The organism is Desulfovulcanus ferrireducens (assembly GCF_018704065.1).
Lineage (GTDB): Bacteria > Desulfobacterota > Desulfovibrionia > Desulfovibrionales > Desulfonatronovibrionaceae > Desulfovulcanus > Desulfovulcanus ferrireducens.
Map to the genome: position 1 here is coordinate 1 of NZ_JAGUQP010000021.1, position 52,036 is coordinate 52,036.

The window sequence follows — 52,036 nt, forward strand, 5'->3', positions numbered from 1 at the left end:
AAAATTGTTCTTGAAAACAAAATAAACTAACCAATAAATTTTAACCATTAACTATTGACAAAAAACACAGTTGCTGAGTTAATTTGCGAGCGCATTTTCTTCAATGCTAACAAAAACTTGGACACATCTAAGGCTTGCTTGCGGGCTGTGCATAATGGGGTTAGTCAATAGAATATTACTTAATGCCTTTTCTGTTGTTATGATGGGTTTCGAAAGTTCGATGGAATAACCTCCCTATGCACAGCACTTCCGCAATCTTCGCCAAGATGTGTTACCCAACCCGTTTGTAATGCATTTCAGAAAATCCACTCTTCAATTGTGTAGTAATTTTAGGGTGTTAATCGTGTCAGAAAGTTGAGTTAATTTCCATGGTTTATTCTAGTCTTGGTTACGAGCTTAATTAAGTGAGAGGAATAAGATTATGCCGATTTTTATTTACAAAGCCAAGAACAGGTCAGGAAGGAGAGTCAAAGGTGACTTGGATGCGCCAAGCTTGGAAATGGCAGAGATAGCTTTGAAGCGCCGGGGATATACAGATATCAAAGTAAAACCCAAGCCCAAGGATATTCTGGAAGGTACTTTTCTTGAAGGAAAGGTTACTTCCAGGGATATGGTTGTCTTTAGCCGCCAGTTTGCGACCATGATTGATTCTGGTGTTCCTATTCTCCAGGCCTTGCAGATCATGTGCGAACAGACTGATAATGATAAGCTCAGACGAAAGCTCTATGAAGTGCGCAATGATATTGAAGCTGGTTCTTCTTTGTATGAAGCCTTGAAAAAACATAGAGATGTTTTTGATGATTTGTATGTCAATATGGTTAATGCGGGCGAAGCTGGCGGTGTTTTGGATATAGTTCTTTTGCGTCTTGCCGACTATATTGAAAAAGTTGCCAAATTAAAATCTAAGGTTAAAGGGGCTATGATTTATCCGGCCGTGGTACTGTCTGTGGCTGTGGCCGTTATAGCGGTCATCCTCATTTTTGTTATTCCAACTTTTGAGAAGATGTTTGCTGACTTTGGCGGTGCCTTGCCCCTTCCGACGCAGATTGTGATAAATATGAGCCGGTTAGTAAAAAGCAACTTTTTTTACCTATTGGGAGGAATAATTGTTTTAATTGTCGCGTTCAGGTTTTTTTACCGCTGGGAGCGGGGTAGAATTATAGTGGATACCTGGATTTTATTTGTTCCTATTATCGGGCCACTTTTACGCAAAGTTGCTGTGGCCAAGTTTAGCCGGACTTTGAGCACCATGGTTTCTAGTGGGGTCCCGATTTTGAATGCCCTGGACATAGTTTCCAAGACTTCGGGAAATAAGTGTGTAGAACTGGGAGTTAAGCAGGCCAAAAAAAGCATTGCTGAAGGACAAACCCTGGCTGAACCTCTGGATGAAACAGGAGTTTTCCCTCCTATGGTTATCCACATGATATCTATTGGAGAATCCACGGGTGCCTTAGATACCATGTTGGAAAAGGTTGCGGATTTTTATGATGACGAGGTAGATGTGGCGGTGGAGACTTTGACCTCTTTAATTGAGCCGTTTATGATTGTTTTTCTAGGACTTGTTGTTGGGGGCCTGGTGATCAGTATGTATCTACCGATTTTCAAAATCGCGGAGACAGTGATGTGACAGGAAGCTGGGAAGTCAGCAAGATGGGAAGAATGTGGGAGTAAATACATGGATTTACCCTGTTATATGGGGAGAAGAGAACTTGTAATTCATATTAAACTAAATTAAACTGTTATAACCAATTCAACCGGTTAGATATTTTAAGGAGAGGAAACGTTGCGTATTAGTGAATTGATTGCTCAAAACAACCAGTTTTTTTCTCTGGAATTTTTTCCGCCTAAAGACCGGGCTGCCTGGCCCGGTTTTTTTGATCAGGTCAACAAGCTTAAAGTCTTGAATCCGCTATTTGTCTCGGTTACGTACGGAGCTGGCGGGAGTACACAAGCATATACCTTGGAGATTGTGAGCAGGCTGAAAAGAGACTATGGACTCGAGCCTATGGCACATTTGACTTGTATTGGCGCATCTGCCCAGTCCATTTCTTCCTTTTTAGACAGTCTAAATAGAGAGGGCATAAACAATGTGCTGGCCTTGAGGGGTGATCCTCCACAAGGTCAAGAGAAGTTTGTTCCCGACAGTACAGAGTTCAAGTATGCTTCTGATCTGGTTCAGTTTATCAAAAATAAATATCCACATTTTTGTTTAGGAGTTGCTGGGTATCCGGAAGGACATATAGAGGCCGGGAGTCCGGAAGAAGATTTACAATTTTTAAAACTTAAACTTGATTTAGGTGGAGATTTTGTCATAACCCAACTTTTTTTTGATAATGATCTTTATTTTGATTTTGTACGTAGAGTCAATAAGCTAGGTGTTGATAAGCCTATTATCCCGGGTATCTTACCTATTATGAACTTGAAAGTAATCAAACGTATTGTCTCATTATGTGGAGCAACAATTCCCAAAGATTATCTGCAAGCCTTGGAAGAGGCTCAGGAAAAGCATGGTGATGCAGGAGTCAAATCTCTTGGTATTGAATATGCGCGTGAACAAGTTAAAGATCTCTTGCAACGTGGTGCACCAGGGGTACACCTGTACACCTTGAACAAAGCAGAAGCTTGTTTGCAGATAGTTTCATCGGTCTAATCTTTAATGAGTCTGTGGCCAAACCTTACTTAAGAGGACAATTTTTCATAATTTTTTTTCATCCTGGCAGTCAAAATGGGTGTTGGTCACAGACTCTAATATGTAGCAGAGCACAGAATTTTGTGCCCTTACTTTGAGTTGTGAGTTGGTTATATCACTCGAACATTCCCTCAATTAAAATTTTAAATTCGGAGGATAAAGATGGCCAAGAATCCTGTAGTCGCTGTTGTTGGTGCAACTGGTGCAGTGGGAAGGGAAATGCTCAAAACTTTAGAGCAAAGAGATTTTCCGGCTAGTGAAGTCCGGGCCTTTGCCTCGGCCAGATCAGCAGGAAAAAGAGTGCCTTTTAAAGGGCAGGACCTGATAGTAGAAGAACTGACGGAGGATTCTTTTAAGGGTATTGATTTGGCCCTTTTTTCAGCAGGAGGAGGAACCTCCAAAAAGTTTGCTCCTCATGCAGTCAAGGCCGGTTGTGTTGTAGTAGATAATTCTAGTGCTTGGCGCATGGATGATGAAGTTCCCCTTGTGGTTCCGGAGGTTAATCCCGAAGATTTAAACTGGCATAAAGGGATTATTGCCAACCCAAATTGTTCGACCATTCAAATGGTTGTGGTTTTAAAGCCTCTCCATGATGTGGGCAAAATTAAAAGAGTGGTAGTGTCCACATATCAAGCAGTTTCTGGTACCGGCCAAAAAGCCATAGAAGAATTGGAGAAGCAAGTACGCCAGATTTTTAATATGCAGGAAGTGGAGAAAAAAGTTTATCCTTATCAGATTGCTTTTAATTGTTTGCCTCATATTGATGTGTTTTTAGACAATGACTATACAAAAGAAGAGATGAAGATGGTCAATGAGACCCAAAAAATCATGGGCGATCCCAATATTAAAGTGACGGCCACTGCTGTGCGTGTCCCTGTTTTTTATGGACATAGTGAGTCCGTAAATATTGAAACAGAAAAAAAGATCACAGCCAAAGAGGCACGGGCCATTTTAAGTCAGGCTCCGGGAATCAAAGTTTTAGATAACCCCAAGGAAAATATCTATCCTCTGGCTATTTTTGCTGCAGGAGAAGATGATACCTTTGTTGGCCGAATCCGCGAGGATGAGACCATTGAATGTGGTTTGAACATGTGGATTGTGGCTGATAATATCCGCAAAGGAGCTGCCTTAAATGCAGTTCAGATAGCTGAACTTTTACTGATTAAAGATTTGGTGCGTGTTCAATCGTAAATTTACTTGCAAAAAATATAAAAGAGTCACGTGATAAGCACGTTACCCAAAGTGAAGAGATAGAAATCTTACTCTTCGCTCCGCCAAAATGCGGGGCGAAGGGTTTATATAATCAACGACTAAAACTAGACACTGAAAACTATAATTTTTTTAGAGGTAAAAGTGGTTAAGATTGTTGACGCCAAAGAGTATGTGGAGAAAATTTTAAGTCAGCACCGGCCCGGTGAGGAAAATTACCTGGCTTTTTATGAACATAGATTGGGGGTGATTTGTAAGGAGCCAAAACTGCTTCTGATCCCTTTAGATGATCATCTGGTGCATAGAGGGGATGGTGTTTTTGAGACTCTAAAATTTGTGCACCGGAAAATTTATCTTTTAGATGCTCATCTGGAAAGAATGGCCAAGTCATGCAAGGCTATATTCATCAATCCCCCTTGTTCTTTTGACCAAATAAAAGATTTGATTATTGAGGTGGCCAGGGCGTCTGGAGTTGATAACGGTATTTTGAGCCTCTTTATTGGCCGTGGGCCGGGCGGTTTTACTACTGATTTTCGCGAATGTCCTCAGTCCAGTTTATATATTGTAGCTAGAAGGCTTCCGGAAAAACCCGAGTCTTTTTGGGAGAAGGGAGTGACGGCTTTTAAGTCAAAGACTCCAGCCAAACAATGTTATATGGCCAGGATTAAGACAGTAGATTATCTGCCTAATGTGTTAATGAAAATGGAAGCCATCGAAAAAGGGTATGATTTTCCCTTATGTTTTGATGAACAAGGATTTTTGGCTGAAGGGGCTACAGAAAATGTTGTCATTGTGAACGAGAAAGGGACTCTTGTTATTCCTGAAATGAACAATGCTCTGCCCGGGACAACGTTAATGCGGGCCTTAGATCTGATCAAAAATGAAGTTGATTTTGTGTTCCGCCCCATTAAAGAGGAGGAAATTTATGAGGCCCGGGAAGTCATCTTGCTTGGGACAACGATCGATGCTTTGAGCATAGTTAGATACAATGACAAACCTATTCACGATGTAAGGCCTGGTCCGGTAAGTAAAAGACTAAGGGAGTTGTTACAAAAGGATCTTTGGGAAAATGGAGTAGAGTTTTAAGAAATCGATGAATGTGTTACATCTGGACCTGGGGCTTGAATTTCGGGGAGGCCAGCGTCAGGTATTATATTTAGCTTGTTTTCAGAAGCAGAGGACGCAGGTTCGTCCTTATCTAGCCTGTCCGGCAAAATCTCCACTTAAAATCAAAGCTTCAGAGCTAGGAATAGAAATATTACCTCTTCCTTCCAGACAGGAGTTTGATCCACTGAATTGGATCAAACTCCTGTCTTTTTTAAAAAGAAAGAATATCAATATAATCCACACTCATGACGCCAGGTCAGCAGGGCTTGGAGCCATTGTGCACCGTTTTTTTGCCCATCATGTGAATTTGATTCATACTAGACGGGTATCTTATCCTCTGCACAATTTTTGGAGTGTAAAAAAATATGTTTGGGCCGAGATTGTAGTTGGTGTAAGCAGGGAAATTGCTAACGTTATGGAAGGATATGGTATTTCTCCTGATAAACTGGAAGTCATCCACAGTGCTATTGATACTTCTTTGTATTCGGTCAGAAAAAATAGGACGAAAGATAAAATTAATATTGGTCTTATTGGCGCTTTAACTGAGCAAAAAGGACATGATGTCTTCTTTCATGCTCTTAAAGAATTGAATTCCTGGCCTTTCAATTTTGTCGCTCAGATTGCTGGAGTTGGTCCCTTAAAAGATAGGTTAGAATTTATGGTTAAGGAGTTGGATTTAACTGAGAAAGTAAATTTTCTGGGTTATAAGGAAAGCAGAGAACTACTCCCTGAGCTGGATATACTCGTTGTGCCTTCAATTTCCGGAGAAGGCAGTAGTGCAGTGATTAAAGAAGGCTGGGCCACACGCGTACCAGTAGTTGTTTCTGATCTTGTTTCCAACCTAGAGCTTGTCAGGGATGGTATTAACGGATTGGTTTTTTCCAGAGATAATCCGCTAGATCTTGCCTTGTGTATGCAAAAGCTAATCAAAGATGAAGATTTGGTTCAGACTATTACAAAAAATGGTTTTCAAGAAGTAAAAAAATATAGTGTTCAGGCTATGGGTGAGAAGTATCTGGCATTGTATATGGCACAAGGTGCAGGGGGCAACTCCTAAGGCATTTGGATACTTGTACCTTGGTGCTCTCGTTCTTATGACTTGCGCTCAAAGGAGTCTGGGGTCAAACCTTGATTGAAGGGCAACTTTTCATATTTTTTTAAATCTGGTAGTCAAAATGTGGTTTGTCCAAAGATTATAAATAGGGGAAGAGATGGTTGAGTTTTCTTTTATTCATGCTGCGGATTTGCATTTGGACGCACCGTTTAAGGGAATATACGGTCAAGATGAAAATATAGCCCAATTGCTTACTCAGGCGACCTTTAAGGCTTATGATGCTTTGATTGATTTGTGTCTTGAGGAAGAAGTTGATTTTCTTTTAATCGCCGGTGACGTGTATAATTCACAGGTGCGTAGTCTAAAAGGGCAGTTGAAGTTTCTGGAGGGAGTAAAGAGGTTATCTGAGCAGAATGTACAGGTTTTTGTTGTCCATGGAAATCACGATCCGCTAGGAACAAAATCTCTGGCCATTACCTGGCCGGAGAATATTTATTTTTTTCCCGCTGATAGAGTGGTTTGGGAGAAGGCAAGAAATAGGCAGGGAAGGCCCGTAGCCCTGGTGGGCGGAGTCAGTCATGATTCGCCCAAAGAACAGCGCAACCTGGCCAGGCAATTTGACCCCCCGCGTTCAGACTTTTTTAAAATAGGGCTGTTACATACTAACGTAGGTGACTTGGCCCCTAAAGCCCCTTATGCCCCCTGTCAATTAAAGGACCTTCTATCTAAAGATGTAGGTTATTGGGCCCTGGGTCATATTCACGATCGAAGAATTATGCACCAAGACCCTTATGTAGTGTATTCGGGAAATATTCAGGGACTGCATATCAATGAGTCAGGTCAACGAGGATGTTACCTGGTTCGGGTTTTTGAAACCGGTGGCCTGGAGCTGGAGTTTAAGTCTTTGGAAAATGTCCTCTGGCAAACTATCGAGGTTGATGTTCAAGGCGTTTCTTCATTGAGTCATCTTCAAGAGACAATTCTTAACGAATGCTTAAAGCCTGCTGTTAATAAATCTGTTGTTTGCCGGATCAAACTGTCCGGAAGAACTCCTTTGAGCAAAGAGTTAAACAGAGACGATCTTCTGGAAGATATGTTAAACTTTGTTCGGGAGAATTTAAGTGGAGTAGAACCATTTATCTGGGTCAAGGATATTTTTGTTGATTGTAGGTTGGACGTTGACTTTAATAGCGTTAAACAGGGTGAAGGGTTACTTGCGGAAATAATTAGAATTAGTGAGGAATTTAAACAGGAACCAGAGAGAGTGAACTCTGTTTTAAAAGAACTTTTAACTCATCATAAAATTAGAAAAATAGTACCAGAGTTATCTTCTTCAGAAGGCCAACAGCTGATCCGTCAAGCCAGGCTTCTGTGCTGGGATGGTTTGGAAGATAATAGAAAATAAGCATGACCCCTAATTAAAGATAAAAGCAGGGAAGTATTGACCATATTCGTTATTTGTGTCGAACAAATAGAGCCAATAAAAGAGCCTCTTTTTTCAGTATCATTAACCTCTCATCTCTAATACCTTTCATTTTCTAAACCCTTTAATTTAGCTCTATTCATTTGGAATCTTTAAATATAGTAATTTTTGGGAGTAGTTATGCCTGCTCGTACCTCCTCATTGCCTGCTATTATCGGACTTCTGGTGGCCATGCTTCTTTGGGGGAGCTCTTTTATTGCTCTTAAGGTCGCCTTTAGTGCCTATACTCCCATGTCTGCCATTTTTGCCCGATTGTTTGTTGGCAGCCTGTTTTTTTTATCGCTTCTGCCCAAATGGAAAGATGTAAGCTATCAAAAGGGAGACTGGAAGCTCCTTTTGCTTATGGCCTTATTTGAGCCGTGTTTTTATTTCATCTTTGAAGCTCATGCCCTAAAATGTACTACAGCCTCTCAGGCCGGAATGGTTACTGCTATACTTCCTTTACTGGTCGCTATAATTGCCCGAATCGTATTAAAAGAAAAGGTAAGAAAGAAGACTATTGTTGGTTTTAGCCTGGCTATTGCTGGAGTATGTTGGCTTAGTTTGACAAGTGAAATTTCTGCCTGGGCTCCGTGTCCTATGAGGGGAAACTTTCTGGAGTTTTTGGCTATGGTTTGTGCCGCTGGCTACACTATCTGTGTGAAATATTTATCTAGAAGATACAACGCCATGTTTTTGGGTGCTATTCAGTCGTTTTTAGGGACAATTTTTTTTGCTCCTTTTTTACTTTTTTCTGCTCAAGGTATCCCAGACCATTTTCCTTTGTGGCCAACAGTATCCATTATTTATCTTGGTTGTATGGTTACATTTGTGGCTTATACCTTATACAACTACGGTGTCAGTAAAATTCCGGCCAGCCAGGCCTCAGCTTTTGTCTATTTGATCCCTGTGTTCGCCATTATGTTTGGATGGTTGATTTTGGATGAAAAATTTACCTGGCTACAGAGTCTGGGGGTGGGCTTCATCTTTTTAGGCGTGTTTTTGAGTCAGGACCGGAGGAAAAATGATGTAATTGTTAGTTAGCATAAAATCCTGGTATTCTGGCATTCAAATTTTTTTCTTTTTATCCTTATAAAAAATCTTGAGAGATAAAATGGTTAAGGTTACTAATAGTTAAGGAAAGCAGCAGAGGATAAATAGCTAATCTCAAGAATTTTTAAAGTCTAATCTTTTGATAGTTTATGGTTCAGTAATTGTCTTTTAAATTTAACCATCTTTATCTCTAAACTAAAGACAAGGGAATTCATGGATTATTTTTATATTCTTTTGGCCTTGATTGCCGGGATATTAATGCCTGTTCAGCCAGGCATCAATGCTCAACTTAGTTCATTGGTCAAAGATCCTTTTTTAGCTTCAACCATTTCTTTTGCCTTCGGTACCATTGTCCTTACTCTTTTTTGCCTTTTGGTTCGAGTTCCATGGCCATCCTGGTCAACGATCGCTTCTGCACCTTGGTGGTTATGGACCGGCGGCGCATTAGGAGCTTTTTTTGTCACTGCTACTATAATATTGGCCCCTAAAATTGGGGCCGTAACCATGTTGGCTTTACTGGTTTTGGGGCAAATGGTCGCTTCTCTGGTTTTGGACCACTTTGGGTGGTTGGGCTACCCAGTGCATCCCATAAGCTTTTGGCGGTTGGTGGGGGTTATTTTCCTCATTGTCGGTGTATTGCTTGTGCAAAAGTTTTAGTCCGCTTTTATTAGTTTAATTGGTTGAGCTCGAATTACAAGGAGAGCAATGTGACTGTCAGTCAACGCAGAATGTACCTGTTTTTACTCGTACTCACAATTACCACTGCTGCTGGATTTCAGGGTTGGAGAACCCTGTTCAATAATTTTAGTGTGGAGGTGGTCGGGATAAATGGTCAGCAGATGGGCATTTTACAAAGCATCCGGGAAATTCCAGGCTTTTTGGCTCTCCTGGTCATTTACTTGCTTTTTCTTATTAGTGAGCACAGGCTTGCTGCCCTTTCTGTCATTTTTTTGGGAGTGGGTGTTGGTTTGACCGGGCTTTTGCCTTCTTTTGCAGGACTTATTTTTACCACTTTGCTTATGTCTTTTGGGTTCCACTACTATGAAACCTTAAATCAATCCCTGACTCTGCAGTATTTCGACTACTCCACAGCTCCAATCGTATTGGGCAGGTTGCGTGCCGTATATTCCGCCACCAATATTGCTATTGGCGTGGTCATTTTTATTTTGGCCAAGTTTTTAAATTATACGCAGATGTTTATCTGTATGGGTGGACTGGTGGTTGTTGGAGGACTCTGGGCCATAATACAGGATCCGAGTGATAAGAACCTTCCAGTGCAACATAAGAAAATGATTCTCAGGTCCAGGTATTGGCTTTTTTATGCATTGACCTTTATGGCCGGTGCAAGAAGACAAATTTTTATGGCTTTTGCCGTATTTTTACTTGTTAAACGCTTTAACTTTACTGTACAGGAAGTTACGGTTTTGTTTATTATTAACAATGTACTCAATTACTTTGCCAGTCCTTTGATCGGTAAGGCCATCAATCGCTTTGGTGAGCGCAAGGTCCTGTCTCTGGAATACTTGGCTTTGATTTTTATTTTTTTGACCTACGCCTTTACAGAGAGTAAGTGGGTTGCCGGGATTATGTATATCCTGGATTTCATTTTTTTTAATTTTTCCATAGCTATTAAATCTTATTTTCAAAAAATTGCCCATCCAAAAGATATTGGCCCAAGCATGGCTGTTGGGTTCACCATTAATCATATTGTTGCGGTTATTGTTCCGGTAGTGGGTGGAATTTTGTGGATGACTGACTACCGGATTCCTTTTTTTATGGGGGCAGGCATGAGTATAGTTTCTTTGATTCTGGTGCAGTTTATAAAAAACGGCGCGATGGTTCCTTGATGAGCTTGTTTGGTTGCGTAATTGAGCGTTAGAGTAGGTAAACTAACTGAGTTCAGTAAAGTTTATTATGTTTTTTTATGTTTGAAAGATTGAACTGGTTCTTGGAGGGATACAAGATTTTGTCTCTCTATGAAAGAATAAGGGGAGGGTTGAAATGAGTTTAAAAGAGAAGATCCTTGAATTGGCAAAACAGGCAAAACAGGCCAGCAGAAAACTGGCCACTGCTTCAGGCGCGCATAAAAATGCAGCTTTGTACGCATTGTCTGAATTATTAAAGGAGAAAGAACAGGAAATTATCCAGGCCAATGAATTAGATTTGTCCGCAGCTAAAGAAAGGGGCTTGGATCAGGCCCGGATAGATAGGTTGAAGCTTACTCCCAAGATTATTGCCGGCATGGCGCAAGCCTGTGTTGAGGTGGCTGCCATGTCTGATCCCGTAGGTGAGATTGAGGAAATGAAAAAAAGACCCAATGGCTTAATGGTCGGACGGATGCGTATTCCGCTGGGAGTGGTGGCTATTATCTATGAATCCAGGCCTAATGTGACCATTGATGCTGCTATCTTATGTCTTAAAGCTGGTAATGCAGTGATTTTAAGGGGTGGTTCCGAGGCCTTTCATTCTAATCAGGTCCTTTCCCGCCTAATATCCCAGGCTTTAAAGCAGGCAGGACTGCCCGAAGAAGGTGTGGTTTTATTGCCCACGACAGATCGGGAAGCAGTTAAAATCATGCTCAAACTGGATGAGTTTATAGATGTGGTTATTCCGCGTGGAGGAGAAGGGCTTATCCGGGCGGTTGTCGAGCAGGCGACCATGCCTGTGCTCAAGCATTACAAAGGTGTTTGTCATATCTATGTGCACAAAGATGCAGATGTAAACGCTGCTCTGGATATTGTCTTTAATGCCAAGGTGCAGCGGCCGGGAGTGTGTAACGCCCTGGAATGTTTGCTGGTACATAAAGAAATCGCGGAAGAGTTTTTGCCTTTGGTTGCTCAGAAACTAGGTTCGGCAGGCGTCAAATTTCATGCTTGTCCGGTAGCCATGAGTCATTTTTCAGAAAATGTAGTCCCGGCTACGGAAGATGATTGGGGCCAGGAGTACTTGTCTCTGGATCTGGCAGTGAAAGTGGTTAACTCGCAGGATGAAGCCCAGGAACATATTGCTCGCTATGGCTCAAATCATTCTGAAGCCATTTTGACCAGAGATTATCAGCGGGCCTTGAAATTTATCCAGGAAGTGGATGCGTCTGCGGTTTTGGTTAATGCATCTACCAGGTTTAATGATGGAGGACAGTTCGGCCTGGGAGCTGAAATTGGCATCTCCACGTCCAAGCTACATGCTTATGGTCCTATGGGCATTAAAGAATTAACCAGCACTAAATTTGTGGTTTTTGGACAGGGACAAGTGCGAGAATAATGACAAGGTCCTAGTTTATTATGCATAGTACCAACGTATTGTCCAATCGTTTTCTGCGCTGGAAAGTTAAGTACGGATTTTTTCTTCCCCTGATTTTGGGGACAATATCCTTATTCTCTGTCTTTTTATTGGGAATCATCATTTATTACTATGTTGAGGGATGGACTCTTCTGGAAAGCTTTTATCAGGTAGTGATCACCTTATCAACTGTTGGTTTTCTGGAGGTCCATCCTTTAAGTCCCAGGGGGCGTTTGCTTACTTCTATTCTCATTTTAATGGGTGTGGGTAACTTTGCTTACTTGGTCGGTACATTTACCCAGATACTTGTGGAGGGGCGGCTCCAGGCTTTATGGGGGAAGCGAAAGGTGCAAAAAATTATCGATAATCTGGAAGGTCATTTTATAGTTTGTGGTTATGGTCGTATTGGCAGTGTTGTGGCCAAGGAAATCTTAAAAGAGGGTTTGCCATTAGTGGTAATTGAAGAAGACGAACAGATTGCTCATGAGCTGGAGATGGAAGGGATTTTACATGTTCATGGGGATGCTACCTCAGATCAAGTGTTGCTTTCAGCAAATCTGAAAAAGGCCAAGGTTTTGATCACAACTTTAAGCAAAGAAGCTCAAAATGTTTATGTGACGCTGACGGCCAGGCAATTAAGGCCGGATTTGCAGATTATCGCTCGGGCCGAACACGAGGACTCAATCAAAAAACTTCAATTTGCCGGGGCTGACCGCGTTCTTACTCCCTATATTATTGGGGGAATGCGCATGGCTCAGGTAGCTTTACGTCCAACAGTGATTGATTTTTTAGAGCTGGCACTGCTGGAGCAAGATCTTGATTTGCAGTTGGAAGAACTTGAGATAAGCGAGTCTTCTGAATTGGTGGGAAAAGACCTTATACAATCCGAGATCAGGCCTAGATTTAACCTGATTGTTATCGCCATTAAAAAGGCCTCGGGAGATATGATTTATAATCCTGTGCCCAAAACCGTTCTTGAGGCCGGGGATACTTTGGTGGCTGTGGGTAAAAAGGATAGTTTCAAAAAATTGCAGGAGATCCTCTAACGATGACTGTACCCTTGGAAATTGTGGAAAAGGTCAAAAAGTTACGTCAGGAGATCAACTATCACGATTACCGCTACTATGTTTTAGATGATCCTGTCATTTCTGACCCGGAGTATGATAAGTTATTTGCCGAGCTAAAAGAGTTAGAAGCGGCATATCCGGAACTTGATGACCCCAACTCACCGACCAAAAAGGTTGGGGGAACTCCTCTGACAAGTTTTGCCACCAGGCAGCATTCAGTGCGTATGTACAGCCTGGATAATGCTTTTTCCCTTGAAGAATGGCGGGAGTTTGTACAGAAGATAAAAAGACTTGCGCCCGGTGTTGAGCCTAGTTTCTGGGCTGAGCCCAAAATGGATGGTCTGGCTGTAGAGGTAATTTACGAGAAAGGGCAATTCGTGGCAGCTGCCACGCGTGGTGACGGGTTGGTAGGCGAGGACATTACAGCTAATATGCGGACGATAAAGAATCTACCTTTAACCCTCTTGAGCGAAGATTGTCCCACATACCTGGAAGTGAGAGGTGAGGTAATTATCTCAAAAAAAGATTTTGAGAAGCTAAATGCAGAGCAGTTAAAAAAAGGAGAGAAGGCTTTTGCCAACCCTAGAAACGCGGCCTCTGGTTCTCTGCGACAGCTTGATCCAAAAATTACAGCCAAGAGACCATTAAAGTTTTTTGCCTACGGCCTTGGCTTAATACGTTGGAAAAGTGAACCTAAATGGACAACGCAGGAGGAAGTTGTTGCTGGCCTCAAGTCTCTTGGTCTTGCCACTGTCCCGGAAGGAAAATTCTGTCCCGGGCCTGAGGATGTGGCCCGATATTATAGGAGTATGCTGGAGAAAAGGTATAGACTACCTTTTGAAATAGACGGGATTGTAGTCAAGGTAAATGATCTGCATTTGCAGGAAAAGCTAGGTGCTACTTCCAGGGCTCCTCGGTGGGCTCTGGCCTTAAAGTTTCCAGCGCACCAGGGGCAGACTAAACTTCTGGATATCACGGTACAGGTGGGCCGGACCGGTGTGTTGACTCCCGTGGCAATTTTGGAGCCAGTCACGTTAAGTGGTGCTGTTGTCTCCAGGGCTACTTTGCACAATGAAAACGAAATTCGGGCTAAGGGTTTGAAAATAGGCGATACGGTTGTCGTGCAGAGGGCCGGAGATGTGATTCCGGAGGTGGTCAGGCCTGTTAAAGAGAAAAGAACGGGCCACGAAAAAGAATTTCACTTTCCACGTAACTGCCCGGCCTGTAATAGTCCTGTGGCCAAAATCGGTGATGAGGTGGCTTGGCGATGTTTGAATATTTCCTGCCCGGCCAAATTGGAGCAAGGTCTTATCCATTTTGTGTCCAAAAGTGGCTTGGACATTGAGGGGTTGGGCAAAAAATGGGTCCAGACTTTGGTACGCAAGGGCCTTGTTAAATCTCCCGTTGATTTATTCAGGTTAAAAAAAGAAGACCTCTTGCCTCTGGAACGTATGGGAGATAAACTGGCGGAGAATATGCTCCGATCCATTGAGCTTGCCAAAAAAAAGGCCAGTTTGAAGAAACTCATTTCTGCTCTGGGTATCCGTTTGGTTGGTGAACAAACGGCCCGTGTCCTGGCTGAAAACTATAAGGATCTCGATGAGCTGGCTCAGGCGAGTCCGGAAGAATTGCAAACTTTACCTGACATTGGTCCTGAAGTAGCTTCGTCCATTTACAAATTTTTTCAAAATTCAGCCAACAAGAAACTTATTTCGGAGTTTAAACAAATAGGCTTGTGGCCTGAATCTGCCAAGAAGGTGACAAAACCTGGTAAACTTGAGGGTAAAAAGTTTATTTTTACAGGCGCACTAAGCTCTATGTCCAGACCTCAGGCAAAAAAAAGGGTAGAGGAACTGGGAGGCAAAGTGGTTAGTGCCATATCCAGGAATGTAGACTATGTTGTTGTTGGAGATAACCCCGGCAGCAAGTTGGGTAAGGCCAGAAACCTTGGTTTAACCATTATAAATGAGAATGAGTTTTTAGATTTGATTGATTAGTTAGCTTCTAGTACTTGTGCTACAGCTCGATTAGATCGAGTATTAATAAACCGATAAAATTATAAAGGGGTAATGAATATGGGTACTCAAGTAATTGTTATGGGTGCAAAAGGGAGGATGGGAGCAACTATTGCTTCTCTGGCCCAAGAAGATAACGATTTTTGTTTAATGGGGGTTGTAGAAAAATCCGGGTATGAGGATGAACTGGAATATCTGGATTGTCCGGTGGTCACCGATCTTGGGGAACTTTTACCCAAATTTCCCCAGGCTGTAGTTATTGATTTTACCATACCGGAAGTAAGTCTGAATACAGCCAAGAAATGTCGAGAATTTAATACGGCTGCGGTTATTGGAACTACCGGTTTCACTCCTCAACAACTACGAGAGTTACACAGAATTGCCCAGAGCACTAGATTGCTCTGGGCCCCGAATATGAGCGTGGGAATAAATGTCTTACTTAAAATTTTGCCAGAGCTTGTGCGTCTATTAGGTGAAAAATATGATTTAGAGATCTCTGAAATTCATCACAAGTATAAAAAGGACGCTCCTTCTGGAACGGCATTGAAATTAGCTCAGGTTTTAGCTCAGGCCAGAGATTTGAAATTAGATGATGTGGGCAAGTTTTGCCGAGAAGGTATTATTGGAGAGCGGACTAAAGATGAGATAGGAGTGCAAACTTTGCGTGGGGGCGATGTCGTTGGTGATCATACGGTTTACTTTTTAGGCCCTGGCGAGCGGATTGAAGTTACCCATCGGGCTCATTCCAGAGAAACTTTTGCTCAGGGAGCACTGCGCGCCGCAGAGTGGCTTGCCAAACAGAGTTCCGGAAAGCTTTATTCTATGGCCGATGTGCTAATTTAAGTTTGTTGAGATGCGCATGAAAAAGTCACTTAACCCAATTTTTGAGATACAGGACATATGTGGTATTTAATTTTTTTTTCATGCGCATCATTTGGATTTTTTTGCTCTACACCCAATACCTTGAATTTTTTAATGCACCACAAGGCTAAAAAACTTTTTTATTTTTTATTTTTTATTTGTTTCTTAGGCTTTGCTCCATTTGTAATGGCACAGAGTCTGGAAGTTTATAATTTGGTTTTAGATAACTCCAATGCAACTCTAAAAGTTAAATTTGACTTAAAAATTGAAGGCTTTGGGGCTATAAAAAGAGCCTTGGATGAAGGAGAAAGGTTGGGCCTTGTTTATACTGCTTCTGTTCATAAGCAAAGGAATTTTATTTGGGATAAATCATTGGTACACAGAAGTTTTTTAATTATCATGCATAAAGATATGCTTAAGGGAGAGTATATAATCAATATTTCTGGACAAGATTTTAAATTTCCTAAATTTTCTCCTCAAAAGATAAACAATTTATTTCAGGATATAGAAATATCTCTCAGCCCCTGGTCTATAATTAAAAAAGGGCAGAATTATTCGTTGAAGGTAGAAGTAGCACTCAAAACTCTGGGAATTCCAGAGTGGATAAAAAAGACGTTGTTTTTTTGGTCATGGGACTTGGTAGAACCGGAATATTTTGAAATGGAGTTCAGTTATTAAGAATATCCAGCTATTTTTTTGTCTGGTTATCTTTGAAGGCAACAAAGGTCATGCCTTATAATTCTTCCATAAGCATCAATCCAAGTAGCGGTAGAGAGAAAAAAAGGCGACAGAGAGAAATCATTCTGGCGCTTCTTGGGATTGGCTTAATTGTCCTTTTAAGCTGGGTTGAACTCAAATTTTTTGGGGTCAACTCATATCTATTCCTGGCCTTCTTCAATCTCAATCTTATCCTTCTACTACTAGTTCTTTTTCTGGTTGTACGAAATGTATTTAAGCTACTCATTGAGCGCAGGCGTAAAGTTTTAGGGGCCAAACTTCGGACCAGGCTGGTTCTGGTTTTTATCTCTCTCTCCATCATTCCTACCTTACTAATGTTTTTCATTGCGGTCAGGTTTGTCCAGACGTCAGTTGATTATTGGTTTAAGTCTCAGGTGGAAAATTCCATGCAACAGGCATTGGAAGTGGGGCAGGCCTTTTATAACTCAGCGAAAAAGAGGTTGGAAAAGACTACCCTGACAATGCTCACTGAGATCCGTAAGCGGGAGTTTTTGTGGGGTGGGAAGGGAATGGATAAATTTATACGGCAAAAAAGAGATGAGTATGGTCTAAGTTTAACCGGTGTCATTAACAGTAAGCTGGATGAACAAAACTGGCATGCTCAGCCAGAATGGGTTAAAAATTGGAGTGAGATAAAAAAGAAAATTCCCTTTAAGGAACTTATGGACAAGCCCAGGTATTGGACAGCTATTTGGCCTGGCACTCAAGGTGATCTGATTGTAGGCATTTTGCCTGTGGACAACGCCAAAACCGGTTTTCTGGTAGTAGGTGAAACACTAGATCAAGGATTACTTTTAAAACTTGATGGTATAGTTCGGGGAATTGAGGAGTATAAGCATTTAAAATCATTGAAGTATCCGCTTAAAGCTGCCTTGTATACCATCTTGGGGATCATGACCCTGCTCATCATTCTGGGGTCTATCTGGTTTGGCTTTAAGCTGGCTAGGGAAATTTCAGCCCCTGTTCAGGCCTTGGCAGCCGGGACCCAGCGTATAGCCAGGGGAGATCTCAGTGTTCGTCTGGAAGACCACTCTGATGATGAGCTTGGACTATTGGTTCGCTCATTTAATAATATGGCCAGAGACCTGGAGAAAAGCCAGGAAAGTTTGACCAGGGCCAATCTTCGTCTGGCTCAGCAAAATATAGAGTTAGAGGCCCGAGGTCGGTATATGCAGGCAGTATTAGATAATATTACAGCTGGGGTGATTTCTCTGGACAGGCAGGGGCGGGTTAGTACGATTAACAAGGCGGCAGAATTTATCTTAGGCATCGATAGTAAAAAAATTATTGGACGGTCTCCTTTGGAGTTAGTCCGGGGAGAATATGGCCAGATGATCCGCGATGTTTTTGAGCAGTTGTCTAATCTTCCTGGCTCGCAGTGGCAAAGACAGGTAGATGTAGAGATTGGAGGAAGAGTGGTTAAATTGCTGGTCAATGCCGTTCTATTGCGTACTGAAGGTAAGAAGTCAGGGATTGTGGCGGTTTTTGAAGATATTACAGAACTGGAAAAGATGCAGAGGTTAGCCGCCTGGAAGGAGGTAGCGCGCAGAATTGCCCATGAAATAAAAAATCCTTTAACCCCGATAAAATTATCTGCCCAGAGACTGGAGAAAAGATTTTCTTCTCAGATCGAGGACCAGGTTTTTACCCAATGCACCAGGCTTATTATTAGGCAAGTAGAGCATTTGCAGGCCTTGGTTCAGGAATTTTCTGGCTTTGCCAAATTACCTGAAATTCATCCAAGACTGGATTATCTGGCTCCATTACTAGAAGAGTTGATCAAAGATTTTGAGCACAGCTACCGCCATATCAAGTGGGAACTTACGTTTTTATCTGAGATCCCAAAATTTAAGTTTGATCGCGAGGCCATAAAAAGAGTGTTTATGAACTTGTTGCTCAATGCCGCCGAAGTGCTAGTCAATGAAGAAGCCCCCCACATCCAGGTTCGAGCCATTTATGATAAACCTTTACAACGAGTGAATATCGAGGTTGCTGACAATGGACCCGGGTTTACTCCTGAAGAGAGGAGCAGAATGTTTGAACCCTATTATTCGCGCAAAAAAGGGGGAACTGGATTGGGTCTGACCATAGTCAAGTCTATTGTCACTGACCACCATGGTTATGTACGGGTTAAACCCAATAAGCCCAAAGGCAGTGTTTTTGTGGTGGAGTTGCCCGTGTGAGGTGAGTTAGTGGGAGAGCGAGGCTTATGAGTGAAAAAATTTTTATTATAGACGACGAGCAAGGTATCCGCGTATCAATGCGTGGGATTCTAGAGGACGAAGGATATGAAGTCCTGGAGGCAGAAAGTGGTGAGCAAGGGCTAGAACAGATTAATGAAGAAACTGATCTTGTTTTTTTGGATATCTGGCTGCCAGGAATTGATGGCATTGAGGTTCTGGAAAAGTTAAACCAGTTGTATCCTGATCTACCTGTTGTTATGATTTCCGGCCATGGTAATATAGAGACGGCTGTTAAAGCCATCAAAAAAGGAGCTTTTGATTTTATAGAAAAGCCCTTGTCTCTGGAAAAGGTACTCATTACTGCGCAAAAGGCCTTACAGTTTGCCAGGCTGCGACAGGAAAACAGAGAGCTTAAACTGCGGGTTAGAAACCATAGAGTACATGAAATTTCAGGCAGGTCCAGGGTTATTCAAGAGCTTCGTCAGGTAATCAAGCAGGTGGCTCCGACTGATGCCTGGGTTTTAATTACCGGAGAAAACGGAACCGGAAAGGAAATAGTAGCCAGGTCTATTCATCGTCAGAGTAAAAGAGCTAGCCAGCCTTTAATTGCTGTCAATTGTGCGGCTATTCCTGAAGAACTTATAGAATCTGAACTTTTTGGACATGAAAAAGGGGCTTTTACCGGGGCACAAAGCGCAAAAAAAGGAAAATTTGAGCTGGCTCATAAAGGGACATTGTTCCTGGATGAAATAGGCGACATGAGCTTAAAGACTCAGGCCAAGATTTTGCGTATCTTGCAGGAACAGTGCTTTGAACGTATCGGTGGAAGTAAAACCATTCAAGTGGATGTGCGGGTCATTGCGGCCACTAATAAAGATTTGCTTAAAGAAATAGAAGAAGGGAATTTTCGCGAAGACCTGTATTATCGCCTGAAAGTGTTTCCTCTGGAGGTGCCTCCCTTAAGAGAGCGGCAGGAAGATATACCTGTTTTGCTGGAAGAATTTATTGCCCAGTTAAGTCAGGAGCATAATTTCAAGTCTCTCAAATTTACCGAAGAGGCCATTGAAGTTTTAAAAAGTTATCCCTGGCCGGGAAATGTGCGCGAGCTGAAGAACTTTGTTGAGCGGTTGTTTATCCTCTATCCGGGGCAGGAAGTAGATGTGGGCAAGCTACCTTCAGAAATAAAAAATAAACCCGCATCAAGGAGTAAGATGGATCTATTTCCTGAGCTAAGTCACATACCAAATAATTTTAAGCAGGCCAGGTCTTGTTTTGAAGCCTGGTTTTTGGAAAACAAATTAAAAGAATACGGCGGTAATGTGAGTAAACTGGCTCAGGCTATTGGCCTGGAAAGGAGTTATTTATACCGGAAGCTTAAGGCATATAATCTGGGAGAGATGTAGGGTTTATTGAGTTTGACAAGTACGTTGAAAACTTTAGCGGTCGTCAAAAAAAAAAAATGGTGTTTGTATCAGTGCTCTTCTGCATGCGATGAGAGGTTCAAATTGAGTTTTAAATTAGAGCTAATTTTTAGGGATCGTGTTGGAATTGTAGCCGATATTTCCTCCTTGATCGCAGAGCACGAGTTTAACATCGTCTCCATGGAAGTTCAGAGAAAAGACGACAAGGCCTATGTATATGTCAAAACTGAAAACGGTACTCATGCATCCAGAAAAGAAGAAATTTTCGAAATACTCGGAAGAATATCAGATCTTATTGAAATCAGATTTATCGAAACTCTCCCTCAGGAAGACAGAGAAAACAGGTTTCGCGTTGTTCTGGATAACATCAGCGACGGGGTGATCTCCATTGGAAGAGATGGGAAAATTACCACCATTAACAAAGTGGCCAAGGATGTCTTGAACTGCCAAGGCAATCAGTTGGTTGGCCGAAGTATAGAAACCTTGAACCTGCCGGATTATAGTATCCTGAGATGCCTGGAGGGGAAGACATATACCAATGTCAAAAAGAACCTAATCACCAAGACGGGAAGGTATCAATATTTTGCTACGGGTCGACCTATCTGGGATTCATCCGGTCGCATTATTGGAGCCGTTGAAATTGCAAAGGATATGCAGGAAATAAAATCTTTGGCAAAATCTATTTCCGAGCCGACCCGGATTAGCTTCAGCGATATTATCGGGCAGCATCCTACAATTACCGCAGCCATTTCCTTTGCCCAAAAGATCGCCAGTACGGATTCGATCGTTTTGATCCGGGGAGCCAGCGGCACAGGTAAAGAGTTGTTTGCCCGTGCAATTCATACCGAAAGTGGCAGGAAAGGTCCGTTTGTTCCCATCAACTGTGCGGCTTTTCCAGAGCAGCTTCTGGAAAGTGAATTGTTCGGGTATGTCGGGGGAGCATTTACCGGAGGTAGAAAGGAAGGCAAACCAGGTCTTTTTGAAATTGCAAAGGACGGCACCGTTTTTCTCGATGAGATCGCAGAGATGCCGCTTAGTGCTCAGGCAAAGATTTTAAGACTTATACACGATAAGCGTGTCCGAAGAATCGGCGGTATCGAGGAAGTACCCGTTAACACTCGTATTATCACAGCCACCAATCGAAATTTAGAACAGTTGGTGGAGGCAAAATTGTTTCGGCAAGATCTGTATTACAGAATTAATGTGCTGCCGATCCATATCCCGCCTTTGGCAGAAAGAATTGAAGATATTCCAATCCTGGTTGAACACTTTCTTTTTCAGCTCGCTTCCAAACTCGGTAAAAAGGTTCAATCCATAACTAAAGAAGCCCTGAATAAATTATGCCTCCACAGCTGGCCAGGCAATGTAAGGGAACTGAAAAATGTCGTTGAGAGGGCGGCAATCCTGAGTGATGGAGACAAGATCGACGTCGATTGTATTTTATTCAGTTACGAAATCGGCAAAAACATGAAAGGAGGGCTGAATCAGGCCCACCATAAAGGGACAAGGAGCCGGTCGTTAAAAACCGCGCTCGCTGAATACGAGAAAACTATTATCCTCGAAACACTTGAAAAATCCAGCAGCATACGTAAAGCAGCTCAGGCCCTCGGGATATCACACACCGCTTTGCTGAATAAAATAAAAAAATACCAAATCGAAATGGCAACAAAATGAACCACTGGAAACAAATTCAACCAAAGTGGTTAATGTAGTGTTTCAAATAAGATAGAGTCTTAAAGAGTTGTTTTTGGAATAAATTGTTGCCATCATCGATTATTTTCGCCGGTACCCACCTTTCAATCTAATGGCACAATCGGATTGCATTTTTGATTTTTATACCCAATGTTTTTTTTGTAACTTGTTGAAATTTATAGACATATTCTTTTTTTTAGAAACTCTCTTTTTCAAGTAAATCCGATTCATAATCTCTCCTGAAACCCAATTTTTCCCTCTTTCAAAGAGGTGGCAAACATTTTGCTGAAACAATAGATACAGCAGCATTTGAGTTTGTCTGGCCCTGAAAAATTTCAAATCCATCTAATTTCATAACCCAAGGAGAGAGTAAATAATGATCGTAGGAATTTTAAAGGAAATCAAGGAAGAAGAGAATCGCGTGTCCATGACGCCTGCTGGAGTGGAGGTAATGAAACAAAACGGCCATACAGTTCTTGTTGAAAAAGCGGCCGGAAGCGGCAGCGGGTTCCAGGACGATGATTATGAAAGAGCCGGGGCTGAGATTGTCGATACACCCGCAGAAATTTTCGAGCGTGCAGACATGGTAATGCATGTGAAAGAACCGTTGCCATCAGAATATGACTTGATCCGGCAAGATCAGATTGTCTTTACATACCTTCATCTGGCAGCGGCCGAAGAGCTGACTCACGCTTTGATAAAAAGCGGCTCGATCTGCATCGCTTATGAAACCATTCAAAAAGAGGATGGTTCCCTGCCTTTGCTGACTCCCATGAGTGAAGTTGCCGGTCGTATGGCGACACAGCAGGCTGCCAAGTACTTGGAAATGTCCCATGGAGGTCATGGCGTTTTGCTGGGCGGTGTGCCCGGGGTTGAGCCTGCCACCGTGGTCATCATCGGGGGCGGTGTTGTTGGTATTAATGCCGCCAAAATGGCTTGCGGGCTGGGTGCTAGAGTTTACATTCTGGATATGAACCTGGATCGCTTGAGATATTTAAGCGATGTCATGCCGAGTAATTGTATCCCGCTGATGTCAAGCCCGGCGACACTTCGTAAGCTTGTTAAAGAGGCCGATGTTGTTATCGGGGCAGTGTTGGTTCCAGGCGCAAAGGCACCAAAATTGATTACCTGTGACATGCTCAAAAGCATGAAGAAGGGCGCGGTGTTGGTTGATGTGGCTATCGATCAGGGGGGCTGTTTTGAGACCTCCAAGCCGACGACCCATTCCGATCCGATTTATACCGTTGATGGTGTTGTACATTACTGCGTGGCCAATATGCCCGGAGCTGTGGCCAAGACTTCGACATTGGCTCTGACCAACGCGACCCTCCCTTATGCGGTTGAAATCGCCAATAAAGGTTGGAAAAGAGCTATGGAGGAAAATTCCGAGATTAGACTTGGTGCTAACGTGGTTAAAGGTAAAATAACCTATAAAGCGGTGGCAGAGGCCTTCGGATTGGAATATACGCCGATCGAGGAACTCCTTTAAATATAATCTCTTCGCGAATGACTTATTGACAAATTACGCTGCGCCCTTTGGTACGCCTCATGACATACGCGTGACCCGAGCCCAAAGGGCACAGCCTTCCTCGATAATTCATTAAACTCTGAAGATAATGTTTGCCTGACGGCCACAAGTCCTTTCCCGCCGGTAGGAAAAGAAGAGTTGTTCAAGGCACTTGGTGCAGAGGTCAAGGCTGAATATATTTTCAGCCTTGATACCTGCCTTTTGCAATTGATCTCTGGTCAGCGCCCAAAGGTTCATGCACTGGCTTTCGGAATTAAAATACGGGGCAAATTTTTGCGGCCAGTGTTCATCAAAATTCTGGAACTCTGCACAACATGGGCCAAGGCTTGGCCCGCGTACAGCTAAAACTTCTGCGGGCTGCAAGTTGTAGCGCGAGCAAAATTTCTGCACTCCAATGATGGGAAAATCGGCCCTGTTTCCTCTCCAGCCACAGTGCAAGGCGGCAATAAATCGACCTGATTTGTGGGCTAAAAAAATTGGCTGGCAGTCAGCGGTTTTAATGACCAACCCGGTAGACGGCTTTTGTGTCGCAAGTCCATCACCTTCTTGCTGGATTTCAAGTAGACTTTCTTCTTCAAGATCAAAATGGATGTCTGTCCCATGCACCTGTTTTAATTCTATCCACTTACTAAACCCAAGGTCATGTTTTAATTTTTGTCTGTTGACCAGGACATTTTTTTGTTCATCTCCCACCTCGAGAGAGATATTATTGGCCATATATGGTCCCTGGCTCTGGCCGCCTAGTCTGGTGCCAAAGACGCAGATTATGTTTTTCAGACCGGGAAAAGAGAATTTTATGTTCATCTTGATCTTCACTCTTGGTTTAGTTGAGCAGTCTGTCTGTTAGTTGAGTGGGATGACATACATCCTTAATCACTCAAAAAACAGAACTCAATAACTGTAAACTTCAAGTCTTATCGCTTCCTGCACTGAATTATCCTTTTTTCTGTGACAATAGTTTCCACTGGCTTGTCCCAGGGGTCGATGGGTAGGGATGGAAGTACCTGGAAGTCATAGGCAAGAGCTATGGTTCTGGTCTTAGTTGAATCAAGTTCGGGTAAAAAGCGATCAAAATAACCTTGGCCATAGCCTAATCTATAACCCTTTTGGTCAAAGGCTACTCCTGGCAGGACGATAAGATCCGGTCCGCCTCCTTTATAGAGGGAGCAGATTTCAGGGATGGGTTCAGGAATATTGAATATACCTTTGCCAAGTTCTTTCGGGTTTGATACTAGATAAAAATTCATTTTTCCACACTCGTTTTTATCACAGTGGGGCAAAAAGGTAGAAATTTTTAGGTCCCAGAATTTTTGTAAAAGGGGCCAGGTGTTTACCTCGTTCCTAATGGGTAGGTATAAAAAGGCTTCTCTGACCCTATCCAGAAGATTCAGACTATAAAAATTTTCTAATATGGTAGAGCTTAATGAATCGACCTGCTCCGGAGTTAAGTTGTTACGCTTTTTAAGAAGTTTTTGCCGAATTTGGTGTTTGGACGTCATTGACTTGATTAACCTTTCAGGTTGATTTTTTTGCGGTTTAAAGTTTGAACTTGCGTCAAGGTTAACGCTTCTCGCAAAGACTTAACGCTCATCCTGTCATTGCGAGGGGAGCGAAGCTGCCCGTGGCAATCTCACCCATTAAGTGAAAATTGCTGGCTCAAAATCTACTTTGATTCCAATATGTTTAATGTAAAACTCAATTAAGAATCGCTTAATTTAGGTCTTAGGTTGATTTTTTGCTGGACACGCTGACTGTTTGTCAGTTTAATTAGACAAATTTAAAATTCAAGTCTAAATTTGACCAGAATATTTTCCCTGATGAACTTGAAAAAAGATTTTTTTATACATCAATGAACTTGTAGCGTATGTGTTTTCTTATGCAGCCTAGTGGGTTTAGGAGACCGTCGTCGAAAATAATGAGATTTAGAAAAGGTCATATTCATTTTAACAAGAAAATACGTTAGTAATTTGTAAACCCAGCTTAAGGAGGTCATCATGAAGGTGTTTAATATTGAAGGTATGAGTTGTTCTCATTGTGTACAGGCAGTAAAGAAGGCTATTTCTTCTGTGCCCGGGGTAAAGAGTGTTGAAGTCAATTTAGAAAAAAAGCAGGTTTATTTAGAGACAGATGGTGAGGTAGATCTGGATTTGATTAAAAAGGCTGTGGAGGAGGAAGGGTATAAAGTTGTGAGATAAGGATAAGGGCAAGGGATAAGAGAAAGGAGAGGGGGTGAAGGTAAGTTGTTTATCTCTTATCCCTTTATGAGACTGTGGCCAAACTTTGCCCAGAGGGCAACTTTTCATAATTTTTTCAATCCTGGTAGTTAAATGTGGTTTGGCCACAGACTCTTATGATTAGACGTTTAACTATCCTTCTTGGGCAGGATTAGGTTTAACAGGACTCCGGTAATGCCGGCCAGCCCAATTCCCTTCAATGTAAATTCTCCTGCGGAAAAGGTCATTCCGCCAATCCCGAACACAACAATTATGGCCACAATAGCCATGTTTCGAGGCTGCATCAAGTCTACTTGGGCCTTAATAAGGCTGTTTACGCCTACAACCATGATAGTTCCAAAAAGCAGGACCAGAATTCCGCCCATTACTGGAACCGGGATAGTTTGCAAAAGAGCGCCCACTTTGCCCACAAAGGAGAGAATAATGGCAAAGATGGCAGCCCATGTCATGATCCCCGGGTTAAATATCTTGATCAAGGCTACTGCGCCTGTAACCTCCGAGTAAGTAGTATTTGGTGGACCACCAAGCAAAGAAGCCAATGAAGTGGCCAGACCGTCTCCAAGCAGGGTTTTATTTATTCCCGGATCTTCAAGGTAATTTTTCCCGGTGACAGAGCCTATGGCCAAGATGTCACCAAAGTGTTCAATGGCAGGAGCAATGGCTACTGGTAGAATGAAAAGTATAGCCTGCAGGTTCCACTCAGGGAAAGTAAAGTTGGGTACTGCTAGCCAAGGAGCCTGTTTGACTGGAGTAAAATCAACAAGACCAAGGGGAATTGAGATTATGTAACCAACGATAATACCGCAGAGAATTGGAATCAAACGAAGTATGCCTTTGCCAAAAAGGGAGACAATAATGGTTGTGGCCAGAGAGATCATTGATACAAGCAAAGCTGTCTTTTCTGGCACTAAAACTGCGGACCCGTCACCGGTTTTACCCATGGCCATGTGCACGGCTACCGGAGCCAGAATGAGACCAATGACCATAATTACCGGACCTGTGACAATGGGAGGGAGGATACGTTCTAAAATAGCCGTACCTCTTATGGAAATAAGTATGCTCAATATAACATACAGAACTCCTGCTGCAGCCAGGCCACACAATGTGCCAGCAATACCCCATGTCTGTACTCCATAAATAATGGGAGCAATAAAGGCAAAAGAAGATGCCAAAAAGACTGGTACCTTGCGTTTAGTAATGAACTGAAAAAGCAGAGTTCCGGCCCCGGCAGTAAAGAGAGCTACATTAGGATCAAGCCCGGTTAAAAGAGGAACAAGAACCAGGGCTCCAAAGGCTACAAAGAGCATTTGCGCACCAACGATACTGTCCCTTAGCCGAAATTGGTACTCTGTTGCATTTTCTGTAGTCATTTACACCTCCTAGCTGTTCTAATTAGCTTGTCTAAAAATAAAAAAAGCGCCGTTCATATGGCTTGAGTCTAACTTTTGACAAAAAAATAGGCACCGATTGGTGCCTATTTAGTTCCAAAAATTTTATCTCCGGCATCACCCAGTCCGGGAAGAATGTAACCTTTGTCATTCAGCTTCTCATCAATGCTGGCCAGATATATGTCCACATCTGGATGAGCTTTGGTTACTCTTTCCAGACCTTCAGGGGCGGCTACTAGAGAAAGAGCTTTTATTTTTTTGCACCCAGCTTCCTTTAGCAGATCAATAGTAGCCAGGAGAGTTCCTCCTGTAGCCAGCATAGGGTCGATTATCAAGGCGATTCGCTTTTCAATGTTTGAGGCCAGTTTAACATAATACCGCACGGGCTCAAGAGTTTCCTCGTTGCGGTATAGGCCGACTACACTAACCTTGGCTCCGGGAATGAGATCAATGACCCCATCCAGCATGCCTAGTCCTGCCCTTAAAATAGGGACTACAGTTATTTTCTTACCTTTAATTGTCTCTATTTCTACAGGCCCGGCCCAGCCCTGAATGGTTATCTTTTCTGTTTCCAAATCCTTGGTTGCTTCATAAGTGAGCAACCTGGCCAACTCAGAAGCCAGGGCCCGAAAGTTTTTAGTGCTAAGGTCGTGTTTGCGCATGATCCCCAATTTATGTTTGACTAAAGGATGGTTTACCACATGGACAGCCATTATTTCCTCCTTTATTTTAAGGCGGTTAAAAAGATTTGCTTAAAAAAAATCGCTGTCTTCTAAATCCAAGATTGTTCATTGGTCAAGAATAAAAAAGGTAAATTTTTAAACTAGGGACACGCACCCTTCATGTCAGGCGACATCTTTCCCGACACAGAGGGGTCCACAAGCCAGCCTGTCAACGACAGAACTGTATGCCCAAAACCTGTTATTCCTCTTCTAAATGGTGTTTCCGCTAGATGTTCCAATCCAAAAATATTTTCCACTCTTCGTCATTCTGAGGGAGTGAAACGACCGAAGAATCTCTAACATAGCAAACGAGATTCTTCGCTTCGCTCAGAATGACGTAATCAGGGTAACAAGCGGATACACCCTTTTCTAAAGTCATTTTCGAGGCGTATAGGCAAGCTGCGCTCAAATTCAGTCCAAAGAGTCAGTTTATTGGCCGCTCGATAATCTATGGCATATTCTTTTAGCGTTAGTAGAATATAGTTGCCACAGAATACCCAGACAAGACAGTGAAAACCATTAAAAAACTTTAGCCAAATCCAAAGACATAAATATACCTTACACAAATGTATGCAAAAGTACGGAAATAATGAGGTTAGTCCCACAATAATATAAATATAACTCTTGGCTAATCTAAACCTATAGACACTACAACTGAATACATCATAATACTTTTACTTTGCAACAGAGCTTTTTGCTACGGATAGTTAAGAGCGGTGGAAAGATTGGGTGAATATGACCTCGAAGGAAAAGGACAGACTTGCTTGTTATCTTGCCCATACAACACGTTGCACTCCTTCTACCATTTTAAAAGGAAGACCAGCACTTATACTTTGCTTGACCTTTTCTTTATCCAGAACTGTTATTCCAGCTAAAACATCAATGCCTAACTCAAATAAAATTGGCGTAAGGGGAGTGCTAGGTCCCAGCATGATTTTTAAGCTATGAGGTGATGTTAGTTGTAAAATGGTTGCCAGAGTATTATTGGCCAGCGTAGTTGCAGTGATAGCGACAACATCAGCTTTGGGAAGAACAGTTGGAGCTTCATTTTCATAGATATCTCCTGGACAAGGTCTTTTTTCCAATACCCAAAAGTTGGCAAATTTGTGGCGTATGCGGTTTACAAAAGGAAAGTGACCAATAACAGCCACATTTTTATTCTCACCAAATCTGACTATTAAATCCTGAGCCTTAATGTTTTTTTGGTGAGGAATATTATCTATCTTCAGCAAACTATTAACACAGGCCAAACCTAAAGATGCTTCAAATGGATTGGAGCTCAACAAGAGTCTGGCAGTCTCCCGAGCTGATTTATGCAAAGGCATGGGTGGAAATTCTGTATCTGAACTAATTTTTTGATGATAAGCCCAGGAAGCAAGACCAAATTTTTCAGTTCCAATGCCAAGCAGGTGAGCTCCGTAAACAACATCATTAATAATTTGGTCATCAACTTGTTCCAGTTCTTTTAATAAAAGTTTTAAAATATATTTTTGTTCCATTTTTATACCCCTTGATGTTCATATAAGAATGTCTGATAAGAAAAAATAAACGATCTTTGCAAGAATCAAGATAGTTATAATTTTCCAAAGTTTTTGGATGCAGCTTAAGTGAAGTAAAATCAAGATAAAATATGTATATTTTATAACAATTTAAAATCGTTCAACTTATCTAGCCAATGACTTTGACTAAATCCTGAAAACCACTGTGTTCTCCCAACTTGATTTATATTAATTGATAACTTAAATCTATCCATATAGACATAAAAAAGGAGAGGATAAAGTGAGAAAAGTATACCCTTTAATTTTGGGCAACATGAAAAAAGAGACAAGAGATTATCTAACGGTTAAAGCTCCTTATGACAACCAGGAGGTTGGTCAAGTCAGTTTAGCCGGGGAAGCAGAAATAGAGCTGGCCATACAGAAGGCTGTAGAGGCTTTTGAGATTTTAAAATTTATGCCAGTCTATCAAAAAGAGGAGATTCTGCACCAGGTATCTCTGGCAATAAAAGCCAGGGGTGAGGAGCTAGCCCGCATAATTGCTCTGGAAGGTGGAAAGCCCATCACCTTTGCCAAGATTGAAGTAGCCCGCTGCGCAGAACTTTTTGCATGGGCAGCAGAGGAAACAAAACGTTTTGGCGGTGAAATCGTGCCTCTGGACTTAGATAGAATAGGCGAAAACCGTATGGGCATTAACAAAAGATTTCCCATCGGTCCGGTTTTAGCCATCACTCCTTTTAACTTTCCATTAAATCTGGTAGCACATAAGGTTGCGCCTGCCCTGGCTGTCGGCAATCCAATTATTATAAAACCATCTCCTGCCACACCCATTACAGCCATTATTTTAGGCGAAATCATTGCGCAGACTGACCTGCCCGAAGGCAGCATAAGCGTATTGCCCTGCAAAACAGCTCTGGCTGAGAAAATGGTCAAAGACGAGCGTATAGCCATGTTTACTTTTACAGGCAGCCCCAAAGTGGGATGGTATCTAAAAAAAGAAGCCGGACGCAAGCGGGTTACTCTCGAACTTGGCGGCAATGCTGCTTTAATTGTAGATTCGTTAAAGTATAAGGATTTTCTGCTTGAACGTGCCATAATCGGAGGCTATTATCATGCGGGACAGGTCTGTATCTCCATACAGAGAATTTTTATTCAGGAAAGCTTATACGACACATTTTTACAGGAGTTCATAGACAGAGTAAAAAGAATTCCTGTTGGAGATCCATTAGATGAAAAGACTATAACCGGCCCCCTGATCAACAAATCCTCTGCTGATCAGGTTTATGAGTGGATTCAGGAGGCTGTTGCAGACGGCGCAAAATTATTGGTTGGCGGTGAGCGTCATAGCCAGAGTCCCTGCGTTATCACGCCTGCTGTGCTAACAAACACTACACCGGATATGAAAGTTAATAGCCTGGAAGTTTTTGGTCCGGTAGTGACAATTGAGCCTTATGAAAAATTTGAAGACGCCATAGCCATGACCAACAATTCCATCTATGGCTTACAGGCAGGCGTGTTTACCGATGATTTAAGCCATGCCTTTTATGCCTACAATCATCTGGATGTAGGAGGAGTAATTATCAATGATATTCCTACCTACCGGAGTGACCCCATGCCTTATGGTGGAGTCAAAATGTCAGGATGTGGACGCGAAGGCATTAAATATGCTATGGAAGAGATGACTGAAGGCAAATTTTTAGCTCTTAAATATGCTTAACTAGAATTTTGGAGTCTCTTCTATGTTTACTGTGGAATTTCTGTTTGAAGTAAAGCCTGAATTGGGGCTGCAATGAGATATTCATGTGAATGAAACACTCCACATTACAATAGCCCCGGACGTTTGCACGTTCTGGTTGGAACAAGCTGTTTAGACCTTCTGATCGGTCATTGGTATGATGCAACTGCAAAAATTAAAAATTTATAGTTTTGGCAAAAAAATATCCTGTAACCATTTTAAATGATTGAACATTCATAATTCAAAATTCAACATTGCCTGCAAAAAGGGACTTTTTGCAGGCGCATCTGGTATGACCAGATCTCCAGCTCCTTGCTGTTGCCTTAATATGTTTTTTAAAAGTTTTTAATGGGTGCATCCGCTATTTGCACTGATTTTTGAGAAGCCTTAATTTTGGCATTGCATCTGCTGATTGTTTTTTCTTTGCTTGTTCATACTTAGCAAAATTTCGTCATAATTAAGTAATCAAACCTTATGATAAGGAAATTGAAATGTACAAAACACCAGAGCAATCTTGGGAAAGCAGAGATCTTCAAGTTGTCTTTAAAAGGAGGTAAAAATATGAGAAAGTGTAAGGTTACTATTCTTATTTTTTTGTTTTTTATTGCTTCATTTTCTAATATTGTTTTTGCTGGAGATACATGGAAATGTTATTACCCAAAGGGAACAACCATTATTTCTTCAGAATTTTCAACGGGAGGGGGGAAGAAGTTAATAATGTACATAGAAGTTGATGTCAGGTATCCCAATGGTCAGGTTGTAAAATATTTAGATAGCGTTGTTAAAACGGCAGGCTGGTTTGGATTGGGACGTCTAGCTATCCCTAAAAAGATTATATTTGTTGAATGGGATAAAGATGAAATAAGATTAGAAGATTAAAAAAATGGTAAAAAAAAGCAGATCAAGCCGAACTGGAACGGGACCTAATCTTGGTGTGCATTAAAATGGACTTTGCCAGGGCCAGGGCGGAAGGAAAGAAACTATGACGGCCAAAGGGGAGTCTGGGAAAAGGCAAACGGACAGGATGTGAGGTGTGAGGTTTCAAGAACATTCGCTACAATTTTTAGTTGCTGGTTTTGATTTTTAATTGCCATAGCATTAGGAATTTACCCCACCTCTCGTCCCGCATCAGTCCTATGTTTGTCCCACATTCGACCCACCCAACCTTCTTTTTGTCTAATTTCTCATTTCATATGACGCCTCACGTTCTTCTGGCTAGGATGTGACCTAAACTTCTATCAAAAGTCCTGTCAGTCATAAAAAAAAGGGTTTACGGAAATTTACCGTAAACCCTTGATTTTATTGATGGTGCGCCTGGCAGGATTCGAACCTGCGACCTACGGATTCGTAGTCCGGCACTCTATCCAGCTGAGCTACAGGCGCGACAGGAAATCTCTCTTATGGTTTTAGGCTGCATAAGTCAAGTAGTTTAGTCCTGTTTTTTGTGTTCTTCCAGATCAAGCAATTCCAATTCAGGAATAGAGTTATCGTTTTGGTCCGGGCTATCAGGGCCTGGTTCAGCATTGTCAGAAGATGTTTTAATTTCCTCTGCACTCAACTCTTTATCTTCCTCTTGAAAGAGAAGGGTATCTTCAGAAGGGATTTCAATCACTTCATCCTCGATGAGGGATAGGTCTCTTAGAGATTTTTTTTCTTCCGAACCTGCCTGGACAAAATCAGTAAAATCAATTTCCAAATCCTCCGGACTGACTTCGGAAGCTTCAAACTCATTTTGTTCAACAGTTTCTTCGATATCCGGGGAGCTTAATAATGCTTCGATTTCTTCGGGAGGCTCGATTTCTTCGAGAGGTTCCGGGCTAGAAGTTTGAGTGTGTTCAACTGAAGTAAAGACATTATCTTCATCATCAAGATCTACAATCTCAAGTTCTTTCTTCTCAAGAGAGGCAGAGTTTGCCTGATCTAAGGAAAAGTCAAAATTGATTCCAGCATCAACTGGCTCTTCTTGGCTTTCTGTTTCGCTTCCAGCGATCTCAGCAGGTTGCTCCACTTCATCTTTTATTGGCTCCAGGAAGTTGCTTTGTACAGGTAAGTCTGGTTCTGGGACGAAGGAAAATTCATCATTCTGTCTTTGGTATTCGGCAGAGGATTCCTCCGTCCACGTTATCCATTTTGTTTCGTTATAACCGACCCACTTTAAATTTAATTTCTCACGATCATCATCCCAGTCATAACCGCATTTGGGACAGGATGAGAGGTGATCAAATGATGTGTAGTCGCACTTATTACAGTACATGGTTTTCCTCTGATAAAAGTATTTATTTAATACATAACATCAAGATGGGAACAAGGCAATTGTTTTTTAGTTTTATGTTTCCTCGTAACTGTGTAAATTACTTTTGAGTCAGTGGCCAAACCATACTTAAGAGGACAATTTTTCGTAATTTTTTTCAATCCTGATTTCTTTTATGCTGGTGCAAATGCCTGGACCCATCTATAGCTTGCTTGCGGGCAGAGCATAATGGTATGTTTAAAATAAATGAACATTCTTTTCATTGTCGATAGTTATGGCAAATAATCCAGTAGCATTAATTTGTTTCACTGTGTGTTCACATAGCCCTGCCAGCTCTTCACTTATAACTGAGCATAAATTTTTGTGTTATTTTTGCTTTTTTTCTTTAAGTTTCTTCAACTCTTCTTCGCGTAGTGCTCTGCGCAAGACCTTACCTACCATGGTTTTGGGGAGTTCATCCCGAAATTCGATTTGTTTGGGAACCTTATAATTTGCCAGTTTTTGGCGACAAAAAGAGATTACCTCAGCCTTGGTCAGCTTTTCTCCTGGCTGAGGCACTATGAAGGCCTTGACGATTTCTCCACGAGTTGAGCTGGGAATACCCACAGTTACAGCTTCTTTGATTTTGGGATGTTCGTGCAGGACTTCATCTATTTCTCTGGGGTATATATTGTAGCCGCCTGAAATAATTAGGTCTTTTTTACGGTCAACAATATAAAAATATCCTTCTTCATCCATATACCCAATATCCCCGGTATATAACCAATTGTTACGTAGTGCATTAGCGGTTTCATCTGGCCTGTTCCAGTAACCTTTCATAACCTGAGGACCACGAATGACCAGCTCGCCAAATTTTCCCGGTGGCAAAGTGATGGTGCCCAACTCCATATCCACAATACAGGCATCAGTATCAGGAAAAGGCAGGCCAATAGAACCATATTTCTTTTTGCCACGAAGGGGATTTAAATGCGTAATGGGTGAAGCCTCGGTCAGACCGTATCCTTCGATAATCTCTGCCCCGGTCATTTTTTTAAACCGTTCAATAAGTTCCACCGGAATAGGCGCAGAACCAGAGATGCAATATTTGATAGAAGAGAGGTTATATTTATGAATATCTTTTTGCTGCATTAAGGCCATGAACACAGATGGAGCCGAGGGGAAAATAGTTGGCTTTATTTTGTTAATGGCCTGGAGTAACTCGCGAGGCACAAAGCGTGGGAATGGTGCCAAGGTGGCTCCAATGGCTGTGGCAAGATTTACACAGACAGTTAATCCATAGATATGGAAATAAGGCAGAACTCCAATGACTGTGTTTTGGGCATGTTTGATTTCGTGTAAGATAGCCAAGCATTGCTGGATATTGGCAGCTAGATTGAAGTGTGTGAGCATGACTCCTTTTGATATGCCTGTGGTTCCACCTGTATATTGCAGTACGGCCAGCTCACGATTCGGATTGGGAATGTATTTGGTAAATATGGTCCCTTTTTGAAAAAGGGTTTTCCATGGCAGAATTCTTTCTTTGTCATATTGAATCGTTGGGGAACTATTTTCTCTCTTGGCCTTGAAATTGTAAAGGACATTTAGAGGAAAGCGTAAGCAGTCTGAAATACGGGTGATAAAGACTTTTTGTAGTTTGAGTTTGGCTGACAGCTTGTTGATTTTGGGCCATAGCAGATCTAGGGTTATTAAAAATTTGGCTTGTGAATCGTTAAAGTGGTGTAACAATTCTTTTTCCATATATAATGGATTGGTCATGACTACCACTCCACCGGCCTTGAGCACGCCCCAATAAGTAATTATACATTGGGGTGTGTTGGGTAGCATGATGGCCACCCTGTCTCCCGGATTTAGGCCGTGAGCGCGTAGATTGGCGGCAACTCTTTCAGTTAATTTCTTTAGTTTGGCATAAGTTATTTTCCAGTTGTTAAAGACAATAGCCGGTCTTTGTGGGTATTTCTGAGCTGAGCGGTCCAAATATTCGTAAATGGGGATTTGTTCGTAATGCAGATTATGACTTACTTCTTTATCATAGCTTTTAAGCCAGGGTCTTTTGATTTCATTTTCAATCATATCTACTCCACCTTTTTACATCCTCGCACCCTTGGGCAACCTTGGAAGATTTTAAAAAGTTACAAACTCGAAAGGCCTAATTCCTTCGTTGACCAGAGAATGCTTCGGAGTTATAGATATTTTTTTATGTGACCTGGGATGGGATAAAAAACTATTTAAAGACAACTTTTCTATAGTAATCATCCATAGCTTGGAAGGGACTGCTTTTAGGGAATTAAGAGCTATTAATCAACATGGTTTTTTTGGTTTTTTAGTCTTGCCAGGTTTACTTTTTGAAAAAAGAATTTATTGTTTTCTGACTGTGGAAAATTGAGGAGGTTTCGAATGAACAAAAAGGTGTTTAAGCTGGGGATTGTTTTGCTTTCAATATGTTGGTTTACCCTTTCCTGGGCAGCCCTGCCGGACTTTACTGAACTAGCGGCCAAGGCTGGAAAAGCAGTGGTCAATATAGGGACAGTCAAAGTTGTCAAAAGGCCGGACGTTAGAGATTTTTTTAAAGGATTGCCCAGACAGGGGCATCCTTTTGAAGAGTTTTTTGACCAGTTTGAACGGTTTTTTGGCAGACAATTTAAGCGACCCCAAAAACAACGTTCTTTGGGTTCCGGGTTCATCATTTCCAAGGATGGATATATAGTTACTAACAATCATGTTATTGATGGGGCGGATGAGATAAAGGTTAAATTTCAGGACGAATATGGCGAGAAGACCTATGATGCTAAGATAATAGGTACGGATCCTGAAACAGATCTCGCCTTGTTAAAGATCGAAGCGGATATTGAGTTGCCTACATTAAAATTTGGTGATTCTGATAAAATAAAGGTAGGCCAGTGGGTGGTCGCTATTGGTAATCCTTTTGGGCTGGACCATACTGTCACAGCAGGAATTGTTAGTGCCAAAGGTAGAATAATCGGGGCTGGGCCGTATGACAATTTTATTCAAACCGATGCTTCCATTAATCCGGGTAACAGTGGGGGGCCATTGCTGGACCTTAACGGTGAAGTAATTGGTATCAATACTGCCATTATTGCTTCTGGCCAGGGAATAGGTTTTGCCATCCCGAGCAACCTGGCAAAAAACGTTATTGAACAGTTAAAAAAACATAAGAAAGTTAAAAGAGGATGGCTAGGAGTAAGTATTCAGAACCTGGATGAAAATACAGCTAAAGCTTTAGGGCTTGAAACTCCCAAAGGAGCTTTAGTCGCATCTGTAACACCGGGTGATCCGGCAGATAAGGCCGGGATTAAAGCTGGTGATGTAATTATCGCAGTGGAAGGGCAGGTAGTTGAAAATGCTTCTGATTTGACACGAAGAATCGGTGAACTTTTACCTGGGGCTAAAATTAAGATAACCATTTGGAGAAAAGGCAAAGTCAAAGATTTATATGTGACTTTGGGAGAAAGAAGTATTCATAAATTGGCTAAAAATGGTTCCCCGGAACCCGAGGTAGAAGAAAGTGTGCTCGGTTTGAGTCTCCGTTCAGTAAGGCCGGAAGAGGCCAAGGCCCTTGGTTTGGATAAAGTTCAAGGTCTTCTGGTTACAGGAGTGCAGGATGGCTCCAAGGCTGACTTAAGCGGAGTGCGGGCTGGTGATGTGATTTTGGAGGTCAACGGTCAGGAAGTTCACTCTATACAGGAGTTTAAAAGGATATTTGAAACTGATGCCAAAAAGAAAAAAGTGCTTATGCTCTTGATCAAACGTGATGGGCAGAATTTATTCAGGATTATTTCCCTGGAGGACTAATATTGAAAGGGTGAAGCGGAGAGAGAATCGGAGAAAAGAATCCCCGTTTCACCCTTTCCTCGTTTCCCAATTACTCCGTTTCATAATGGCAAGGGATTTAATTTGAAATGCAGAAGTATTTGTTCAGGCCGGGGTGTAAAGTTAACCTGTACCTAAATATAGTTTCAAAGCTGGACAATGGTTATCATCAGCTTGAATCTTTGTTCTATCCTCTTCCAAAACCTTTTGATGAGCTGGTAATCGAGGTTACCACTCGGAAAGAGTTTATACTTAAATGTTCCATACCTGAGCTGGAAAATGAAAATATTCTGGAGAAGGCCTATCTTGCATATGGTAAGAAAACCGGCTTCTGGCCGGGTTTAAATATCTATTTACGTAAGAAAATTCCTATAGGTGCGGGATTAGGGGGAGGAAGTTCGGATGCGGCATGTATGCTGAAGTTCTTAAACTCATTGGCCAAAGATAGGGCTCTTTCTGAAGAGGATTTGCTTGCCCTGGGAAGCGAGGTGGGGGCTGATGTCCCCTTTTTCATTCTCAATTCACCGGCTTGGGTAACAGGAATCGGGGATAAGATTCGTTTAGAAAATGTCCTCCTGACAGGCTGGCATGCTCTTTTAGTCTGTCCCAGAATACATATTTCAACTGCCTGGGCTTATCGCGCCTGGGATGTAAAACAAAAAAAAGATTATCTCTTGACAAGAGAAGGGGGTAAGGATAAAAAGGCGACCTTCACAAGGACGTTGGTTCTTTACAATAGTTTTGAGCAGGTCGTGCTTCCTGAGTTCAGGCTGTTATATGATTTAAAATTGATTATGGTAAGAAGTGGAGCTAGTGCTGTTGTTTTGAGTGGGTCGGGCTCTAGTATGATAGCCTTCTTTAGGAGAGCAGAACTTCAGGAGCAAGCCAGCCTTATTTTGAGTCAACTTTCCATACCTTTCTATACATATCACTTCTAATGCTGGGGCGTCGCCAAGTGGTAAGGCAACGGGTTTTGGTCCCGTCATTCGAGGGTTCGAATCCTTCCGCCCCAGCCAATTTTTTTTTAGAGGAAAAGATGCCGAGGCATGGAGAATTAAAAATTATCACTGGGACTGCCAATCCTTCGCTTGCGGAGGGGATTTGTGATCATTTGGGCATGAACTTAAGTCCAACCCTCGTGACTACTTTTAGCGATGGAGAGATACGGGTAGAGATTGGAGATAATGTACGCGGTGATGATGTATTTGTAGTTCAATCTACATGTGCCCCTGTAAATCATAACCTTATGGAACTTTGTTTGATGCTTGATGCGCTGAAGCGTGCCAGTGTGGGGCGGGTGACTGCAGTCGTTCCTTATTATGGTTATGCTCGTCAGGACCGCAAGGTTGTGCCTAGGGTTCCTATTAGCGCAAAGCTGGTGGCAGACTTTATCACGGTTGCAGGGGTTAATCGTTTGTTGACCGTTGATCTTCATGCCGGACAGATTCAGGGGTTTTTTAATATTCCAGTCGACAATTTGTTTGCAGCTGAAGTGCTGTTGGATTATATGCGCCAATTTAATGGCGATGTGGTGGTGGTCTCGCCCGATGCAGGGGGGACAGAGCGTGCCAGAGCCTATGCCAAGCGTTTAGGGGCGGAGCTCGCTATAATAGATAAGCGTCGAGATGCGCCTAATAAGGCTGAGGCGATGCGTATTATCGGGGATGTACGAGATAAGACGGCTATAGTTCTTGATGACATGATTGACACTGCCGGGACTATGGTTGCGGCGGGCAAGGTTTTGGCTGAGAATGGGGCCAGGGAGGTATATGCTTGTGCCACGCATCCTGTTTTGTCTGGTCCGGCCGTGACTAGGTTGGAGCAGTCTGTTTTTAAAGAGATTATTGTTACGGATACTATACCTCTTGTTGAAAAGGCCAGGCAGTGTTCAAAGTTTAAAGTGATTTCTGTAGCCAGTCTGCTGGCTAAGGCCATACATAATATCCATACAGAGTCATCAGTCAGCGTGTTGTTTTCGCACTAATTGGTTTAAGTCTAGAATTTTCTAGAATTTAATGTATGGAGTTTAGGGTTTAAAGTAATTGTTGTGGAAGTGTGAAATTGACTTTTGTCGTTTAAGTAGTAGGATAAAATTTTCAATTAACTTCAAGCTCTAAACTCCAAACTTTAAAGGAGAATAGAAATGTCAGAGATACTTACCCTGCAAGTTGAAACGAGGACAGCAAAGGGCAAGGGAGCAAGCCGTAAGCTTCGCAAACAGGGTTTCGTTCCGGCGGTGTACTATAATGCCAAAGGTGAAAATATTCCTCTTCAGGTTCGTTCCACTCCTTTCCGTAAAACATGGGAGCAGGCTGGCTCGACTCACGTGGTTGAGCTTGAAATTGCTGATGGTGACAAAGTTGAAAAGCGTCCGGCCCTTATTTGGGCAGTGGACAAGCATCCATTCAAGTCTATACTTATTCATGTTGATTTTTATGGTGTTGATTTAGAAAAAGAGGTCACTCTTCAGGTGCCTGTTCAAGTTGTAGGCAAGGCTAAAGGTGTTGAAGCCGGCGGTATTATTGAGATTTATCGCGATCAACTCGAAGTAACTTGTTTACCTACCCATATACCCGAACATATTGTTATTGATGTCACAGACCTGGATATCAATCAAAATCTACTTGTTAGTGATTTAACTCTTCCGGATGGTGTAAAAGCTGTTTTTGAAGAAAATTTTGCTGTAGTAGGAATTGTTGAGCCAGCTTCTTCCGACACAGGGGGAGAGGAAGGCGAGGAAGAAGAAGTAGAAGAGTAGTAATTAATAAGAGTTTAAGAAATCAATTTTAATATAAATAACATAAGCCCCTTTATTGGGGCTTTTATTTTGGGCTATTTTAGATGGTTTTTGAATCATGCGATTTTCTGGACTAATAGTCGGACTGGGTAATCCTGGACGGAAGTATGTAAAAACCAGGCATAATTTTGGCTTTCAAGTTGTTGATTTATTTTTAAGCCAAAAAGAACGATATGGTCCGGGGGTAGTGAAGAAAAAGCTGAAGTCTCTGGACTTGGAGCTTTATGCGTGGGACGACGAAGATAAAAAGCAGTCATGGCTTATTTTAAAGCCTTTGACTTATATGAATAACAGTGGGGTGGCTGTTTCCAAAATAATGCGCAAGTTTTTTTTGTCGCCAGATAAGGTTTTGGTTCTTCATGATGAGTTGGATTTGCCACTGGGAAGATTAAAATTTAAATTCGGTGGAGGTCTGGCCGGTCACAATGGACTTCGTTCTATTGCGAGATATTTGGGCTCCCGGGAATTTGCCCGGTTGAGGCTTGGTATCGGCAGGCCTGAGCCTGGGGGCGATATAGCCGGTTATGTCTTGTCAGATTTTCATCCTGGTGAGCAAGATGTTTGGCTCAAGGTTGTTGAGAAAGCAGTGTTAGCCCTGGATATTTATTGTCAACATGGTTTCGAGTATGCCCAACAAATAGTAAATAGTTGGAAAATAAACTAATTTTGGCAGAAGTTAAGAAATTTAAAAGCTGACCATAGACTTATTCTCAGGTTTGAGGTATAACTTGCACGCTGCTTGAAATAAGGCAACATAAATTTGCTTTCCCGGAGGAAGAAAGTGTTTTCAGTTGGTGAATTAGTAGTCTATCCCGCCTAAGGCGTCGGAAAAGTTGAAGCTATAGAAGAGCAGGAGATTGGAGGGGTTAAAACTCAATTATATATTGTGCGCATTCTAAGTAATAACGTAACATTGATGGTTCCTACCGCCAATGCTGAAAATGTTGGGTTAAGGCCAGTATATAACAAGGAAGAAGGCGAGGCTATATTAGAGTTTTTAAAGGATCGTTCAGATTTTACAGGCTATTCTGGTCAGAATTGGAACCGCCGCTACCGTGAATATTCTGAGAAATTAAAGAGTAAAGAACTAAAAGATGTAGCTTATGTCCTTAAAGAGCTTTATCTGATTAGTAAGGATAAAGAGTTATCGTTTGGAGAAAGAAGGCTTTTAGAACAAGCTATGGGACTTATATCCATGGAGCTTTCTTATGCTCTAGGCGTAACTCAAAGTGAGGCAAAAAGAAAAATTGAAGAACTTTTTGCTGATATACTTAAAGCAAATGAAGAGGTAAACGAGGTTGATGAAGAATAGCTTTTTCAGTTGACATAGCTATAAAATAGTATATATTTTTATATAACTTTATATTCCGCATTGGGTATCCTATCTATAGTTGCCAACCAAGAATACAAGAATATAGGCAAACACTTAACTCCCTTCTATAGAGACTAGATCTTTTAAACAAAATTAAAATTAATTTTCAATAGGCTTATATACTTTGATGCTTCTACTATCCTAAGTAGGGTAGGATTAGTACGTCATTTGTTTTGGTTTATTTTAAATTTTATGAATTATGCTGCGTAAATTTTTTTTAATTTCAAGATTAAACTTTTTGCATATTTTTTTACCCCTAATTTTTTAGTTTCTACAACTAAGTGCATACCACTTTTATACATATCCATTTATTGCTTTCTTGCATAGAGAATCAATGATTACGCCAAAAACTAAATTTGTATTTTTGTCAAACGGTATCTTGTGTAACGTATTGAAGCAATATACAATTTTAAATGCCATGCGTCTTGTTTTGGCTGGATTGCTAGGTGGCTGGTTAGTTAAAATTATATTATAAATATTTAAGGAGAAAATTTTTATGAATTTGTCTGAATTGAAGACTAAATCCATGAATGAGTTGATGGAGTTGGCTAGTCAGTTTAAAATTGAGAATCCGAGTGGGTTGCGTAAACAAGAATTAATATTTTCTATTCTTCAGGCCTGTGCGTCCCAAAATGGGACTATATATGGAGAAGGTGTTTTGGAGATTTTGCCTGATGGATTTGGTTTTTTACGTTCGCCCATGTATAGTTATATGCCAGGTCCGGACGATATATATGTTTCACCTTCTCAGATAAGAAGATTTGGTTTGCGTACTGGTGACGTTGTCTCTGGTCAGATCAGGCCGCCCAAGGAGGGAGAACGTTATTTTGCTTTGCTAAGAGTCAATAAAATTGGCTATGCTGACCCGGATGAATCCAAGAATTTGGTTTTATTTGATAATTTAACCCCAATTTATCCTAATGAACGGTACATTATGGAGAATGGCGCTGAAAATTATTCGGCGCGTATAATTGATCTTTTAACTCCTATTGGAAAAGGTCAAAGAGGGTTGATTGTTGCTCCTCCAAGGACAGGAAAAACCATGCTTCTACAGACCATTGCCAATTCTATAAATGCTAACCATCCCGACGCCTTTCTCATAGTGCTGCTCATAGATGAGCGTCCAGAAGAAGTCACAGACATGGAGCGTACAGTCAAAGCCGAAGTAATTAGCTCCACTTTTGATGAACCACCCCAAAGGCATGTCCAGGTGGCGGAAATGGTTTTGGAAAAAGCCAAGCGCTTGGTTGAGCGGAAGATGGATGTGGTTATTTTACTGGATAGCATCACAAGGTTGGGGCGGGCATATAATGCTATAACCCCCTCATCCGGTCGGGTTCTGTCCGGAGGTTTGGACGCCAATGCTCTGCAAAGGCCAAAGAGATTTTTTGGGGCTGCACGAAATATTGAAGAAGGAGGAAGCCTGACCATTATTGCAACAGCCTTAATCGACACGGGTTCGCGCATGGATGAGGTTATATTTGAAGAGTTTAAAGGTACTGGCAATATGGACCTTTACCTGGATCGGCACCTGGCTGATAAGCGGGTTTTTCCTGCAATCGATATAAATCGTTCGGGAACCCGCAAGGAAGACTTGCTCTTACCTAAAGATGTGTTAAACCGCGTGTGGATCTTGCGTAAAGTCCTTTCGCCCATGAATCCCATCAATAGTATGGAATTCCTTTTGGATAAAATGCGAGGAACAAAAAATAATAAAGAATTTTTGGATATGATGAATAAATAGTAATTTTATTGTATTTCGGTAAACTTTTTATTAAACTTGGATAATTATTTAAATATGTTTTACTCGAGTCCAGAATATCGGACCCAAAGCTTGGACCTTGGACATTGAATATTAAACATCAAGTCACAAAATACCTGTCTCTTATCCTGATATTTTTCTTTGTTTTTACCCCTTCTGTTTCAAAAGGATACCTGGGCGAGTTTACCATCAAAGATGAGGCAAAGCTGGGGGAGAAGTTTAAAAAACTGATCCGTACCAGGTTCCCGATTATTGAAGATCCGGAAGTGAAAAATTATGTGCAGAAGATTGTGCAGCGCTTGGAAAGAAACATGCCGCCGCAGCTTTTTCCCATAACAGTAGATGTGGTTAACAATAATAATATGAATGCCTTTGCTACTGTAGCTGGGTATATGGTGATTTTTTCCGGTTTAATTTTAGGTATGGAACATGAATCAGAAGTAGCCGCAGTACTGGCTCATGAATTGGCCCATATTTCTCAGCGTCATGTGGCCAAAAATATAGAACGCTCTCAGCTAATCGGTTTAGGAACTTTGCTTGGGGTCTTGGCAGGGGTATTTATCGGTTCTAAAGCTGGCGGGGATGCTCTGGTAGTAGGTTCACTTGCAGGAGCAAAATCTGCCTTTTTAAAGTATTCTCGTGATGATGAGCGTGAAGCTGATCAGGTTGGTTTAAATTTTCTCATGGCCGCAGGCTTTAATCCGCAGGGAATGGTATCTGCCTTTGAAAAGATTCGTAAAAAAAAATGGCTTTCGGGCGGTGGTAATATTCCATCCTATTTAAGTACTCATCCCGGTATAGAGGAAAGAATCGGTTATTTGCAGGAAAGAGTAAACAGACTCAAAAAGAGGGTTGATTTACCTGCCTACAGTGACAAAGAGTTTTATCGGGTTCAAACTTTGCTTCGAGCCAGATACACTGACCCTGCATCGGCTCTTAAATTTTTTCAAGAAAAAGCACTTGATGAGTGTCTACGCGGCCTTGGCAAAGCAATTGCTTTAAGTCGGCTAAACAGAATCAAGGAGGCAGAAGCAGCCTTTATCAAGGTCTTAAAATGTGGTTCAAAGGATCCTCTTTTTTTAAGGGAAGCGGGAAGGTTTTATTATGCCTACGGACAATTGGAGCAGGCAGCATTATACCTGCAAAAGGCTGTTTTATTGAACCCTAAGGATTTAATGGCCCTTTTCTTTTATGCTCGAGTGTTGGCAGAAAAGGGCGATTTTGACACAGCCAGCATCTATTTACGGAAAGTTTTAAAGTATATCCCGGAAGATGCTGAAGTACACGAACATTTGGCTCGGGTTTTGGGCCAGAAAGGGGATAGGTTTGCTGCCCATTTGCATCTTGCCTACGCCAATTTATACAAGAATAATAAAAGACAAACCCGTTTCCATCAAAAAAAGATTAAGTCCCTTGCCAGAACTGACGCTCAGAAGAAAAAGGTGAAAGATTTTGAAAAGGCCTACAAAGAGCGGGCTGAGTTCTGGTGATCATAGAAAATCTGTAAAGATATCTTCTGGCGGATTCGTTGCCTGGCAGGGTTGGGTTTGGGTTTGCTCTTTCATCTTTGCCTTTAAGCCTTTTCATCTTTTTGACTCAACTTTCTGAGTTAATTTGCGAGCGCATTTTTTTCAATGCTAACAAAGAGTTGGACACATCTAAGGCTTGCTTGCGGGCTGTGCATAATGGGGTTAGTCAATAGAATGTTATTTAATACCTTTTCTGTTGTTATGATGGGTTTCGAAAGTTCGATGGAATAACCTCCCTATGCACAGCACTCCCGCAATCTTCGCCAAGATGTGTTACCCAACCCGTTTGTAATGCATTTCAGAAAATGCACTCTTCAATTGTGATGTAATTTGAGGATGTTAATCATGGCAGAAAGTTGAGTTTTTGAGTCTGTGGCCAAACCCTTACTTAAGAGGACATTTTTTATAATTTTTTCAATGCTGATTTCCAATCTGGTAATCGAAATGAAGTTTGTCCACAGACTCTTTAATCTGTTTAGGAATAACTATGCTCAGTATCCGGGAACTCTCCTTTTTCCACTTCCTCTCGGAAACGTGTTATAGCCTCACGAATTGTCCCCCCCAGTTGGGCATATTGTTTTACAAATTTAGGCTTGAAGCGATCGTTGAGTCCTAGGAGATCATGAATAACCAGGACCTGGCCGTCGCAATGAGGGCCCGCGCCTATGCCTATGGTTGGAATAGATACGCTGGATGTAATTTGAGCAGCCAAGTCTGTTGGGATAGCCTCCAGAACAATACTAAAGCACCCGGCTTCTTCCAGTGCCTTAGCGTCCTGGATTAGTGCTTTGGCCTGATTTATATCCTTGCCCTGAACCCTAAATCCACCTAATTGCCTGATACTTTGAGGTGTTAAGCCAATATGTCCTTGAACTGGTATACCTGCATCGACAATAGACCTGATTTTTGCGACTACTTTGCTTCCTCCCTCGAGTTTAACCGCGTGGGCTCGACCTTTTTTCAGAAAAAGACCGGCATTACGCACTGCTTCTTCTACGCTGGCCTGATAAGACATAAAAGGCATATCGGCAATAACCAGAGCTCGTTTAGCTGCCCTGCTTACTGCTCGAGTATGGTGCAACATCTCCTCCATGCCGATGCTTAGGGTATCTTCATGACCTAAAACTACCATAGCCAGAGAGTCGCCAACCAGAATCATATCTACACCACTCTGGTCCACATAATACGATGTGTTGAAATCATAAGCTGTGAGCATGGTCAATTTACGTTGTCCTTTGGCCTTAATGATGTCCAGGATAGTTACCTTATCCTTCATATTGAACTCCTTCATATTGAGATTCGTTGTTTATTGAGAAATATTTAGTATTCGAAAATCACTTTCTCTTTTGAGTCTGTGGCCAAACCCTACTCAAGAGGACAATTTTTCAAAATTTCTTTTCAATCCTGATTTCTAATCTTGTAGTCAAAATGGGGTTTGGCCACAGACTCTTTTATTGTCCAGTAGCTTTCGACAATCACAACGAACTCAATACACCTATCACACGGCGGATGAAAATTCAAAGTGGAGTTTTGTATTCTTTTCTGGTAAATATCATTACAATTTTGTAAAATAACATTTTTTCAATTTTGTAATTTTTTTTAAATTAAAAAATAGTAAAGAAAATAGCTACATACTAAGAATTTTGTTGTGACTGGCCTGTTGGTTTTAAGTAAACTTCTTTAAATTTCACAATGTTATATTGTTGTTTTGTTGGTTGGGCATAGAGGTCGTCAAGAGTTTAAGCAGAATAAGTGTTTGTGGGTATTGATAACAAAAATGTTAAAATTGCTTTTCTTTTTTTACAATTTCGTTTCTTTGTTCTGTTTAGAAGGTCTTGTTTTTTGATAACATCTTGATTTTTAAAGTTATTTACAACTGGCACGTCGATTGCTAATTTTGTAAAAATCTTTTTTGTAGGGAGGGTAAAATGAACGGAGCTGATACTGCGTTTATTCTTGTTTCAGCAGCACTTGTTATGTTTATGACCCCTGGTTTGGCTCTTTTTTACGGAGGCATGACCAGATCCAAGAATGTTCTGGGGACAATCATGCAAAGTTTTATTTGCCTGGGGGTTATCACCATTGTATGGATTTTATGGGGGTATTCTCTATCTTTTGGTAAGGATATTGGTGGGCTCATTGGTGGCTTGGATTTTATCGGGTTAAAAAACGTGGGCATGGAACCAAGCCCTGAATATGCCTCAACTATTCCTCACCTGGCCTTTATGATTTTTCAGGGCATGTTTGCCATTATTACTCCGGCTTTGATTACTGGTGCTTTTGCCGAGAGAATGAAATTTAGCGCGTTTCTTTTGTTTACAATATTATGGTCAACACTTGTCTACAGCCCTTTATGTCACTGGGTTTGGGGCGGAGGCTGGATGGGAGCCATGGGAGCCCTGGACTTTGCCGGTGGCGCAGTCGTACACATGAGCTCCGGAAGTGCAGCCCTGGCAGCTGCTTTAATAATCGGACCCAGGCGTGGTTTTGGGAGCAGATCTTTTCTCCCTCATAATCTGCCCATGACGCTTACTGGTGCGGCTATACTCTGGTTTGGTTGGTTTGGATTTAATGCAGGTAGTGCTTTGGCTATAAATGGGTTAGCTGCCAATGCTTTTGTCACTACTCATATTGCTGCGGCCGCCGCTGCGGTTAGCTGGACACTTATTGAGTGGATGCACCATGGCAAACCTACCACACTTGGTCTTGCCAGTGGAGCAGTTGCTGGCCTCGTCGCAATTACCCCGGCAGCAGGATTTGTAGGCCCTCTTTCAGCTTTGGTTATTGGCTTTGCAGGCGGTATTATCTGTTTTTACGGTGTACTCTTAAAATCCAAGTTTGGTTATGATGACTCTTTAGACGTGGTTGGCATTCATGGTTTGGGTGGTGTTTGGGGAGCCTTGGCAACAGGCCTCTTTGCCAGCAAGATGATTAATCCGGATGGTGCTAATGGACTATTTTTTGGCAATCCATCCCAGCTGTGGATTCAGTTTGTTTCGGTTGTTGCAACCTGTGCCTTTTCATTTATCGTTAGTTTTATTCTCCTTAAATTTGTTGACGCAACCGTTGGATTGCGGGTCGATGATGAAAATGAAGAGCGGGGTTTAGATGTCAGTGAACATAGTGAAAGTGGCTATCAGCTATAAGAGAACAATACAGTACAGGTAGGTGCAGGTTTTAAACCTGCTACCTACCTGTAATATTAAAAATTTCAGGAGTGACTATGAAAAAGGTAGAGATCATCACCAGGCCGTTTAAACTTGACGAAGTCAAGGAAAGTTTGACCAAACTTGGGATAAAAGGAATGACTGTAACAGAAGTGAAAGGTTTTGGCCGGCAGAGGGGGCACAAAGAAGTATATAGAGGGGCTGAGTACCAGGTGGATTTTTTACCCAAGGTCAAAATTGAGGTTGTTATAGAAGAGAGTCTTGTCGCTGATGTCTTGCGCAGCGTTCAGGATGCCGCGCGCACTGGCAAGATCGGAGACGGCAAGATTTTTGTCCTTCCTGTAGACGATGTTGTGCGCATCCGTACCGGAGAAAGTGGAGCCCAGGCCATTTAGGGTAAAAAGAAGGTTGGGAGTTGAGAAGTAAGAAGATGAGAAAAGAAGATGTGTAATGCCATAACACGGCTTGTTAGGTTCAGGGATGAAATTGATCATCCTGTGTTGAACAAAATAGGAGGAAAGGGGTTTGTACATAAATATGCACAGGCTGTTGATGACTATTTCAAGGACAGGCTTGCAGAGATTCATCCCTCAACTTCTCAACTTCCCAACCTTTTAACTTCCTCTTTTGCTCTTGTAGCAGTGGGCGGATATGGACGATCGGAGCTATGTCCGGGGTCGGATATTGATGTTTTAATTTTGTTTGCGGAAGATATACCGGTTGAGGCCGAAGACCTGGCTCGTGACTTGTTTCATCCTCTCTGGGATGCAGGTCTTGACCTTGGTCATGGGGTTCGTTCTGTAAAAGAATGCTTGGCCTTGTCCAGGAAAAACCTGGATGTTTTCACCTCGCTTTTGGATATGCGTTTTTTAGCAGGGGACAGGGAGATTTTTTCTCAACTTCATACCCTTGTTCAAAACGAACTTGTTCCGGAATTAAAGTCTAGATTTATCGAATGGCTGAAAGAAAAGTATGAGCAAAGAAGGAAGCAGCTTGGTGATGCCAGTGCCATGATTGAGCCGCATCTTAAGGAAGGCTTGGGCGGGCTGCGAGATTATCACTATATACTCTGGCTCGCTCGAGTTCATTTTGCTTTGAGGGAGAACGATGAACTGGTCAAACATGGTCTTTTATCTCATCCTGAATACGAGGCCTTACAGACACACCTAGACTTTCTTTTTTTGGTTCGTTCTCACCTGCACCTTTTAACAGGCAGAAGGACTGATCTTCTCCACTTTGAACTTCAGCCAGACCTGGCCCTTAAACTAGGTTTTAAAGACCAAAGAGGCAAGTTTGGCGTGGAGAGTTTTTTGTCCAGACTGCACCGTGAGATGACTAGCCTCAAGGTGTTGTGCCGTTTGTTTTTGCATACCTATTTTTCAGCAAAGACAGAGTTATTTTCGTATTCAGACGGGCAACTCGCCTTGCCTCAAGAATTTAAGTTTGATGGTCGGAAACTTTCCTTTCAGACTCCGGAGGCAATTTTAAGCAATAACTTGCTGATATTGGAAATTTTTAAGCAAAGTGCTTTGCTTGGGGCACCACTCTCCTGGGAAACCAGACGACTTATTGGTCAGCTTGTGCCCATGACTATGACCAGCCTTCAGTCCCATGTCCATGCCGGACAAAGATTCCTTGATATCTTATTGTCACAGAAGGCGGACTTTGCCCTGGAACAGATGCTTGAAACAGGTTTCCTCGGGTCGTTTATTCCCGAGTTTGGTCTGGTCCAGGACCAGGTACAATTCGATGCTTACCATACTTATCCTGTTGGCCAACATAGCGTTAAAACTGTTTCTTTTTTGTGTAATTTTGCTCGGGATGATGAAGATTTCTTAAGTGAATATTTAAGCGATTACGTTGCTGACGCAGCACTTCGTCTGGCAGCTCTTTTACATGATATTGGTAAGGGGCAAAAAGGTCATGCCCGGGTAGGAGCAAAACTTGCCCGCAAAATTTTAGCCCGCTTGCGTATTGATGAAGCAATTATCGCGCAAACAGCCTTTCTCATTGAACATCATTTGTTGTTAATTAAGACTGCGACTCGACAGGACCTTGAAGATGAATCCGTGATTATTAATCTGGCGAGTCAAATTGGTTCGGTTCACAGGCTAGCACTACTCACCTTGCTTTCTTATGCTGATTCAAAGGCCACCGGACCCAAGGCTTGGAATCCATGGGTCGAAGCCTTGCTTAAAGAGATCTTTTTTAAAGTCAGGAAAATACTTGAGCAGGGTAGTCTGGCCAGTCCACACGCTGCACATAAAATGGCCACTACCAGAGACCGTTTGCGTAGCTTGGCAAAAAATGATTTTGATTTTGAACAGTTAGAGGAACTCCTGGATGCTTTACCTTCGCGTTACTTACTCCATTTTTCTCCAGAAACAATACATGCTCACCTGTTATTAATTAAAAGGTTATTTCAAGAAGGAAAAGCAAACTCTTTTAAAGGTGGCTGCAAGGGGTTTATTCTTGACGCTCATGAAAATTCTCAAGCCCGGTGCTGGGAACTGACTGTAGTTAGCTATGATGAGCCAGGCCTTTTTATGAATATAGCCGGAGTGTTGGCTCTTAATAATATTAATATCTTATCTGCAGACTTGAATGTTTTTAAAAACGATATAGTTGTGAATGTTTTCCGGGTTTCAAACCCTCCTGATCCTTTATTTGCAGGGGAATTTTGGGACAAAGTGGCCCATGATTTGAAGCGAGTCATGACCGGCAGATTGTCCTTGGATTATCGCCTTTCATTGAAGAAGCAAAAATCTGATTACTTGCAACGGGTGGAAATTCCGGAATACAAACCCGAGGTAATAATTGATAACAATAGCTCTGATTTCTACACCGTGATCGAAGTCATTGCCAACGATCGCGTAGGGCTTCTGTACGATATAGGCGCGACCCTTTTAAATCTTCGTCTGGATATTGTTTTTGCCAAGCTTGCCACCCATAAGGACCAGGTTGCAGATATTTTTTATGTCTTGAATGTTGAGCGGGAGAAGATTTTGGATCCTGAACAGGAACAGGAAATCAGGATGGCCCTGATGCAACGACTGACTAGTTGAATTGTAACCGGCTACAAAGCCCACCACTCCTGTCTGCCTGCTTGCTACCCTGTTGATTGGATACGTTGAGTTTACCTTGTAAAGAATCATATATAAATTCAAATTTTTTCCCGGTAGCGTGAAGCCGTTAGCTGGGCTCTGAATACGTCATTCTGAGGGAGTATAAGCGACCGAAGAATCTCTAACGTGGTAAACGGGATTCTTCGCTTCGCTCAGAATGACGTAATCAGAACATATACCGGACGCACTCTTTTCGATGTAGGGTGTAAGCCTTTTATTTCCTCAATTTTCCTCTTGGCAAAGCTTGCGGATAAGCAGAGCATCGGGGTGACAAAGCTAACCATCTGGTATTATTTACCATAAATGTCGACAGTAAAAAGAATATCCATTTCGCCTACTCGCCTACTACAACCACTCACCTACTCAACAAACATGCAGCTATCGGATGCACCCATTCATAATGGGCTAGCGCTTGGAGATTCTTTGCAACAGCTTTTTGGCTTCAGTAAAGTTTGGGTCAAGTTCCATGGCCTTGCTTAAAAATTTCTGGGCTTCTTGAAAGTCATTTACCTTAAAATATACCTTGCCGATGTTAAAGGCGATATTGGGGCTTTCATTTAGAATTTCCGGGGTATTTTCTAAAGCCTTCTTAAAGTATTCCAAAGCCTTATAATATTTTTTACCTTGGGCGTAAGCCATGCCTATATTATAAAGGAGCCCTCCATCCATAGGGGCTATTTCCAGGCCTTTTTTATAGTACTCAATAGCCTCCTCCCACCTGTTTTGCTGGCGTAAAGCAACTCCCATTTCATTGAACATCCATAAGTCCTTGCGTGATAAATTATTCCCTTTTGTATTAATCGCCCTGGCAATATACTGACTGCTTAGGTCAGGTCGCTGGTTTTTGAGTTTTTGAGCTATCTCCATCATGGCAGAACAAAGCATGTTTGTAGCCTGTTTCTGTACCTGTTTTATTGCCTGGTCAAAGTATTTTTTGCCTTCTTCTTCCTGGTTTAATTGAATATGAGTATGACCTATCTCAATCTTGCGGTGGTGATTCAAGGATGAGAGCCGATCCAATTTTTTTAGAGACTCCAGTTTCTTCTTAAGTTCATTGGTCTGTTCATATAGTTCCACAAGCTTTTTTAATGGTTCCAGATATAACTTGTTCTTTTTACTTGCCAGGGTGTAATAGTGTTCGGCCTCGCGGAAATTGTTTTTTGCTCGGCTAATATCGCCTTTTAGGATGAGAGCACACTAGTGTCCGGTTTAAATTTAACCAAAAGAGCAGATAAGATAGAGTTATCAAGCAAATTTAAGTGATCTAGATTG

The 52,036-nt window shown here is 41.9% G+C and carries 40 protein-coding genes, 2 tRNA genes and 1 pseudogene; 33 read left to right on the plus strand and 10 right to left on the minus strand.

The window, feature by feature from the left end; translation table 11 throughout:
- Window positions 1–421: 421 nt before the first annotated feature.
- From KFV02_RS08250 to ald, 18 genes are all read left to right on the plus strand, one after another.
- On the plus strand, window positions 422–1,627 hold the full coding sequence (locus KFV02_RS08250; RefSeq protein WP_252381072.1) for a type II secretion system F family protein: 1,206 nt from the start codon (window positions 422–424) through the stop codon (window positions 1,625–1,627).
- 156 nt (window positions 1,628–1,783) lie between these two features.
- Window positions 1,784–2,650: a methylenetetrahydrofolate reductase [NAD(P)H] gene (gene metF, locus KFV02_RS08255; RefSeq protein ID WP_252381073.1), complete on the plus strand. Its 867-nt coding sequence runs from the start codon at window positions 1,784–1,786 to the stop codon at window positions 2,648–2,650.
- A 201-nt stretch (window positions 2,651–2,851) separates the two neighbouring features.
- The gene (locus KFV02_RS08260) at window positions 2,852–3,880 is read left to right on the plus strand and encodes an aspartate-semialdehyde dehydrogenase (protein ID WP_252381074.1); all 1,029 of its coding nucleotides are present in this window, start codon (window positions 2,852–2,854) and stop codon (window positions 3,878–3,880) included.
- A 162-nt stretch (window positions 3,881–4,042) separates the two neighbouring features.
- Window positions 4,043–4,984 (plus strand): aminotransferase class IV, encoded by a 942-nt coding sequence (locus tag KFV02_RS08265; protein ID WP_252381075.1) that lies wholly within the window; start codon window positions 4,043–4,045, stop codon window positions 4,982–4,984.
- A gap of 7 nt (window positions 4,985–4,991) precedes the next feature.
- Window positions 4,992–6,062, plus strand: coding sequence for a glycosyltransferase family 4 protein (locus tag KFV02_RS08270; protein WP_252381076.1), 1,071 nt, complete (start codon window positions 4,992–4,994; stop codon window positions 6,060–6,062).
- A 154-nt stretch (window positions 6,063–6,216) separates the two neighbouring features.
- Window positions 6,217–7,464, plus strand: coding sequence for a metallophosphoesterase family protein (locus tag KFV02_RS08275; protein WP_252381077.1), 1,248 nt, complete (start codon window positions 6,217–6,219; stop codon window positions 7,462–7,464).
- A 198-nt stretch (window positions 7,465–7,662) separates the two neighbouring features.
- Window positions 7,663–8,565, plus strand: a complete 903-nt coding sequence (locus KFV02_RS08280; RefSeq protein WP_252381078.1) for a DMT family transporter — start codon at window positions 7,663–7,665, stop codon at window positions 8,563–8,565.
- Window positions 8,566–8,787: 222 nt separating this feature from the next.
- Window positions 8,788–9,231, plus strand: coding sequence for a DMT family transporter (locus KFV02_RS08285; RefSeq protein WP_252381079.1), 444 nt, complete (start codon window positions 8,788–8,790; stop codon window positions 9,229–9,231).
- A 71-nt stretch (window positions 9,232–9,302) separates the two neighbouring features.
- The gene (locus tag KFV02_RS08290; RefSeq protein ID WP_252381111.1) at window positions 9,303–10,421 is read left to right on the plus strand and encodes an MFS transporter; all 1,119 of its coding nucleotides are present in this window, start codon (window positions 9,303–9,305) and stop codon (window positions 10,419–10,421) included.
- Between the two features lie 154 nt (window positions 10,422–10,575).
- The gene (locus tag KFV02_RS08295; RefSeq protein ID WP_252381080.1) at window positions 10,576–11,835 is read left to right on the plus strand and encodes a glutamate-5-semialdehyde dehydrogenase; all 1,260 of its coding nucleotides are present in this window, start codon (window positions 10,576–10,578) and stop codon (window positions 11,833–11,835) included.
- Between the two features lie 20 nt (window positions 11,836–11,855).
- On the plus strand, window positions 11,856–12,899 hold the full coding sequence (locus tag KFV02_RS08300; protein ID WP_252381081.1) for a potassium channel family protein: 1,044 nt from the start codon (window positions 11,856–11,858) through the stop codon (window positions 12,897–12,899).
- Window positions 12,900–12,901: 2 nt separating this feature from the next.
- On the plus strand, window positions 12,902–14,917 hold the full coding sequence (gene ligA, locus KFV02_RS08305) for an NAD-dependent DNA ligase LigA (RefSeq protein WP_252381082.1): 2,016 nt from the start codon (window positions 12,902–12,904) through the stop codon (window positions 14,915–14,917).
- A gap of 78 nt (window positions 14,918–14,995) precedes the next feature.
- On the plus strand, window positions 14,996–15,778 hold the full coding sequence (gene dapB, locus KFV02_RS08310) for a 4-hydroxy-tetrahydrodipicolinate reductase (RefSeq protein WP_252381083.1): 783 nt from the start codon (window positions 14,996–14,998) through the stop codon (window positions 15,776–15,778).
- Window positions 15,779–15,982: 204 nt separating this feature from the next.
- Complete coding sequence (locus tag KFV02_RS08315; RefSeq protein WP_289510125.1) at window positions 15,983–16,474, plus strand: DUF4390 domain-containing protein; 492 nt, start codon at window positions 15,983–15,985, stop codon at window positions 16,472–16,474.
- 50 nt (window positions 16,475–16,524) lie between these two features.
- Complete coding sequence (locus KFV02_RS08320) at window positions 16,525–18,717, plus strand: sensor histidine kinase NtrY-like (RefSeq protein WP_252381085.1); 2,193 nt, start codon at window positions 16,525–16,527, stop codon at window positions 18,715–18,717.
- A 26-nt stretch (window positions 18,718–18,743) separates the two neighbouring features.
- Window positions 18,744–20,120 (plus strand): sigma-54-dependent transcriptional regulator, encoded by a 1,377-nt coding sequence (locus KFV02_RS08325; RefSeq protein WP_252381086.1) that lies wholly within the window; start codon window positions 18,744–18,746, stop codon window positions 20,118–20,120.
- Between the two features lie 102 nt (window positions 20,121–20,222).
- Window positions 20,223–21,812, plus strand: coding sequence for a sigma 54-interacting transcriptional regulator (locus KFV02_RS08330; protein WP_252381087.1), 1,590 nt, complete (start codon window positions 20,223–20,225; stop codon window positions 21,810–21,812).
- A gap of 394 nt (window positions 21,813–22,206) precedes the next feature.
- The gene (ald, locus tag KFV02_RS08335) at window positions 22,207–23,319 is read left to right on the plus strand and encodes an alanine dehydrogenase (RefSeq protein ID WP_252381088.1); all 1,113 of its coding nucleotides are present in this window, start codon (window positions 22,207–22,209) and stop codon (window positions 23,317–23,319) included.
- Window positions 23,320–23,430: 111 nt separating this feature from the next.
- On the opposite strand, the gene KFV02_RS08340 is transcribed toward ald, so the two are convergent.
- Window positions 23,431–24,162 carry a purine nucleoside phosphorylase YfiH/LACC1 family protein gene (locus tag KFV02_RS08340; RefSeq protein WP_252381089.1) on the minus strand — a complete coding sequence of 244 codons (732 nt, stop codon included), beginning with the start codon at window positions 24,160–24,162 and terminating at the stop codon, window positions 23,431–23,433.
- A gap of 110 nt (window positions 24,163–24,272) precedes the next feature.
- Window positions 24,273–24,857, minus strand: a complete 585-nt coding sequence (locus KFV02_RS08345; RefSeq protein ID WP_252381090.1) for a 5-formyltetrahydrofolate cyclo-ligase — start codon at window positions 24,855–24,857, stop codon at window positions 24,273–24,275.
- A gap of 495 nt (window positions 24,858–25,352) precedes the next feature.
- On the opposite strand from KFV02_RS08345, the gene KFV02_RS08350 reads away from it, so the two are divergent.
- Entirely contained in the window at window positions 25,353–25,553 is a 201-nt protein-coding gene (locus tag KFV02_RS08350) for a heavy-metal-associated domain-containing protein (RefSeq protein ID WP_252381091.1), read from the plus strand.
- 167 nt (window positions 25,554–25,720) lie between these two features.
- Here KFV02_RS08350 and KFV02_RS08355 read toward each other — a convergent pair whose 3' ends face one another.
- The 3 genes from KFV02_RS08355 to KFV02_RS08365 all read right to left on the minus strand — a co-directional run bounded on the left by KFV02_RS08355 (window position 25,721) and on the right by KFV02_RS08365 (window position 29,201).
- Window positions 25,721–26,962, minus strand: coding sequence for a uracil-xanthine permease family protein (locus KFV02_RS08355; RefSeq protein WP_252381092.1), 1,242 nt, complete (start codon window positions 26,960–26,962; stop codon window positions 25,721–25,723).
- A gap of 104 nt (window positions 26,963–27,066) precedes the next feature.
- Window positions 27,067–27,693 carry a uracil phosphoribosyltransferase gene (gene upp / locus KFV02_RS08360; RefSeq protein WP_252381093.1) on the minus strand — a complete coding sequence of 209 codons (627 nt, stop codon included), beginning with the start codon at window positions 27,691–27,693 and terminating at the stop codon, window positions 27,067–27,069.
- A 776-nt stretch (window positions 27,694–28,469) separates the two neighbouring features.
- Complete coding sequence (locus tag KFV02_RS08365) at window positions 28,470–29,201, minus strand: DUF364 domain-containing protein (protein WP_252381094.1); 732 nt, start codon at window positions 29,199–29,201, stop codon at window positions 28,470–28,472.
- 280 nt (window positions 29,202–29,481) lie between these two features.
- On the opposite strand from KFV02_RS08365, the gene KFV02_RS08370 reads away from it, so the two are divergent.
- Together KFV02_RS08370 and KFV02_RS08375 are read left to right on the plus strand one after the other, a co-directional pair.
- Window positions 29,482–30,915: an aldehyde dehydrogenase family protein gene (locus KFV02_RS08370; RefSeq protein WP_252381095.1), complete on the plus strand. Its 1,434-nt coding sequence runs from the start codon at window positions 29,482–29,484 to the stop codon at window positions 30,913–30,915.
- A 579-nt stretch (window positions 30,916–31,494) separates the two neighbouring features.
- Window positions 31,495–31,812, plus strand: a complete 318-nt coding sequence (locus tag KFV02_RS08375) for a hypothetical protein (RefSeq protein WP_252381096.1) — start codon at window positions 31,495–31,497, stop codon at window positions 31,810–31,812.
- 427 nt (window positions 31,813–32,239) lie between these two features.
- Here KFV02_RS08375 and KFV02_RS08380 read toward each other — a convergent pair.
- The 3 genes from KFV02_RS08380 to KFV02_RS08390 all read right to left on the minus strand — a co-directional run bounded on the left by KFV02_RS08380 (window position 32,240) and on the right by KFV02_RS08390 (window position 35,254).
- Window positions 32,240–32,316, minus strand: a tRNA-Arg gene (locus KFV02_RS08380).
- A 46-nt stretch (window positions 32,317–32,362) separates the two neighbouring features.
- A complete protein-coding gene (locus KFV02_RS08385) occupies window positions 32,363–33,187 on the minus strand; it encodes a hypothetical protein (protein ID WP_252381097.1) in 825 nt (274 codons plus the stop codon).
- A gap of 363 nt (window positions 33,188–33,550) precedes the next feature.
- Window positions 33,551–35,254, minus strand: coding sequence for a long-chain-fatty-acid--CoA ligase (locus KFV02_RS08390; RefSeq protein WP_252381098.1), 1,704 nt, complete (start codon window positions 35,252–35,254; stop codon window positions 33,551–33,553).
- A gap of 324 nt (window positions 35,255–35,578) precedes the next feature.
- Here KFV02_RS08390 and KFV02_RS08395 point away from each other — a divergent pair, with 324 nt between their 5' ends.
- The 9 genes and pseudogenes from KFV02_RS08395 (at window position 35,579) to KFV02_RS08435 (ending at window position 44,433) form a co-directional block, all read left to right on the plus strand.
- Window positions 35,579–36,994 carry a DegQ family serine endoprotease gene (locus tag KFV02_RS08395; RefSeq protein ID WP_252381099.1) on the plus strand — a complete coding sequence of 472 codons (1,416 nt, stop codon included), beginning with the start codon at window positions 35,579–35,581 and terminating at the stop codon, window positions 36,992–36,994.
- Between the two features lie 107 nt (window positions 36,995–37,101).
- The gene (gene ispE, locus KFV02_RS08400) at window positions 37,102–37,950 is read left to right on the plus strand and encodes a 4-(cytidine 5'-diphospho)-2-C-methyl-D-erythritol kinase (RefSeq protein ID WP_252381100.1); all 849 of its coding nucleotides are present in this window, start codon (window positions 37,102–37,104) and stop codon (window positions 37,948–37,950) included.
- 3 nt (window positions 37,951–37,953) lie between these two features.
- Window positions 37,954–38,028 (plus strand) — tRNA-Gln (locus tag KFV02_RS08405).
- A gap of 20 nt (window positions 38,029–38,048) precedes the next feature.
- Window positions 38,049–38,996, plus strand: coding sequence for a ribose-phosphate diphosphokinase (locus KFV02_RS08410; RefSeq protein ID WP_252381101.1), 948 nt, complete (start codon window positions 38,049–38,051; stop codon window positions 38,994–38,996).
- Window positions 38,997–39,155: 159 nt separating this feature from the next.
- Complete coding sequence (locus KFV02_RS08415) at window positions 39,156–39,770, plus strand: 50S ribosomal protein L25/general stress protein Ctc (RefSeq protein ID WP_252381102.1); 615 nt, start codon at window positions 39,156–39,158, stop codon at window positions 39,768–39,770.
- A 97-nt stretch (window positions 39,771–39,867) separates the two neighbouring features.
- Window positions 39,868–40,473 carry an aminoacyl-tRNA hydrolase gene (gene pth / locus KFV02_RS08420; RefSeq protein ID WP_252381103.1) on the plus strand — a complete coding sequence of 202 codons (606 nt, stop codon included), beginning with the start codon at window positions 39,868–39,870 and terminating at the stop codon, window positions 40,471–40,473.
- Between the two features lie 117 nt (window positions 40,474–40,590).
- Window positions 40,591–41,121 (plus strand): annotated as a pseudogene (locus KFV02_RS08425) (CarD family transcriptional regulator).
- Between the two features lie 556 nt (window positions 41,122–41,677).
- Window positions 41,678–42,925 (plus strand): transcription termination factor Rho, encoded by a 1,248-nt coding sequence (rho, locus tag KFV02_RS08430; RefSeq protein WP_252381104.1) that lies wholly within the window; start codon window positions 41,678–41,680, stop codon window positions 42,923–42,925.
- Between the two features lie 104 nt (window positions 42,926–43,029).
- Window positions 43,030–44,433 (plus strand): beta-barrel assembly-enhancing protease, encoded by a 1,404-nt coding sequence (locus KFV02_RS08435; protein WP_252381105.1) that lies wholly within the window; start codon window positions 43,030–43,032, stop codon window positions 44,431–44,433.
- A 514-nt stretch (window positions 44,434–44,947) separates the two neighbouring features.
- On the opposite strand, the gene panB is transcribed toward KFV02_RS08435, so the two are convergent.
- The gene (panB, locus tag KFV02_RS08440) at window positions 44,948–45,748 is read right to left on the minus strand and encodes a 3-methyl-2-oxobutanoate hydroxymethyltransferase (RefSeq protein WP_252381106.1); all 801 of its coding nucleotides are present in this window, start codon (window positions 45,746–45,748) and stop codon (window positions 44,948–44,950) included.
- Between the two features lie 652 nt (window positions 45,749–46,400).
- Here panB and KFV02_RS08445 point away from each other — a divergent pair.
- From KFV02_RS08445 to glnD, 3 genes are all read left to right on the plus strand, one after another.
- A complete protein-coding gene (locus KFV02_RS08445) occupies window positions 46,401–47,618 on the plus strand; it encodes an ammonium transporter (protein ID WP_252381107.1) in 1,218 nt (405 codons plus the stop codon).
- 77 nt (window positions 47,619–47,695) lie between these two features.
- Window positions 47,696–48,034: a P-II family nitrogen regulator gene (locus KFV02_RS08450; RefSeq protein ID WP_252381108.1), complete on the plus strand. Its 339-nt coding sequence runs from the start codon at window positions 47,696–47,698 to the stop codon at window positions 48,032–48,034.
- A 48-nt stretch (window positions 48,035–48,082) separates the two neighbouring features.
- The gene (glnD, locus tag KFV02_RS08455; RefSeq protein WP_252381109.1) at window positions 48,083–50,704 is read left to right on the plus strand and encodes a [protein-PII] uridylyltransferase; all 2,622 of its coding nucleotides are present in this window, start codon (window positions 48,083–48,085) and stop codon (window positions 50,702–50,704) included.
- Between the two features lie 465 nt (window positions 50,705–51,169).
- Here the strand turns inward: glnD and KFV02_RS08460 are convergent, their stop codons facing one another.
- Window positions 51,170–51,841 carry a tetratricopeptide repeat protein gene (locus tag KFV02_RS08460; RefSeq protein WP_252381110.1) on the minus strand — a complete coding sequence of 224 codons (672 nt, stop codon included), beginning with the start codon at window positions 51,839–51,841 and terminating at the stop codon, window positions 51,170–51,172.
- Window positions 51,842–52,036: the final 195 nt, after the last annotated feature.

Bases quoted from the DNA above. Each gene is read 5' to 3' on its own strand.
- KFV02_RS08250 (WP_252381072.1), top strand. From the start codon at position 422: ATGCCGATTTTTATTTACAAAGCCAAGAACAGGTCAGGAAGGAGAGTC.
- KFV02_RS08260 (WP_252381074.1), top strand. From the start codon at position 2,852: ATGGCCAAGAATCCTGTAGTCGCTGTTGTTGGTGCAACTGGTGCAGTG.
- KFV02_RS08270 (WP_252381076.1), top strand. From the start codon at position 4,992: ATGAATGTGTTACATCTGGACCTGGGGCTTGAATTTCGGGGAGGCCAG.
- KFV02_RS08275 (WP_252381077.1), top strand. From the start codon at position 6,217: ATGGTTGAGTTTTCTTTTATTCATGCTGCGGATTTGCATTTGGACGCA.
- KFV02_RS08280 (WP_252381078.1), top strand. From the start codon at position 7,663: ATGCCTGCTCGTACCTCCTCATTGCCTGCTATTATCGGACTTCTGGTG.
- KFV02_RS08285 (WP_252381079.1), top strand. From the start codon at position 8,788: ATGGATTATTTTTATATTCTTTTGGCCTTGATTGCCGGGATATTAATG.
- KFV02_RS08290 (WP_252381111.1), top strand. From the start codon at position 9,303: ATGTACCTGTTTTTACTCGTACTCACAATTACCACTGCTGCTGGATTT.
- KFV02_RS08295 (WP_252381080.1), top strand. From the start codon at position 10,576: ATGAGTTTAAAAGAGAAGATCCTTGAATTGGCAAAACAGGCAAAACAG.
- KFV02_RS08300 (WP_252381081.1), top strand. From the start codon at position 11,856: ATGCATAGTACCAACGTATTGTCCAATCGTTTTCTGCGCTGGAAAGTT.
- ligA (WP_252381082.1), top strand. From the start codon at position 12,902: ATGACTGTACCCTTGGAAATTGTGGAAAAGGTCAAAAAGTTACGTCAG.
- dapB (WP_252381083.1), top strand. From the start codon at position 14,996: ATGGGTACTCAAGTAATTGTTATGGGTGCAAAAGGGAGGATGGGAGCA.
- KFV02_RS08315 (WP_289510125.1), top strand. From the start codon at position 15,983: ATGGCACAGAGTCTGGAAGTTTATAATTTGGTTTTAGATAACTCCAAT.
- KFV02_RS08320 (WP_252381085.1), top strand. From the start codon at position 16,525: ATGCCTTATAATTCTTCCATAAGCATCAATCCAAGTAGCGGTAGAGAG.
- KFV02_RS08325 (WP_252381086.1), top strand. From the start codon at position 18,744: ATGAGTGAAAAAATTTTTATTATAGACGACGAGCAAGGTATCCGCGTA.
- ald (WP_252381088.1), top strand. From the start codon at position 22,207: ATGATCGTAGGAATTTTAAAGGAAATCAAGGAAGAAGAGAATCGCGTG.
- KFV02_RS08340 (WP_252381089.1), bottom strand. From the start codon at position 24,162: ATGAACATAAAATTCTCTTTTCCCGGTCTGAAAAACATAATCTGCGTC.
- KFV02_RS08345 (WP_252381090.1), bottom strand. From the start codon at position 24,857: ATGACGTCCAAACACCAAATTCGGCAAAAACTTCTTAAAAAGCGTAAC.
- KFV02_RS08350 (WP_252381091.1), top strand. From the start codon at position 25,353: ATGAAGGTGTTTAATATTGAAGGTATGAGTTGTTCTCATTGTGTACAG.
- KFV02_RS08355 (WP_252381092.1), bottom strand. From the start codon at position 26,962: ATGACTACAGAAAATGCAACAGAGTACCAATTTCGGCTAAGGGACAGT.
- upp (WP_252381093.1), bottom strand. From the start codon at position 27,693: ATGGCTGTCCATGTGGTAAACCATCCTTTAGTCAAACATAAATTGGGG.
- KFV02_RS08365 (WP_252381094.1), bottom strand. From the start codon at position 29,201: ATGGAACAAAAATATATTTTAAAACTTTTATTAAAAGAACTGGAACAA.
- KFV02_RS08375 (WP_252381096.1), top strand. From the start codon at position 31,495: ATGAGAAAGTGTAAGGTTACTATTCTTATTTTTTTGTTTTTTATTGCT.
- KFV02_RS08385 (WP_252381097.1), bottom strand. From the start codon at position 33,187: ATGTACTGTAATAAGTGCGACTACACATCATTTGATCACCTCTCATCC.
- KFV02_RS08390 (WP_252381098.1), bottom strand. From the start codon at position 35,254: ATGATTGAAAATGAAATCAAAAGACCCTGGCTTAAAAGCTATGATAAA.
- KFV02_RS08395 (WP_252381099.1), top strand. From the start codon at position 35,579: ATGAACAAAAAGGTGTTTAAGCTGGGGATTGTTTTGCTTTCAATATGT.
- ispE (WP_252381100.1), top strand. From the start codon at position 37,102: ATGCAGAAGTATTTGTTCAGGCCGGGGTGTAAAGTTAACCTGTACCTA.
- KFV02_RS08410 (WP_252381101.1), top strand. From the start codon at position 38,049: ATGCCGAGGCATGGAGAATTAAAAATTATCACTGGGACTGCCAATCCT.
- KFV02_RS08415 (WP_252381102.1), top strand. From the start codon at position 39,156: ATGTCAGAGATACTTACCCTGCAAGTTGAAACGAGGACAGCAAAGGGC.
- pth (WP_252381103.1), top strand. From the start codon at position 39,868: ATGCGATTTTCTGGACTAATAGTCGGACTGGGTAATCCTGGACGGAAG.
- rho (WP_252381104.1), top strand. From the start codon at position 41,678: ATGAATTTGTCTGAATTGAAGACTAAATCCATGAATGAGTTGATGGAG.
- panB (WP_252381106.1), bottom strand. From the start codon at position 45,748: ATGAAGGATAAGGTAACTATCCTGGACATCATTAAGGCCAAAGGACAA.
- KFV02_RS08445 (WP_252381107.1), top strand. From the start codon at position 46,401: ATGAACGGAGCTGATACTGCGTTTATTCTTGTTTCAGCAGCACTTGTT.
- KFV02_RS08450 (WP_252381108.1), top strand. From the start codon at position 47,696: ATGAAAAAGGTAGAGATCATCACCAGGCCGTTTAAACTTGACGAAGTC.
- glnD (WP_252381109.1), top strand. From the start codon at position 48,083: ATGTGTAATGCCATAACACGGCTTGTTAGGTTCAGGGATGAAATTGAT.